At 63.7% G+C, this 56572-nt stretch carries 52 protein-coding genes (2 of these 52 only partly in view); 29 read left to right on the top strand and 23 right to left on the bottom strand.

From position 1 onward, the window contains the following. From BMI87_RS07430 to trpS, 4 genes are all read right to left on the bottom strand, one after another. Positions 1-856, bottom strand: the 5' portion of a protein-coding gene (locus BMI87_RS07430) for an FAD-binding oxidoreductase (protein ID WP_078520512.1). 446 nt of this gene lie to the left of the window's left edge; 856 of the gene's 1302 nt are visible here — the first part of the coding sequence; it begins with the start codon at positions 854-856; its stop codon lies off the left edge, out of view. Positions 857-860: 4 nt separating this feature from the next. Beyond that, entirely contained in the window at positions 861-2216 is a 1356-nt protein-coding gene (locus BMI87_RS07425; RefSeq protein ID WP_078520601.1) for a glutamine synthetase family protein, read from the bottom strand. Between the two features lie 12 nt (positions 2217-2228). After that, positions 2229-2927 carry a type 1 glutamine amidotransferase gene (locus tag BMI87_RS07420; protein WP_078520511.1) on the bottom strand — a complete coding sequence of 233 codons (699 nt, stop codon included), beginning with the start codon at positions 2925-2927 and terminating at the stop codon, positions 2229-2231. Between the two features lie 249 nt (positions 2928-3176). Further along, positions 3177-4217 carry a tryptophan--tRNA ligase gene (gene trpS, locus BMI87_RS07415; RefSeq protein WP_078520510.1) on the bottom strand — a complete coding sequence of 347 codons (1041 nt, stop codon included), beginning with the start codon at positions 4215-4217 and terminating at the stop codon, positions 3177-3179. A 127-nt stretch (positions 4218-4344) separates the two neighbouring features. Between trpS and BMI87_RS07410 the strand changes: the two genes are divergently transcribed. Continuing rightward, entirely contained in the window at positions 4345-5031 is a 687-nt protein-coding gene (locus tag BMI87_RS07410) for a rhomboid family intramembrane serine protease (RefSeq protein ID WP_078520509.1), read from the top strand. A 163-nt stretch (positions 5032-5194) separates the two neighbouring features. Here the strand turns inward: BMI87_RS07410 and murJ are convergent, their stop codons facing one another. Genes murJ through BMI87_RS07395 form a run of 3 tightly spaced genes read right to left on the bottom strand, consistent with a single transcriptional unit; the run spans position 5195 to position 10746 of the window. After that, positions 5195-6748 carry a murein biosynthesis integral membrane protein MurJ gene (murJ, locus tag BMI87_RS07405; protein WP_078520508.1) on the bottom strand — a complete coding sequence of 518 codons (1554 nt, stop codon included), beginning with the start codon at positions 6746-6748 and terminating at the stop codon, positions 5195-5197. 1 nt (position 6749) lies between these two features. Next, positions 6750-9512 (bottom strand): [protein-PII] uridylyltransferase, encoded by a 2763-nt coding sequence (locus tag BMI87_RS07400; protein ID WP_078520600.1) that lies wholly within the window; start codon positions 9510-9512, stop codon positions 6750-6752. 58 nt (positions 9513-9570) lie between these two features. Continuing rightward, positions 9571-10746 carry a penicillin-binding protein activator gene (locus tag BMI87_RS07395; protein WP_078520507.1) on the bottom strand — a complete coding sequence of 392 codons (1176 nt, stop codon included), beginning with the start codon at positions 10744-10746 and terminating at the stop codon, positions 9571-9573. A gap of 200 nt (positions 10747-10946) precedes the next feature. Between BMI87_RS07395 and rsmI the strand changes: the two genes are divergently transcribed. From rsmI to BMI87_RS07375, 4 genes are all read left to right on the top strand, one after another. Further along, positions 10947-11786, top strand: coding sequence for a 16S rRNA (cytidine(1402)-2'-O)-methyltransferase (gene rsmI, locus BMI87_RS07390; RefSeq protein WP_246832662.1), 840 nt, complete (start codon positions 10947-10949; stop codon positions 11784-11786). After that, complete coding sequence (locus tag BMI87_RS07385) at positions 11680-12135, top strand: YraN family protein (protein ID WP_371326877.1); 456 nt, start codon at positions 11680-11682, stop codon at positions 12133-12135. Before rsmI ends, BMI87_RS07385 begins: the two co-directional genes overlap by 107 nt. Before the next feature lie 73 nt (positions 12136-12208). Next, on the top strand, positions 12209-13150 hold the full coding sequence (gene gshB, locus BMI87_RS07380; protein ID WP_078520505.1) for a glutathione synthase: 942 nt from the start codon (positions 12209-12211) through the stop codon (positions 13148-13150). 1 nt (position 13151) lies between these two features. Further along, positions 13152-14060, top strand: a complete 909-nt coding sequence (locus BMI87_RS07375; protein WP_078520504.1) for an alpha/beta hydrolase — start codon at positions 13152-13154, stop codon at positions 14058-14060. On the opposite strand, the gene BMI87_RS07370 is transcribed toward BMI87_RS07375, so the two are convergent. After that, the gene (locus BMI87_RS07370; RefSeq protein ID WP_078520503.1) at positions 14041-15552 is read right to left on the bottom strand and encodes a YifB family Mg chelatase-like AAA ATPase; all 1512 of its coding nucleotides are present in this window, start codon (positions 15550-15552) and stop codon (positions 14041-14043) included. The two genes, BMI87_RS07375 and BMI87_RS07370, sit on opposite strands and share 20 nt — an antisense overlap. 468 nt (positions 15553-16020) lie before the next feature. Between BMI87_RS07370 and BMI87_RS07365 the strand changes: the two genes are divergently transcribed. The 6 genes from BMI87_RS07365 to BMI87_RS07340 all read left to right on the top strand — a co-directional run bounded on the left by BMI87_RS07365 (position 16021) and on the right by BMI87_RS07340 (position 22701). Beyond that, positions 16021-16899, top strand: a complete 879-nt coding sequence (locus tag BMI87_RS07365; protein ID WP_078520502.1) for an RNA polymerase factor sigma-32 — start codon at positions 16021-16023, stop codon at positions 16897-16899. Beyond that, positions 16896-17708 (top strand): ChaN family lipoprotein, encoded by an 813-nt coding sequence (locus tag BMI87_RS07360; RefSeq protein WP_078520501.1) that lies wholly within the window; start codon positions 16896-16898, stop codon positions 17706-17708. The genes BMI87_RS07365 and BMI87_RS07360 overlap by 4 nt, the downstream gene beginning before the upstream one ends. Before the next feature lie 59 nt (positions 17709-17767). After that, the gene (gene coaBC, locus BMI87_RS07355; RefSeq protein ID WP_078520500.1) at positions 17768-18976 is read left to right on the top strand and encodes a bifunctional phosphopantothenoylcysteine decarboxylase/phosphopantothenate--cysteine ligase CoaBC; all 1209 of its coding nucleotides are present in this window, start codon (positions 17768-17770) and stop codon (positions 18974-18976) included. A 127-nt stretch (positions 18977-19103) separates the two neighbouring features. After that, the gene (gene dut / locus BMI87_RS07350; protein ID WP_078520499.1) at positions 19104-19574 is read left to right on the top strand and encodes a dUTP diphosphatase; all 471 of its coding nucleotides are present in this window, start codon (positions 19104-19106) and stop codon (positions 19572-19574) included. Between the two features lie 3 nt (positions 19575-19577). Next, positions 19578-20642, top strand: coding sequence for a HesA/MoeB/ThiF family protein (locus BMI87_RS07345; protein WP_078520498.1), 1065 nt, complete (start codon positions 19578-19580; stop codon positions 20640-20642). A gap of 37 nt (positions 20643-20679) precedes the next feature. Beyond that, complete coding sequence (locus BMI87_RS07340; protein WP_078520497.1) at positions 20680-22701, top strand: M3 family metallopeptidase; 2022 nt, start codon at positions 20680-20682, stop codon at positions 22699-22701. A 129-nt stretch (positions 22702-22830) separates the two neighbouring features. Here the strand turns inward: BMI87_RS07340 and BMI87_RS07335 are convergent, their stop codons facing one another. Both BMI87_RS07335 and BMI87_RS07330 read right to left on the bottom strand, forming a co-directional pair. Continuing rightward, on the bottom strand, positions 22831-23715 hold the full coding sequence (locus BMI87_RS07335) for a cation diffusion facilitator family transporter (protein WP_078520496.1): 885 nt from the start codon (positions 23713-23715) through the stop codon (positions 22831-22833). 48 nt (positions 23716-23763) lie between these two features. After that, positions 23764-24405, bottom strand: coding sequence for an SH3 domain-containing protein (locus tag BMI87_RS07330; RefSeq protein WP_078520599.1), 642 nt, complete (start codon positions 24403-24405; stop codon positions 23764-23766). Positions 24406-24589: 184 nt separating this feature from the next. Here BMI87_RS07330 and BMI87_RS07325 point away from each other — a divergent pair, with 184 nt between their 5' ends. Further along, positions 24590-25576 (top strand): D-glycerate dehydrogenase, encoded by a 987-nt coding sequence (locus tag BMI87_RS07325; RefSeq protein WP_078520495.1) that lies wholly within the window; start codon positions 24590-24592, stop codon positions 25574-25576. 158 nt (positions 25577-25734) lie between these two features. Here the strand turns inward: BMI87_RS07325 and BMI87_RS07320 are convergent, their stop codons facing one another. Beyond that, a complete protein-coding gene (locus tag BMI87_RS07320; protein ID WP_078520494.1) occupies positions 25735-26982 on the bottom strand; it encodes a PRC-barrel domain-containing protein in 1248 nt (415 codons plus the stop codon). A 368-nt stretch (positions 26983-27350) separates the two neighbouring features. Between BMI87_RS07320 and BMI87_RS07315 the strand changes: the two genes are divergently transcribed. The 4 genes from BMI87_RS07315 (at position 27351) to BMI87_RS07300 (ending at position 32022) form a co-directional block, all read left to right on the top strand. Then, on the top strand, positions 27351-29852 hold the full coding sequence (locus BMI87_RS07315) for an FAD-dependent oxidoreductase (RefSeq protein WP_078520493.1): 2502 nt from the start codon (positions 27351-27353) through the stop codon (positions 29850-29852). Positions 29853-30128: 276 nt separating this feature from the next. Beyond that, positions 30129-30473, top strand: a complete 345-nt coding sequence (locus tag BMI87_RS07310; protein WP_078520492.1) for a carboxymuconolactone decarboxylase family protein — start codon at positions 30129-30131, stop codon at positions 30471-30473. A 93-nt stretch (positions 30474-30566) separates the two neighbouring features. Further along, a complete protein-coding gene (locus BMI87_RS07305; protein ID WP_168175171.1) occupies positions 30567-31082 on the top strand; it encodes an EF-hand domain-containing protein in 516 nt (171 codons plus the stop codon). Between the two features lie 109 nt (positions 31083-31191). Further along, complete coding sequence (locus tag BMI87_RS07300; protein WP_078520490.1) at positions 31192-32022, top strand: GH25 family lysozyme; 831 nt, start codon at positions 31192-31194, stop codon at positions 32020-32022. 55 nt (positions 32023-32077) lie between these two features. Here the strand turns inward: BMI87_RS07300 and BMI87_RS07295 are convergent, their stop codons facing one another. From BMI87_RS07295 to BMI87_RS07285, 3 genes are all read right to left on the bottom strand, one after another. Then, entirely contained in the window at positions 32078-32773 is a 696-nt protein-coding gene (locus BMI87_RS07295) for a porin (RefSeq protein ID WP_078520489.1), read from the bottom strand. A 141-nt stretch (positions 32774-32914) separates the two neighbouring features. Continuing rightward, positions 32915-36244 (bottom strand): carbamoyl-phosphate synthase large subunit, encoded by a 3330-nt coding sequence (gene carB / locus BMI87_RS07290; protein ID WP_078520488.1) that lies wholly within the window; start codon positions 36242-36244, stop codon positions 32915-32917. Positions 36245-36426: 182 nt separating this feature from the next. Then, a complete protein-coding gene (locus BMI87_RS07285) occupies positions 36427-37665 on the bottom strand; it encodes a cyclopropane-fatty-acyl-phospholipid synthase family protein (protein ID WP_078520487.1) in 1239 nt (412 codons plus the stop codon). 243 nt (positions 37666-37908) lie between these two features. Here BMI87_RS07285 and aspS point away from each other — a divergent pair, with 243 nt between their 5' ends. Next, a complete protein-coding gene (gene aspS / locus BMI87_RS07280; RefSeq protein WP_078520486.1) occupies positions 37909-39687 on the top strand; it encodes an aspartate--tRNA ligase in 1779 nt (592 codons plus the stop codon). A gap of 154 nt (positions 39688-39841) precedes the next feature. Here aspS and BMI87_RS07275 read toward each other — a convergent pair whose 3' ends face one another. Next, positions 39842-40318, bottom strand: coding sequence for a hemerythrin domain-containing protein (locus BMI87_RS07275; protein ID WP_078520485.1), 477 nt, complete (start codon positions 40316-40318; stop codon positions 39842-39844). A gap of 68 nt (positions 40319-40386) precedes the next feature. After that, positions 40387-41097, bottom strand: a complete 711-nt coding sequence (locus tag BMI87_RS07270) for a response regulator (RefSeq protein ID WP_078520484.1) — start codon at positions 41095-41097, stop codon at positions 40387-40389. A gap of 169 nt (positions 41098-41266) precedes the next feature. On the opposite strand from BMI87_RS07270, the gene mce reads away from it, so the two are divergent. The 3 genes from mce to BMI87_RS07255 are packed head-to-tail and all read left to right on the top strand — an operon-like array spanning position 41267 to position 42675. Next, positions 41267-41671 carry a methylmalonyl-CoA epimerase gene (gene mce / locus BMI87_RS07265; RefSeq protein WP_078520483.1) on the top strand — a complete coding sequence of 135 codons (405 nt, stop codon included), beginning with the start codon at positions 41267-41269 and terminating at the stop codon, positions 41669-41671. Beyond that, positions 41671-41940, top strand: a complete 270-nt coding sequence (locus BMI87_RS07260) for a DUF1467 family protein (protein WP_078520482.1) — start codon at positions 41671-41673, stop codon at positions 41938-41940. Before mce ends, BMI87_RS07260 begins: the two co-directional genes overlap by 1 nt. A gap of 57 nt (positions 41941-41997) precedes the next feature. Next, the gene (locus tag BMI87_RS07255; protein ID WP_078520481.1) at positions 41998-42675 is read left to right on the top strand and encodes a DUF4396 domain-containing protein; all 678 of its coding nucleotides are present in this window, start codon (positions 41998-42000) and stop codon (positions 42673-42675) included. Positions 42676-42697: 22 nt separating this feature from the next. Here the strand turns inward: BMI87_RS07255 and BMI87_RS07250 are convergent, their stop codons facing one another. Beyond that, positions 42698-43393 (bottom strand): EI24 domain-containing protein, encoded by a 696-nt coding sequence (locus tag BMI87_RS07250; protein WP_078520480.1) that lies wholly within the window; start codon positions 43391-43393, stop codon positions 42698-42700. After that, positions 43390-43992, bottom strand: a complete 603-nt coding sequence (locus BMI87_RS07245; protein ID WP_078520479.1) for a nitroreductase — start codon at positions 43990-43992, stop codon at positions 43390-43392. Before BMI87_RS07245 ends, BMI87_RS07250 begins: the two co-directional genes overlap by 4 nt. A 108-nt stretch (positions 43993-44100) precedes the next feature. Here BMI87_RS07245 and BMI87_RS07240 point away from each other — a divergent pair, with 108 nt between their 5' ends. Then, positions 44101-44349 (top strand): DUF167 domain-containing protein, encoded by a 249-nt coding sequence (locus BMI87_RS07240; protein ID WP_078520478.1) that lies wholly within the window; start codon positions 44101-44103, stop codon positions 44347-44349. A 27-nt stretch (positions 44350-44376) separates the two neighbouring features. On the opposite strand, the gene BMI87_RS07235 is transcribed toward BMI87_RS07240, so the two are convergent. Then, positions 44377-44643 (bottom strand): hypothetical protein, encoded by a 267-nt coding sequence (locus BMI87_RS07235; protein ID WP_078520477.1) that lies wholly within the window; start codon positions 44641-44643, stop codon positions 44377-44379. A gap of 96 nt (positions 44644-44739) precedes the next feature. On the opposite strand from BMI87_RS07235, the gene BMI87_RS07230 reads away from it, so the two are divergent. The 5 genes from BMI87_RS07230 (at position 44740) to BMI87_RS07210 (ending at position 48995) form a co-directional block, all read left to right on the top strand. Beyond that, a complete protein-coding gene (locus BMI87_RS07230) occupies positions 44740-45522 on the top strand; it encodes a M48 family metallopeptidase (RefSeq protein WP_246832661.1) in 783 nt (260 codons plus the stop codon). A gap of 99 nt (positions 45523-45621) precedes the next feature. Continuing rightward, complete coding sequence (locus BMI87_RS07225) at positions 45622-46950, top strand: DUF2254 domain-containing protein (RefSeq protein ID WP_078520476.1); 1329 nt, start codon at positions 45622-45624, stop codon at positions 46948-46950. Positions 46951-47026: 76 nt separating this feature from the next. After that, positions 47027-47320, top strand: a complete 294-nt coding sequence (locus tag BMI87_RS07220) for a DUF6455 family protein (protein ID WP_078520475.1) — start codon at positions 47027-47029, stop codon at positions 47318-47320. Next, on the top strand, positions 47320-47580 hold the full coding sequence (locus BMI87_RS07215; RefSeq protein WP_078520474.1) for a DUF6455 family protein: 261 nt from the start codon (positions 47320-47322) through the stop codon (positions 47578-47580). The genes BMI87_RS07220 and BMI87_RS07215 overlap by 1 nt, the downstream gene beginning before the upstream one ends. Before the next feature lie 287 nt (positions 47581-47867). Further along, on the top strand, positions 47868-48995 hold the full coding sequence (locus BMI87_RS07210; protein WP_078520473.1) for an acyltransferase: 1128 nt from the start codon (positions 47868-47870) through the stop codon (positions 48993-48995). A gap of 59 nt (positions 48996-49054) precedes the next feature. Here BMI87_RS07210 and BMI87_RS07205 read toward each other — a convergent pair whose 3' ends face one another. Both BMI87_RS07205 and BMI87_RS07200 read right to left on the bottom strand, forming a co-directional pair. Beyond that, on the bottom strand, positions 49055-49975 hold the full coding sequence (locus BMI87_RS07205; RefSeq protein ID WP_078520472.1) for a glycosyltransferase family 8 protein: 921 nt from the start codon (positions 49973-49975) through the stop codon (positions 49055-49057). Positions 49976-50003: 28 nt separating this feature from the next. Further along, positions 50004-51083, bottom strand: a complete 1080-nt coding sequence (locus BMI87_RS07200) for a glycosyltransferase family A protein (RefSeq protein ID WP_146681532.1) — start codon at positions 51081-51083, stop codon at positions 50004-50006. Between the two features lie 108 nt (positions 51084-51191). Here BMI87_RS07200 and BMI87_RS07195 point away from each other — a divergent pair, with 108 nt between their 5' ends. Beyond that, positions 51192-51962 carry a sulfotransferase gene (locus BMI87_RS07195; protein ID WP_078520470.1) on the top strand — a complete coding sequence of 257 codons (771 nt, stop codon included), beginning with the start codon at positions 51192-51194 and terminating at the stop codon, positions 51960-51962. Here BMI87_RS07195 and BMI87_RS07190 read toward each other — a convergent pair. Together BMI87_RS07190 and BMI87_RS07185 are read right to left on the bottom strand one after the other, a co-directional pair. Next, positions 51928-53439, bottom strand: coding sequence for a lipopolysaccharide biosynthesis protein (locus BMI87_RS07190; RefSeq protein WP_078520469.1), 1512 nt, complete (start codon positions 53437-53439; stop codon positions 51928-51930). The two genes, BMI87_RS07195 and BMI87_RS07190, sit on opposite strands and share 35 nt — an antisense overlap. 53 nt (positions 53440-53492) lie before the next feature. Next, positions 53493-54266, bottom strand: a complete 774-nt coding sequence (locus tag BMI87_RS07185) for a hypothetical protein (RefSeq protein ID WP_146681531.1) — start codon at positions 54264-54266, stop codon at positions 53493-53495. Positions 54267-54913: 647 nt separating this feature from the next. Between BMI87_RS07185 and BMI87_RS07180 the strand changes: the two genes are divergently transcribed. Both BMI87_RS07180 and BMI87_RS07175 read left to right on the top strand, forming a co-directional pair. Beyond that, complete coding sequence (locus BMI87_RS07180; RefSeq protein WP_078520467.1) at positions 54914-55612, top strand: sugar transferase; 699 nt, start codon at positions 54914-54916, stop codon at positions 55610-55612. Then, positions 55537-56572, top strand: partial view of a polysaccharide biosynthesis/export family protein gene (locus tag BMI87_RS07175; RefSeq protein WP_146681530.1) — the 5' portion only. Its footprint extends 320 nt past the window's final position; the window shows 1036 of its 1356 coding nt (coding positions 1-1036); its start codon is at positions 55537-55539; its stop codon lies off the right edge, out of view. Before BMI87_RS07180 ends, BMI87_RS07175 begins: the two co-directional genes overlap by 76 nt.

Genomic DNA, 56572 nt, shown 5'->3' with positions numbered 1-56572 from the left:
CGGCGATATTCTCGCGCAGCACTTCGGCGACGCGCGGCCCCAGCGGCTCTGTCGCGACGATGAAATTGTTGATCGGCATCACATGCGAGGCCACGCGCGGGGCGAGGTTTCCCAGATAGCCGTTGGCCGCGAAGATCAGGTGATCGGCGTCGATATGGCCATGCTCGGTCTGCACCCGCACCGGCTCGCCGGGGCGGATGTGATGGACGAGCGAGCCTTCGTGGATCGTCACGCCCGCCTTGTCGCAGGCAAGCGCCAAGGCTTGCGCGAAGTTCAGCGGATGCAGATGCCCCGCGCCCCGGTCGATATCGCCACCCAGATAGGCCTCCGAGGGCAGGATCGCCCGCAACGCGTCGCGCGAGAGCGGCTCCACCTGATCGTAGCCGTAATCGCGGGCCAGCTTCTCCGCCATGTGATGCGAATGCGCGACCTCGGATTGCGTCCGGCAGGCATGGGCGATGCCGGGATGGAAGGTCACGTCCATCTCGTGGCGCGCGATCAGGTCGCGGATCAGCGCCTTCGCGTCCTCGCCGATATCCCAGAGCCTGCGCGCCATTTCGGGGCCGTGGGCTTTCTCCAGATCGTCCTGCTCCAGCCGCTGGCCCGAGCCGACCTGCCCGCCATTTCGTCCCGACGCCCCGAAACCCACGCGATGGGCCTCCAGCAGCCGCACCGAATAGCCCTTCTCCGCCAGATGCAGCGCCGCCGAGAGGCCGGTGAAGCCGCCGCCCACGACGCAGACATCCGCCCGGTGGCGGCCCTTCAACTCGGGCCAGCGCCGGTCGGTCAGCGCGGTCGCTGCGTAATAACTCGGCGCGTGCTCGCCCTTGCGGTCATTGGCGAAGAGCAGGTTCATCGCATCACACGTTCATCAGCAGATGCTCGCGCTCCCATGGCGAGATCACCTGCAGGAATTCCTTGTATTCGTTGCGCTTGACCGCCTCGTAGACGGCGCAGAATTCCGGCCCCAGAACATCGCGGATCGGCGCGCTTTCCGAGAAGAGATCGAGCGCATCGCCCAGATTCACCGGCACGTCCTCAGCCGACATATAGGCGTCGCCGAGACATTCAGGCTTCGGCATCTGCTTCTCCTTGAGGCCCAGATAGGCACAAGCGAGCGAGGCGGCGAGCCCGAGATAGGGGTTGCAATCCATCCCCGCCAGACGGTTCTCGATCCGTCGCGCCGCCGGGCCCGAGATCGGCACCCGCAGGCCCGTCGTGCGGTTGTCGCGACCCCATTCGAGATTTATGGGCGCTGCGAAATCCGGCACATAGCGGCGGTAGCTGTTCACGTAAGGCGCCAGCAGCGCGATCACCGCGGGCAGGTGCGTCTGAAGCCCCGCGATGCAGTGCAGGAAGGCTTCCGTCTCACCGCCATTCTCGTCCGAGAAGATGTTCTGGCCGGTCTTGGTGTCGATCACCGACTGGTGGATATGCATGGCCGAGCCCGGCTCGCCCTCGATCGGTTTCGCCATGAAGGTGGCGAAGCAATCCTGACGCAGGGCGGCCTCGCGGATCAGCCGCTTGAAATAGAAAATCTGGTCGGCCAGTTCGACCGGGTCGCCATGCGCAAGGTTGATTTCGATCTGCCCGGCGCCGCCCTCCTGCAAGATGCCGTCGATCTCGAAGCCCTGAAGCTCGGCGAAATCGTAGATGTCGTCGATGACCTTGCCGTATTCATCGACCGCCGACATCGAATAGGCCTGTTTCGCCGCCGCGCGACGGCCCGAGCGCCCCATCGGCGGGATGATCGGCTGGTTCGGGTCCACATTGCGCGCAACGAGGAAGAACTCCATCTCGGGGGCGACGACGGGCGTCCAGCCCTCTGCTTCATAGAGCGCGAGCACGCGTTTGAGGACGTTGCGCGGTGCGATCGGCACCGGATTGCCCTGCTGGTCCTCGACGTCATGGATGATCTGCAAGGTCCAGTCCGCCGTCCACGGAGCGGCCGTCGCGGTCGAGAAATCGGGCGTCAGGATCATGTCCGGTTCGGTGAAAGCGCCCGAGGGGTTGTCCGTCCACTCGCCGGTGATCGTCTGCAGAAAGATCGAGTTCGGCAGGAAGAACCGATCCTGAAACTTGAATTTCGACGCGGGCATCGCCTTGCCGCGCGCGACCCCTGCGATATCGGCGACGATGCACTCCACCTCGTCGAGACGCCGACCTTCGATGTAATCGCGTGCGGCTTGCGGGATACGGTCGGTCCAGTCCTTCATGTCGCTCATCGGTCAGCTTTCCGGGTGCGCGGGCACCCTTGTCTTGAGGAAGAAATCGGCGATGCGCTCGGCGATCCGGGACGCGCCGTTGGGCTGCCCGAGCCGCGTGCGGGCGGCCTGCATCAGGTCATCGGGCACGACGCCGCGCCCGCGTGTGTCCATCAGCCCTTCCACGAATGCGTCGGGAAATTCGGGATGGGGCTGGACGGTGAAGATCGTGTCGCCATAGGCAAGCGCGGGGTAGGCGCAGAAATCATTTTCGGCGATCGGCGTCGCGCCCGGCGGCAGCTCGGTCACCTGATCCTGATGCCACGCGTTGAGCGCGATCACCTCACCGCCGAAATCGTAATCCTGCGGGCCCACGGCCCAGCCGCCGGAGAATTTCTCGACCTTGCCGCCAAGCGCCTGCGCGATGATCTGATGGCCGAAACAGATGCCCACCATCGGCACGTTCTCGGTATGGGCGTCGCGAATGAACGTCTCGAGCGGCTTGATGAAAGGGTGATCTTCATAGGCCCCGTGGCGCGAGCCGGTGATCAGCCAGCCGTCGCAGTCATGCACGTCTTTCGGGAAGTGCATATGCTCGACGTCGTAGCGTTGGAATTCGAGGCCGCGCCCGGCGAGCAGGGCTTCGAACATGTCAGGATAGTCGCCCGCCTTGTCGCGCAGAACGTCGGGGGATTGGCCGGTTTGGAGGATGCCGATACGCATGGGAGGTCCGCTCGTAAGCTCTTGTTGCCGAAGCGTAGTGCGGGCCGTGGGCGGCGGCAAGGGGGCTCCGCCCCCGGCGCGTGCCGCGCCTCCCCCGGGATATTTCTGCCAAGAGGAAGATGCGTTTCGGCTTGGTTGAAATATCCCGGGGGAGGGCGAAAGCCCGAGGGGGCAGAGCCCCCTCTTCCTTAAGTCTTGTCGCCCTACGGCGAGGGGGCAGCGCCCCCTCTTGCTTTGGTTTTGTCGCGCTTAGCGCGAGCGGATCATCCCCATGATCTCGAGCGTCTTGCCCAAGATCGGCTGCGCGATCTCGTCGGCGCGGTTCGCGCCGTCGCCGAGGATATTGTCGATCTCGGAGGGATCGTTCATCAGCCGGGTCATCTCGTCCGAGATCGGCGCGAGCTTCGCGACTGCCAGTTCCGCCAGCGCCGGTTTGAACTTGCCGAAGCCTTCGCCGCCATATTCGCCCAGCACCTGCGTCGGCGTCATGTCGGCCAGCGCCGCGTAGATGTTCACGAGGTTGCGCGCCTCGGCCCGGTCCTTGAGCCCGTCGATCTCGGAGGGCAGGGGCTCGGGATCGGTCACGGCCTTGCGGATCTTCTTGGCGATCGTGTCGGCATCGTCGGTCAGGTTGATGCGGCTCGCATCCGACGGGTCGGATTTCGACATCTTCTTGGTGCCGTCGCGCAGGGACATCACGCGGGTGGCGGCGCCTTCGATCAGCGGCTCGGGGGCGGGGAAGAACTCGGTCTTGTAGTCATGGTTGAACTTGGCCGCGATGTCGCGGGTCAGCTCCACATGCTGCTTTTGATCCTCGCCCACCGGCACCATCGTCGCATGATAGAGCAGGATATCCGCGGCCATCAGCGCGGGGTAGGCGTAGAGGCCGAGGCTGGCCTTCTCGGCATTCTTGCCCGCCTTGTCCTTGAACTGGGTCATCCGGTTCATCCAGCCCAGACGCGCGACGCAATTGAATGCCCAGGCCAGTTCGGCATGGGCCGAGACCTGGCTTTGGTTGAAAAGGATCGAGCGCTTCGGATCGACGCCCGAGGCGATGAAGGCGGCAGCCGCCTCGCGGGTGTTGCGGCGCAATGCCTCGGGCTCCTGCCAGACCGTGATCGCGTGCAGGTCGACGAGGCAGTAGATCGTCTCGATCCCTTCGTCCTGCTTCTGGGCAAAGCGCTTGAGCGCGCCCAGATAGTTGCCCAGCGTCAGCCCGCCAGAGGGCTGGATGCCGGAGAAGATCCGCGGTTTGAAATTGGCGTTGAGGGGTTGCGCTTGCTCGCTCATCTGATGCTCCTGATCTGCGGGGGGTGGAAGCCCGCCATTGAGGATCTCCCGGGGTGGAAATCCGCTCTCCGCTCGCTTATCGCTAAAGCGCAAAGGGCGCAACTGAGCCCGCGAGCAGGAGAGCGATATGCGCGACGGCTATGACGAACACCCGATGAACCCGCTGCCGCCCGTGGTCTGGCTTCTGGCGCTGCCGATCATCGCGACGGAGCTGTTCTTCGCGATGGGCCAGTCGGGGCTGATCGGCGGGGCGCAGGCGGCGGGCTGGCGGCTCGACGCGCTGCAGAAATTCGCCTTCTCGCCGCAGGTGATGCGCGCAATGTTCGAAACCGGTCAATATCCGCCGGAGCAGATGATGCGGATCCTGACCTATCCTTTCGTGAACGCCTCGGTGACGCAGGCGATCTTCGTGCTCGTGTTCCTCTTGGCGCTGGGCAAGATGGTGGGGGAGATCTTCTCGGGCCTCGCCGTGGCGATCGTGTTCTTCGGCGCGACGATCCTTGGCGCGCTGGTCTATGCGGCGCTGCCGTTTACGCAGATCGGGCTCTATGGCGGCTATCCGGGCGATTACGGGCTGATCGGGGCCTTCACGTGGATCCTGTGGACGCGGCTGGGGCAGGAGAATGCGAACCAGCTGCGGGCGTTTTCGTTGATCGGGGCGCTGATGGGCATCCAGCTGATCTTCGCGATGATCTTCGGCGCGCGGCCCGACTGGATCGCGGATATCGTGGGCTTCGTGGCGGGCTTCGTGCTGAGCTTCTTCGTGGCGCCCGGCGGGATGCAGCGGACCTTGCAGCGGCTGCGGCGGCGGTGAGCCTTCCTGGCTCGGGGCGACCAGCCCCGGGCCGCGCCCGACCCTCCCGACGGGAGGGCGCATTGGCGATGTCGGTGCAGGCACGGATGACACACGGGCTTGAGAGATAAACTGCCTAGCCACCAGCGGTTCGGCGCGCCCACCCGAGGGTCGGGCGCGGCCCTTACGCCCCGCCCGGACCGCGGCGCATCGCACCTTTCAGATCGGTCATATGCATCGCGCCGATGGCGATAGCCGTGCCGAAATAGACGAGCATCCCGAACAGCACGAGCCCCAGCAGCGCCAGCGCGCGCAGGCCCGGAACGGCGAACGCGCCCGGCACTGCCCAGGTCACCGCCCAGATCGCAGCGCCCATCACCAGCGCCGCGATCACGATGCGGGGCAGGCGGCGGTAGAAACGGTGATCGAAGCTCGCGGCCTCGCCCATCGGGCGCGCGCCAAGCCAGAGCTGCGCGACCATCGCCCAGGCGGCGAGTGTCGTGCCGATGGCCGCGGCGAGGTAGCCGACCACGAAAGACAGCCCGATCGCCAGCACCGCATTCACCACCATCGCGACCAGCGCGTAGTTGAACGGCGTGCGGGTGTTCTCGCGGGCGAAATACAGGGGCTGCAGGACCTTTTGCAGCACGAAGGCGGGCAGGCCGAGCCCGTAGATCGCTGTGGCCCAGGCGGTGGCGATCGTGTCTTCATGGGTGAACTGGCCGCGCTCGAACAGGACCGAGACGATGGGTTGGGCCGCCACCAGAAGTGCTACGGCAGGGCCGACGGTGAAGAGGAGCGCGAATTCGCCCGCACGCGAGAAGGAATAGCGGCTGCCGGCCGTGTCGCCCCCGCGCAAGCGGCGAGACAGGTCAGGCAGCAGCACCACGCCGATCGCGATGCCCACCACGCCCAGCGGCAGCTGATAGAGCCGGTCGGCATAGTTCAGCCATGCGATCGCACCGTCGAAATGCGAGGCGACCTGACGGCCCACCAGCAGGTTGATCTGGACGACGCCGCCCGCCAGCATCGCCGGGATCGCGATGCGGATAAGGCGTTTCATGTCGGGCGAAAGGCGCGGGCGCTTCGGGACGATCTTGAAACCCGCGCGCCATGCGGCGACCCAGACGAGCGCCAGCTGCGCGACGCCCGCGACCGGGACGGCCCAGGTCAGCGCATCGCCCACCGGCCAGCCTGCTTGATCGGCCATGAGCATCGCGATGACGAAGGTGATGTTCAGCAGGACCGGGGCGGCGGCCGCGGCGGCGAAATGCCCTGCGGCATTCAGCACGCCCGACAGAAGCGCGCTGAGCGAGATGAAGAGGATATAGGGAAACGCGATCCGGCCATAAGTTGTGGCGATCGTGAACCGCTCATCGCCCGCGAAACCCGAGGCCATCGCCAGCACCAGCCACGGCATCGCCGCCGAGGCCACCAGCGTCAGCAAGATCAGCACAGAGGCCAATCCCCCCATCGCCTCGCGTGCGAAGCCCTGTGCGTTCTCGCCACCCTCCAGCTTCTTCGAGAAGATCGGGATGAAGGCGGTGTTGAACGCGCCCTCCGCGAAGAAGCGGCGGAACAGGTTGGGCAGCGAGAAGGCCACGAGGAAGGCCTCGGCCACCGGACCCGCACCCAGGTAGGCTGCGATCATCATGTCGCGCGCAAAACCGAGGACGCGGCTCGCCATGGTCCAGCCGCCCACCGTGAGGAAGCCGCGCACCAGCCGGATTGGTTTCATATTAGTTGCCCGCCCGTTTCGCGCCCGACGCGATGGCGTCCATCAGCTTCTTCTCGAGCGCCTCTTGGCGGGGTTTGGAATGCAGTTTCAGGCCGAACATGTCTTTCACATAGAAGCTGTCCACGACCTGCGCGCCATAGGTGGCGATCACCGCCGAGGAGATCGAGATATTGTTCGATGCCAACGCCCGGGTCAGGTCGTAGAGAAGGCCGGGCCGGTCGCGGGTATCGACTTCGATGATCGTGTAGATATCCGATCCTTCGTTGTCGATGGTGATATGGGTCGGGAACTTGAACTCGCGCTCACGCTTCTTGAGCTTGTCGCGATCCTTGAGCGCCTCGCGGGCGACGACCTCGCCTTTCAGCGTCTTCTCGATCATGCCGCGCAGGCGGGTCAGTTTCGACGCCTCATAGGGGTGGCCTTCGGCGTCCTGCACCCAGAAGACGGCGGTCGCATAGCCGTCCTTCGAGGTATAGGTGCGCGCGTCGACCACATTCGCGCCGACCAGCGCCAGCGCGCCCGAAAGCCGCGAGAAGATGCCGGGGTGATCGGCCAGCGCGAAGCTCACGCGGGTCGCGTCGTGATCGTCATCGGGATGCAGGTCGATGCGGATCTCGTCATCGCCCAGATCGCGCAGCAACCGCGCGAAGATCTCGTGATTGATGGTGGCGAGCGCTTGCCAATAGGGAGCGTAGTGCCGAGCCAGTTCGGCGCGGATCTGTGCCTTGTCCCAGTTGTCATCCGCCTCCAGCACCTCGCGCAAGGCACGCTTGGCCTCGTCGGTGCGCTGTTCGCGATTGACCGCTTCCAGCCCGTGCTCCAGCGCCATCGCGGTTTCGGAATGCAGCTTGCGCAGCAGGGTGGCTTTCCAGTTGTTCCAGACATTCGGGCCGACGCCGCGAATGTCGCAGACGGTCAGCACTGTCAGCAGGTCGAGCCGCTTGCGCGACTTCACGCGCTTGGCGAAATCGCGGATCGTGCGCGGGTCCGAGAGATCGCGTTTCTGCGCCACGTCGGACATCAGCAGATGGTGGCGCACCAGCCATTCGACGGTCTCGGAATCCTCCTGGTTCAGCCCCAGTCGCGGCGCGACCTTGCGGGCGATCTTCGCGCCGAGGATCGAGTGATCCTCGGGCCGCCCCTTGCCGATGTCATGCACCAGCAGCGCGACATAGAGGACCTTGCGATTGATGCCTTCTTCGAGGATGTGCGACGACAGCGGCAGATCCTCGACCAGTTCGCCGCGCTCGATCTGCGCGAGCGTCGAGACGACCTGAATCGTGTGCTCGTCCACCGTGTAGCTGTGATACATGTTGAACTGCATCATCGCCACGATCGGCTCGAATTCCGGGATGAAGGCGGCCAACACGCCCAGCTCGTTCATCCGCCGCAGCGCGCGCTCCGGGTTGCCGTGCTTGAGCAGCAGGTCGAGGAAGATGCGCTGCGCCTCGCGGTTGTTGCGCACCTTGTCGTCGATCAGGTCGAGATTGGCAGAGACGAGCCGCATCGCGTCGGGGTGGATCAGCATCCCCGAGCGCAGCCCTTCCTCGAACAGCCGCAGCAGGTTCACCGGATCGGAGAGGAACGCCTTCTCGTCGGCGACATTTATGCGGCCGTTCTCTTCGCAATAGGGGGCCTTCAGCTTGCGCCGCCTGCGGAAAATCCGCTGCAGCATCGGCGCGCTTTTGACGTGCTGCGCTTCGAGCTTGGTCAGGAAGATGCGGGTCACGTCGCCCACGGCGGTCGCGTGGCGGAAGTAATCCTGCATGAAGACCTCGACCGCGCGGCGGCCCGCCAGATCGCGGTAGCCCATGCGCTCGGCCACCTCGACCTGCATGTCGAAGGTCAGCTGATCCGAAGCCCGGCCCGAGATCAGATGCAGGTGGCAGCGCACCGCCCAGAGGTAATTCTCGGCCTCGTGGAAGGTCTCGTATTCCTCGGGGGAGAAGGCGCCGATCTTCATTAATTCGCGGGCGCGGCCGACGTGATGGATATACTTGCCGATCCAGTAGAGGGTCTGCAGGTCGCGCAACCCGCCCTTGCCCTCTTTCACATTGGGTTCGAGCACGTAACGCTGCCCGCCCTGACGTCGGTGGCGCTGCGAGCGTTCCTCCAGCTTGGCCTCGATGAACTCGGCCTCGCTGCCCTCGAAGAGATCGTGACGAAGCCGGAGCGACAGCGCCTCGGCCAGCTTCTCGTCGCCGCCCACGCAGCGATGTTCGAGAAGGGCGGTGCGGATCGTGATGTCCTCGCGCCCGAGCCGGATGCAGTCGTCGAGCGTGCGGGACGAATGCCCCACCTTCAGCTTCAGATCCCAGAGCATGTAGAGCATCGACTCGATGACGCTCTCGGCCCAGGGGGTGACCTTGTAGGGGGTGAGAAACAGCAGATCGACATCGGAATGCGGTGCCATCTCGGCCCGGCCGTAACCGCCCACGGCGAGCACCGCGAAACGCTCCGCCTCGGTGCGGATGCCGCTGGGGTGCAGACGCTGCGTCGCGATGCGCAGCACCGAGCGGACGATGCCGTCAGTCATCTGGGCATAGGCTTCGACCGTGTCGCGCGCGGCGCGCGGATGGGTCTCGAAATCGGCCTCAATCGCGGCGGCGGCGGCGCGGCGCTCCTCGGAGAGGAAGGTCACCGTCGCGGCCCGGATGTCCTTCGGGTCGCGCATGTCAGAGGTCGCTGCGTCGAGCGCCTCGAACAAACGCTGTTGATTTAGAAGGAGGGGCGCCCCGGTCGATGCCGGGGCGGGGTCTGTCATGCTGGTCACTGCGCAGTCTTGTCCCTTGACGGGCCCTTTCGTTTGAAGGCGGTCCGGGTCAGAACCCGAAGCCGCCGAAGTTGCGCGGCGCCGGGTCGATCACGACCGCCTGGCCGTTGCGGACCTGCGCCACGGCGAGCGCCCGTTCGTTGGTGCCGTCGGGCAGGAAGCGGAAGACGCCGTTGACGCCCACGAAGCCCGAACGCTGGGTCAGGCCCTGCTTGGTCAGCGCGCTCGGATTGCCGGACTTCACCAGCGCGCCGATGGCTGCGATCCCGTCATAGGCGAGGCCTGCGATCGGGTGGGGCGCTTGGCCGTAAGCGGCGCTGTAGCGCGACACGAACTGCTGTTGCAGCGCCGGATCGGGCTCGGCGAACCAGCCGCCCTGAGTGCCCGGCAGCGACAGCGTCGCCGGCGGAATGTCCCAGCGGGTCAGGCCGATATATTGCGTCATCTGCGGGGTCACGCCTTGCTCGCCCATCAGCTGCGTGAGCAGCGGCAGCGCGCCTGCGGTATCGGCGGTCAGGAACAGCGCATCGACGTCACCGGACTTCACGCGGCTTGCGATCTGCGGCGTCGCGTCGACCACGCCCTGCTGCGAGAACGGGTAGGAGGCCACCCCTGCGAGCGAAGCGCCCGACCGTGCGACCGCGGTCTGGATCGCCTGTGCGCCGATCTCGCCCGCCGTGGTCTGCTCATGCACTACCATGATCCGCTTCTTGCCCTGCCGTGCGGCGAAGCTCACGAGGCGGTTGGCGGTGTTCTGGAAGGTCGGGCCGAGCACGAAGACGTTGCCGCCCGCGACGTTGGTGTTGTTCGAGAACGCAAGCACGTTGATGTTGCGCGAGGCGACCGCGAGACCTGCGGCATTCGCCGATTGCGCATAGACCGGGCCGAGGATGATCTTGGCGCCCTCGTCGGCGGCCTTGGTGGCCATCGCGGCCGCTTGCTGCGGATTGCCAGCGGTGTTGTAGACCTGCAGGTCGATCCGTGCGCCTTGTAGATCCTGAATCGCGAGATTTGCCGCATTCTGCAGCGCCCGCGCGAGCGTCTCGTCGCCAGCGTTGCCGGACCCGGCCGGAACCAGAAGCGCCACCTTGACCGGTGCGCTGGTGTCGATCTTCTGGCCGGAATTGCCCATCGGCCCCGGCTGACAGGCCGCAAGCCAGACCAGCGCGAGGAGGGCTGCGATTCGCGCGGCGAGGGCGCGGGGGTTACGAATGAGATTAAACATGATACGTCCTTTTGGGCGTTGGCGTCCGGTCCGGGCACTGAAGCAACGCCTGCGAACCGCGAGGAAATGACGCGGCCGAGACTACGCACAAGCAGGCGTGAAGTAAACGTTCCACACAAGTGATGAGGCGGGCGATGGGCGAGGGTGTTGTATCTGATGCAAACGCGGAAAATAAGGGAACCAAGAGTGTTCCGGCGCCGTTGAGCCCGGGGCTTCATTTCATTGCCACACCCATCGGAGCCGCCCGCGACATCACCCTGCGCGCCCTCGACATGCTGCGCGCAGCCGACGTTCTGGCGGCCGAGGATACGCGCAGCCTGCGGCACCTGATGGAGATTCATGGCGTGCCGTTGAACGGGCGTCAGGTGCTCGCCTATCACGACCATAACGGCGCCGCGGTACGCCCGAAAATCCTCGCAGCCTTGGAGGCGGGAAAGTCGGTGGTCTACGCCTCTGAGGCGGGCACGCCGCTGGTCGCCGATCCGGGCTATCAGCTTGGCCGCGCGGTGATCGAGGCTGGGCTGCCGCTCTATAGCGCGCCGGGCCCCTCGGCAGTGCTGACGGCGCTGACCCTGTCGGGCCTGCCGACGGATCGCTTCCTCTTCGCGGGGTTCGCGCCGAACAGCAAAGGCGCGCGACGCAACTGGCTCGCGGAGTTCAAGGAAATTCCGGCGACGCTGGTTTTCTATGAAAGCCCCAAACGCATTAGGGAAATGTTAGCTGACGCGGCCCATAGTCTGGGAAAAGAGAGACAAGCGGCGCTGTGCCGGGAGTTGACGAAACGCTTCGAAGAGGTCCGCCGGGGAACGCTGGAAGAGCTTGCGGAAAGCGTGGCTGAGTCGCCGGTCAAGGGCGAGATCGTCGTCGCCGTCGACAGGCCGCACGCGGTCGAGATCGACGACGCGGAGCTGGAGCGGCGGTTGAGCGCCGCACTTGATCGGGAGTCGCTTCGCGACGCGGTCGACGCCGTCGCAGGGGCGACCGGGTTGCCGCGGCGCAAGGTCTATCAGGCCGCTCTGGCCATGGAGAAAAAGAGATGAGTGGATCGCTGTCATATCATTCGGGTCTCGCCGCCGAAGAGCAGGTGATGCTGCATTACGCGCGGTCTCGGAACATCGCTGGCGGGGCAAGTATGGCGGCGAGATCGATCTGATCGCACGAGAGGGCGACACCCTGATCTTCGTCGAGGTGAAGAAATCGCGCAGCCATGCCCGCGCCGCGGAACGTCTCTCGCAGCGCCAGATGCGCCGGATATGCATTTCGGTCGAAGAATATCTGATGCGCCATCCCGCTCCGGCAAACTGCAACCGCAAGGTCCGGTTCGATCTCGCTCTGGTCAATGAGATCGGGGACATCAAGGTGCTGGAGAACGCCTATTTCGGAATGTGACCGGCCCGTGGGTTGAGGTTGCATCCAGACGCGCCACATTGCATCAAGATTGCAGTCTAATGAGGGGGCGCGGATGGGATTGAAAGTTGCGATCCAGATGGATCCGATCGAAGCGGTCAATATCGAGGCTGACAGCACGTTTAGGATCGCCGAAGAGGCGCAGGCGCGTGGGCACGAGCTTTTCTACTACACGCCGGATCGCCTGATCTACCGCGAGGGGCACGTCTATGCGCGTGGCTGGCCTCTGGTGGTGCGGCGTGAGAAGGGCAACCACTTCACGCTGGGCGAAGAGACCGAGATCGATCTGGGTGACTGGGATGTGGTTTGGCTGCGGCAGGACCCGCCCTTCGATATGGGCTATATCACGACGACCCATCTGCTGGAACGGATCCACCCCGAGACGCTGGTCGTCAATGATCCGTTCTGGGTCCGTAACTCGCCCGAGAAGCTTCTCGTTCTGGACTTCCCTGATCTGACGCCGCCGACCTTGATCGCGCGCGATCTGGAGGCCATTCGGGCCTTCAAGGCGGAGCACGGCGATATCATTCTCAAACCGCTCTACGGCAATGGTGGGGCGGGGGTGTTCCGGCTCGATCCGAACGATCGCAACCTGTCGTCGCTGCACGAGCTGTTCATCGGCATCAATAACGAGCCGCTGATCGCGCAGAAGTTCCTGCCTGCAGTTTCGAATGGCGACAAGCGGATCATTCTCGTCGACGGCGAGCCCGTGGGCGCGATCAACCGGGTGCCGGCTGCGGGCGAGACGCGGTCGAACATGCATGTCGGCGGACGGCCCGAGAAGGTCGAACTGACCGCGCGTGATCGCGAAATCTGCGAGCGGATCGGCCCGTATCTGCGTGAGAAGGGGCAGATCTTCGTCGGCATCGACGTGATCGGCGACTGGCTGACCGAGATTAACGTCACCTCGCCGACGGGCATTCAGGAGCTTGAGCGGTTCGACGGCGTGAATATCACCGCCCGCATCTGGGAGGCGATCGAAGCGAAACGGAGCTGATATGTCGATCCGGCTGGTCTTTCTCAATCTTTGGCTGCGCAGCATCGCGAAACCGATGGTGCGACGGTTCCACGGGGCTGAGCAAACGCGGCGCGCGACGGAGAGATTGGCCAGTTGGGTCGTGCGCGAGCCGACCGGGCTCTGCCGTCTGCCGACCAAGCTGGCCGGGCGCAACGCGCTGTCGCTGCGCGCGGGGCGGTCCACGGTTGGGCGGATAATTCTCTATCTTCATGGCGGCGGTTACGTCACCGGCTCCCCGTGGATGTATCGCGGGCTCGCGGGGCGGTTGGCCAAGCTGAGCGGGCTCGAGGTGGTCGTGCCGGATTACCGCCTCGCACCCGAGGCGCCGGTCGGTGCGGCGCTCGAGGATGCGACCGCAGCTTTCGATGCGCTGGTGGAGATGGGGTACGACCCGAGCGCGATCGTTATCGCGGGCGACAGCGCGGGGGGCGGTCTGACATTGGCGCTTCTGAGCGTGCTGTGCCAGCGCGGCACGCGGCCTGCCGGGGCGATTACCTTCTGCCCGTGGACGGACCTGACCTGTTCGGGCGAGAGCCTCCGCGTCAATGCTGCGAAAGATGCGATGCTGCCTGTGGAGCGGCTTGGCGATACCTGCGAGATGGTGCTGCGCGGGCATGACGCGAGTGATCCGCGCTTTTCGCCGCTTTTCGCGGAGTTCCCCGATCCGCCTCCGGTGCTGATCCAGCATTCGATGGGGGAGATCCTGAGCGACGATGCGCTGCGCATGGCAGAGCGGCTGCGCAGTTTCGACGCGGATGTCACGGTGCAAAGCTGGCCCGACGCGCCGCATGTCTGGCAATTCTTCGACGGTCGGGTGCCCGAGGCGCGCGAGGCACTGGAGGATGCGGCGGCGGCGGCGCTCCGGATGCTCAACCTGCCACGGCGCTGAGCCGATAGCTCAACGCTTCGGCGATGTGGGGGTGGCGCACGTGCTCGGCATGGTCGAGATCGGCGATGGTGCGCGCAACCCGAAGAACCCGGTGGTAGCCGCGCGCCGACAGTCCGACCCGCTCCGCCATCCGGGCCAGTAAATCTCGCCCCTGCGCATCCGGCGTCGCGATGTCTTCCAGTAGCTGCCCTTCGGCTTCGGCATTGACGCGGATCGCGGGGTGATCCGCGAAGCGCTGGGCCTGCCGCTCGCGCGCTTCCGCGACGCGGGCCGCGACTTCGGCGGAGCTGTCGCCGGAGGCTGGCAGGTCCAGATCGGCGTAGCGCACCGGGGGCACTTCGATGCGCAGGTCGAACCGATCCATCAGAGGTCCTGAAATCCGCCCCAGATAGTCGTCGCCGCAGCCGGGCGCGCGGGCGCAGGCGCGTTCTGCATCGCCGAGATATCCGCATTTGCATGGGTTCGCCGCCGCGATCAGCAGGAAGCGGCAGGGGTAGCGCGTATGAGCATTGGCGCGTGAGACGACGACCTCGCCGGTCTCGATCGGCTGGCGCAGGGTTTCCAGCACGGCGCGGGGAAATTCGGGGAACTCGTCCATGAACAGCACGCCATTATGGGCAAGGCTGACCTCGCCGGGGCGGGCGCCGCGCCCGCCGCCGATCATTGCCGCCATCGAAGCGGTGTGATGCGGCTCGCGAAAGGGACGGGTGCGCGAGATGCCACCCTCGGCCAGCAGCCCCGACAGCGATTGGATCATCGAGGTTTCCAGCATCTCCTCGGGGCGCATTTCGGGCAGGATCGAGGGCGGGCGCGCGGCCAGCATGGATTTGCCCGAGCCGGGCGTGCCGATCATCATCAGGTGGTGGCGACCGGCAGCGGCGATCTCCAGCGCGCGTTTGGCTCGCTCCTGACCCTTCACATCACGCAGGTCGCGCGGATGCGGCGCGTCGCGGACGAGACCCGGACGGGCGGGCTCCAGCGGCAGGCGACCGCTGAGGTGGTCGATTGCGGCGCCGAGCGTCTCCGGCGCCGTCACCTCGGCCGCGCCGACCCAGGCCGCCTCTGCGCCCGAGCCCTTCGGGCAGATCAGCCCCTTGTCCTGCGCGGCGGCCGCCATCGCAGCGGGCAGGGCACCCGTGACCGGCAGGAGCCGCCCGTCGAGCGACAGCTCCCCCACGGCGACCAGCGCCTCGATCCGGTCGCGCGGCACGACCCCGATCGCGCCCAGCAGCGCCAGCGCGATGGGCAGGTCGAAATGCGAGCCCTCTTTCGGCAGGTCTGCAGGCGAGAGGTTCACGGTGATCTTCTGCATCGGCAGCGCGATCCCCAGCGCGCCGAGCGCCGCGCGCACCCGTTCGCGCGCCTCGGACACGGCCTTGTCGGGCAGGCCGACGACCGCGAAGCCGGGCATGCCTTCGGAGAGCGCGCATTGCACCTCCACGAGGCGGGCCTCCACCCCCTCGAACGCGACCGTATAGCTCTGGCTGACCATCGGCTCTCCTGCGCCTCTTCCCCGAGGGGTAGCGCAGCCGTGGTTTAGGAATGGTTAACGGGTGTAGGGACAGGAGCCGCATCCTTCGCCCCTCGACTCGGAGACGAATGCGCCGCTCGAAACATCAGTGGAAATAGAGGGATAAAGGTGCAATTCCTGCATATCTGCACAGCCATCGCTTCAGTTTCGCGCACAAGATCAACATGTTGCGTTACAGCCGCTCAAGTGTCCGTGAGCACGCTTATGATATGCGGTGCTCAAGAAGGAGTGATGGCCTTCCCGTAGCGGCATGAATTTCTTCCATTTTTCGCTTGAAAACGTCGTCAAGTGCGCCACGCGCACAAAGTTTCAGGCAAAATTCAACATTTCCGTGAGGAACCAAAACATGTCATTCGCATTGGGTGGGCAAAGCAGCCACCCAATTCAAGGTTGCGCCGGTTTGGGCTGGACACCCCAGGGAGATTGTAAATGGCACTCGATGGTATGACCGATGAAACCCTGCCACGCCAAGCAATGCGGGCAGAGTTCCTGGACGCAGAAACCGAAGCAGAACTGGCGCGAGCGTGGCGCGATAATCGAGACGAGCAGGCGCTGCACCGACTTGTGACGGCCTACATGCGTCTTGCGATCTCGATGGCCTCGAAGTTCCGCCGCTACGGCGCGCCCATGAACGATCTGATCCAGGAAGCCTCACTTGGTCTGATGAAAGCCGCCGACAAGTTCGACCCGGAACGCGGTGTGCGGTTCTCGACCTACGCGGTGTGGTGGATAAAAGCCTCGATCCAAGAATTCGTGATGCGCAACTGGTCGATGGTGCGCACCGGGTCGACGTCTTCCCAAAAGGCGCTGTTCTTCAACATGCGCCGCGTTCAGGCCCAGTTGACCCGCGAAGCGCAGCAAGAGGGCGAACAGCTCGATGCGATGCAGCTGCGTCAGCGCGTGGCCGAAGTGATCGGCGTGCCGCTCTCGGATGTCGAGATGATGGAAGGCCGCCTGTCCGGGTCCGACTTCTCGCTTAATGCCACGCAGTCCAGCGAAGACGAAGGCCGCGAATGGGTCGATACGCTGGAAGATGACGGCGCGAGCCCCGAGGAAACCGTGGCCGACAGCCATGACGGTCAGACGATGAAAGTCTGGCTGGGCGAGGCGATGGGCCGTCTGACCGACCGCGAAGCCTATATCGTCCGCGAGCGTCGTCTGATCGAAGATCCGCGCACTTTGGAAAGCCTCGGTGAAGAGTTGGGGCTTTCGAAAGAGCGTATTCGTCAGCTCGAAGCGCAGGCTTTCGGCAAGATGCGCAAATCGCTTGAAACCCATCAGGGCGAGGTGCAAAGCTTCTTCGTATGAAGAAGTTTCTTGCCACGCTCTGCCTGCTGTCTCTGACCGGTCCTGCCCTTGCAGCGGAAATATCGCCCGCCCAGCTGGATACGCTGTCGGGCGATATTGTCGTTCTGGGAGAGATACACGACAACCCGACCCATCACCTCAATCAGGCGCGTGCGATCAAGGCGCTGAAGCCCGCCGCCGTGGTGTTCGAGCAATTGACGCCCGAGCAGGCGGCGAAGATCACGCCGACGCTTCTGAAAGATGAGGACGCTCTGGAAAAGGCGTTGGACTGGGACAATTCGGGCTGGCCCGATTTCGCGATCTACTATCCGATTTTCGCCGCTTTGGGCGATGCGAAGGTCTATGGCGCCGCGCAGCCGCGCGACACGGTGCGCGCTGCGATGACCAAGCCGCTGCCGGAGGTGTTTGGGCCGAATGCGGCGCGCTACGGGCTCGACCAGCCTTATCCGGAAGGCCTGCAGGCCAAGCTGGAAGCGGAGTCGCAAGAGGATCACTGCAACGCGCTGCCGCCCGATCTGCTGCCCGGCATGGTTGCGGCGCAACGCTTCCGCGATGCGGCCTTCGCGCGGGTGGCGCTCGAGGCGCTGAATGAAACCGGCGGGCCGGTCGCGGTCATCACCGGATCTGGCCATGCGAAGACCGACCTCGCCGTGCCCGCGCTTCTGCGCAAGGCGGACCCGCAGGCGAAGGTCGTGGCGATCGGTCAGATCGAGGCGGAGCCGGGCACCGATCCCGGCACGCAGCCCTTTGACGACTGGATCATCACGCCGCCGACCGAACGCGCCGATCCCTGCGCCGCGTTCAAGTGATCCTTGCGCCAATGCGCCCCGGCGCTTAGACCATCGGAGAGAGTTTCACGGAGAGGCAAATGCTTGCGGGCAAACGCATCCTGTTGATCATCGGCGGCGGTATCGCAGCCTTCAAGGCGCCCGAGCTGATCCGTCTGCTGCGCGGGGCGGGGGCCTCGGTGAGCCCGGTCCTGACCAAGGCCGGGGCCGAGTTCGTCACGCCGCTGACCGTCTCCTCGCTCGCGGGCGAGGCGGTTCATTCCGACCTCTTCGATCTGACGCATGAAGCCGAGATCGGTCATATTCAGCTGTCGCGCGCCGCCGATCTGGTGGTCGTCGTGGCCGCCACCGCCGATCTGATGGCGAAGATGGCGAACGGTCTGGCCAATGACCTCGCCTCGACCCTGCTGCTTGCCACAGACAAACGCGTGCTGATCGCGCCCGCGATGAATGTGCGGATGTGGGAGCACCCCGCAACGCAGCGCAATATCGCAACGCTCAAGTCCGATGGCGTGATCTTTGCGGGCCCGACCGAGGGCGACATGGCCTGTGGCGAGTTCGGCGAGGGCCGGATGATCGAACCCGAGGCGATCCTTGCTGCGATCGATACCGCGCTGTCGGACGGTCCGCTGAAGGGCCGCCATGTCCTCGTGACGTCTGGGCCCACCCATGAGCCGATCGACCCGGTGCGCTATATCGCGAACCGCTCCTCGGGCGCGCAGGGCACGGCCCTTGCCGCGGCGCTGCGGGACCTCGGCGCGACAGTCACCTTCGTCACCGGCCCCGCGACGGTCGCGCCGCCTGCGGGCGTGCGGGTGGTCAAGGTCGAGACCGCGCGCGAGATGCTGGACGCGGTGCAGACCGCGCTGCCCGCCGAGGCCGCGATCTTCGCGGCCGCCGTGGCCGATTGGCGCGTGGCGAACGCGGCTGAGCGGAAGATGAAGAAGGACGGCACCGGCGCGCCGCCCGCGCTCGAATTCGCAGAGAATCCAGATATCCTCGCCACCGTCTCGAAGATGGGCGAAGGGCGACCGCGCCTCGTGGTGGGCTTCGCCGCCGAGACCCATGACGTCGCACGGTTTGCGGCCGACAAACGCGCCCGCAAGGGCTGCGACTGGATCGTCGCCAATGACGTGAGCCCCGCGACCGGGATCATGGGCGGGACCGAGAATGCGGTGACGATCATCGACGAGACCGGCGCGGAAAGCTGGGACCGGATGGGCAAGCAAGAGGTCGCGCGGCGGTTGGCTGCGCGCATCACAGAAAGCTTGGGCGCGGCTGGCGCCTGAGGGACGCTCCGCGGGGGATATTTATGCCAAGCCGAAACGAAGAGCGCCTCTTTCGGCTTGGTCCAAATATCCCCGCCGGAGGCATCCGCATTTGACGCCCGCGCGACATCGGGCAGGAGTGAGACACGTGAGCACACCGATCATCAAGGTTCTGCGCGAAGACTGGGCCGATCCCGAGATTGCGCTGCCGCGCTACGAGACCCACGGCGCCGCCGGGGCCGACCTGCGCGCCAATCTCGCCGCCGAGGATCGCGCGGGCGGGATCACACTCGCGCCGATGCAGCGTGCCATCATTCCGACCGGGCTGCGCGTCGAGATCCCCGAAGGGTTCGAGATGCAGATTCGGCCGCGCTCGGGGCTGGCGCTGAAGCACGGGATCAGCCTGCCCAACACGCCCGGCACGATCGACGCCGATTATCGCGGGCCGCTGGGTGTGCTGCTGATCAATCTTGGCACCGAGCCCTACCTGATCGAGCATGGTGCCCGCATCGCGCAGGCGATCGTCGCCCCGGTGGTGCAGGCGCGCTTCGAGGTCACGGACGCTCTGGGCGACACGGCACGCGGTGAGGGCGGCTTTGGCTCGACCGGAAAGGTCTGAGCGATGCTCGGGCTGGTTCTGATGGCGGCGATCGTGGGGCTCGGGCTGGTGCTCAAGGCCTCCGCGCGTGCGATCTTCGGGATGCTCGTGCTGATCTGGGCGGCGCTGGTGATCGCGCATCTGCCGGTCCCCGGATTTGGTCCGCTCGCGCGCGTTCTGGGCGGTTCGCTTGCGGGTTGGATTGGCCTCGGTGTCGTCGTCGCGCTGGTGCTGATCTATCGCCGGATGCTCGGGGCGATCCGCGCGAAGGCCGAGGCGAAAGAGGCTGAGGCGCCCGCGCCCAAACCGGGCAGCTTTTCCGAGGCCGAACTGGATCGCTACGCGCGCCACATCATGCTGCGCGAGATCGGCGGGCCGGGACAGAAGCGGCTCAAGCAGGCTAAGGTTCTTGTGGTCGGGGCCGGGGGGCTGGGTTCGCCCGCGCTTTTGTATCTCGCCGCGGCCGGGGTGGGGCGGATTGGCGTTGTCGATGATGATGTCGTCTCGAATTCCAACCTGCAGCGGCAGGTGATCCATCGTGATGCCGATCTCGGGATGCCCAAGGTCTTCTCCGCGCAAAAGGCGATGCTGGCGCTCAACCCGCATATCGAAGTGCTGCCCTATAACCGTCGCCTGAGCGCCGAGGATGCCGAAGGGCTGGTCGCGGAGTATGACCTCGTCCTCGACGGGACCGACAATTTCGACACGCGCTATCTGGTGAACGCGGCCTGCGTGGCGACCGGCACGCCGCTGATTTCCGGCGCGATCACGCAATGGGAAGGACAGCTGTCGCTCTACGATCCGGCGAAGGGTGCGCCCTGCTATGCCTGCGTGTTCCCCGAAGCGCCTGCCGCCGGGCTTGCGCCGAGCTGTGCCGAGGCGGGCGTCGTGGGCGCGCTGCCCGGCGTGGTGGGCTCGATGATGGCGACCGAGGCTCTCAAGGAGATCACCGGCGCGGGGCAATCCGCGCGCGGGCGGCTGATGATCTATGATGCGCTCTGGGGTGAGAGCCGTCAGTTCGGCGTGAAGCGGCGTGCCGATTGCGCGGTTTGCGGCGAAGTGCGCGGCGCGGGGGATGGTCAATCCTGAGCACGCGCCCTAGCTTGCGATGCAAAGGAGACCCGCCATGACCAACCCGCTTCTCGCCGTCTGGACCGGCCCCTACGAACTCCCGCCCTTCGCGCAAATTTCTGACGCCGATTTTGCGCCTGCGTTCGACGCGGCGCTGGCCGAGGCGCGTGCCAATATCGCGGCGATCGCGGACTCGCCCGACGCCCCGACATTCGCCAATACGATCGAGGCGATGGAGCTGGCGGAAGAGGCGCTCGAGAAGGTCGCGGGCGTGTTCTACAACCTCGCCGGGGCCGATGCGACGCCAGCGCGGCAGGAGTTGATGCGCGATCTGGCGCCGAAGCTCGCGGCCTTTTCCTCCGAGATCACGATGAACACCGCGCTGTTTGCGCGGATCGACCAGCTTTGGCAGAGCCGCGAGAGCCTCGGACTTGGCCCGGAGCAAGCGCGGCTTCTGGAGCAATATTATCAGATGTTCACCCGGTCGGGGGCTGCCTTGGAAGGGGACGCGGCCGAGCGGATGCGCGAGATCAAGCAGCGCTTCGCCTCTATCACCACGCAGTTCAGTCAGAACCTGCTGGCCGACGAGAGCGGTTGGTTCCGCCCGCTGGCCGAGGAAGACCTCGAAGGCCTGCCCGATTTCGTCGTGGACACCGCCCGCGCGGCGGGCATGGAGCGCGGGCAGGACGGCCCGGTGCTGACGCTCTCGCGCTCGCTGATCGTGCCTTTCCTGCAATTCTCGCCCAATCGCGAATTGCGGCGGATTGCCTATGAAGCCTGGACGGCCCGCGGGGCGAATGGGGGCGAGACCGACAATCGCGAGATCGCCGCCGAGGTGCTCAAGCTGCGCGAGGAGCGCGCGAAGCTGCTGGGCTATGACAGTTTCGCCGCGTACAAACTGGAGCCCGAAATGGCCAAGACGCCTGAGGCCGTGCGCGGCCTTCTGATGCGCGTCTGGGAGCCTGCGAAATCCGCCGCCGAGGCAGATGCCGCGAAGCTGGCCGAGATGATGCATGCCGACGGGATCAACGGCGATCTCGAGCCGTGGGACTGGCGCTACTATGCCGAGAAACGCCGCGTGGCAGAGCACGATTTCGACGAGGGGCAGATCAAGCCCTATCTCTCGCTCGACGCGATGATCGGCGCAGCCTTCGATACGGCGAACCGGCTCTTCGGGCTGGAGTTCAAGGAGATCGACGGGCCGTTCTATCATTCCGACGTGCGCGGCTGGGAAGTGTCGCGCGGGGGCGAAGTGCTGGCCGTCTTCCTCGGCGATTATTTTGCGCGCGGCTCGAAACGCTCGGGCGCGTGGTGCTCGGCGATGCGCTCGCAGCGCAAGCTGGGCGGCGCGCCGGTGCCGATAGTGGTGAACGTGTGCAACTTCGCGAAGGGCGATCCGGCGCTTCTGTCCCATGACGACGCGCGCACGCTGTTTCATGAATTCGGTCATGCGCTGCACCAGATGCTGTCGGATGTGACCTATCAGTTCCTCTCGGGCACCTCGGTTGCGCGCGATTTCGTGGAGCTGCCGAGCCAGCTTTACGAGCATTGGCTCGACGTGCCCGAGACGCTGGAAAAGCATGCGCGCCACTACAAGACCGGCGAGCCGATGCCGATGGAGCTGCGCGAGAAGCTGAAAGGGGCTGCCACCTTCGATCAGGGTTTCTCGACGGTGGAATATCTCGGGTCGGCGCTGGTCGATCTGGCCTTCCACGAGGGTGCGGCCCCGGAAGATCCGATGGCGAAACAGGCCGAGGTGCTGCGCGAGATCGGCATGCCGCATGCGATCCGGATGCGCCACGCGACGCCGCATTTCGCCCATGTCTTCTCGGGCGACGGCTACTCGTCTGGTTATTACAGCTACATGTGGTCCGAGGTGATGGATGCCGATGCGTTCGAAGCCTTCGATGAGGCAGGCGACGTATTCGATCCGGAAACGGCGGCGAAGCTCGAACGCTTCGTGCTGTCGGCAGGCAATTCGCGGCCGCCGGAGGAGCTTTACACCGAGTTCCGGGGCAAGATGCCGGGGGTCGAGCCTCTGCTGAAGGGCCGCGGGCTGCTTGATCCTGCCGCCTGAGCGGGTGGTGATGCCGGAGCCTCCGGCGGGGATACTTAAGGCAGTTGGAAGCAGGACAATCTGCTTTCCAACTGCTCGAAATATCCCGGGGGGCGGCGTAAGCCGCGGGGGCAGAGCCCCCTTTCGTGCTCAGCCGCGATAGACATCCTTGTGGATGATGACGTCGGCCTGCGGATAGGCTTCGACGATGGCGCGTTTGAGCGCGGCGCCGATGTCATGGGCCTCTTCCAGCGTCTGATCCCCGTCGAGTTCGATATGCAGGTTCACGAAGATCTGTGCCCCTGCGGTGCGGGTCTTGAGATCGTGGAAGCCGCGCACGCCGGGCCAGTCGCGGGCGATCTTGGCGATGCCTTCGATCACATCGTCAGGGGCCGCGCGGTCCATCAGGGCGTGCCATGCGCCAATGAAGATCTTCGCCGCGCCGGCTAGCATGATCGCGGCGGCGATCAGGGCGACGATGCTGTCCACGTCGCCCCAGCCGAAGGCATGCGAGAGCCAGAGCGCTAGGATCGCGCCCAGTGTCGGTAGCAGGTCGCCCACATAGTGCAGCCGGTCGGCGGCGACGACTTTGTTGCCGGTCTTGCGGGCCACGCGGCCCTGCCACCAGATCAGGCCGAAGGTGATCCCTGCGGAGGCGACCATGACCGCGATCCCAATACCTTCGGCGGCAAGCGGGGGCGGGGTCGGGGCCAGCAGGCGCTGAACGCCGGTGATGCCGATCGTGATGCCCGCGCCCAGCACGATCAGCGCCTGACCGAGGGCTGCGAGGTCTTCGGCCGAGCTATGCCCGAAGGCGTGATCGTCATCGGCGGGCTTCGCGGCATAGAGGATCGCCAGCAGCCCTGCGCCCGAGATCAACAGGTCCACCGCGCTGTCGGCGAGCGAGGCGCCCACGGAGAGCGCGCCGGTCTGCCACAGCGCCCAGGCCTTGATCGCAACGAGCAGTGCTGCGGTGCCGACCGAGGCCAGACCCGCCGAGGTGTTCATCCGGTGTTCGTTTTCGCTATAGGCCATCGCCGCCGTCTCTACCTTTGCGCCGATCCTCTAGCGCAGGTGAGCGTCTCAGTCACGGGTCTCGTCGGGGTCGACGCCCCAGATTTCGGTCTTGGGCAGCCAGCCATCCGCGCCCGAGCCCTCGATTTCGCACCAATCATGGGTGCAGGCGCCGAGGCCCGCGATCGCTCCGGCCTGCGCCTTGGCGGTCACTGCGGATTTCGGATCGGGGCGGGCATGGAGCGAGACCATGTCCTGCATGACGATCACGTTGCGCACGCCCGAGATCAGCGTGTAGTGAATCCAGCCGCCCTGACCCTCGTTATCCTCGACCCGCCGCCAATGGCCGAATTCGGCGGTGACTTTCAGCGGCATGCCGGGATGGGTGAAGACCCAGTCGATCCGGTGCGAGAGCGAGGGGCCGCGACGCACATTGCCCTTCGAGCCCTTGAGCGAGACATAGCGCGGAATCGGCAGGTGGGTGACCGGGCCGCGGCGCTGGGGTTTCGCCAGTTGCACGTCGGGGCCGTTGGGGGCGGGCTTGGCCGCGGGCTTCGCTTGCGGCTTGGTGGTCTGGCTGGTTGCAGCAGGCTGAGCGGCGGCGGCGTTCGATTTCGACTGCGCGCCCGAGGCATTGCCCGACACGCTCCAGATTGCGCCGACCAGAATCGCAATTGAGGATACCGCCGCGAGGATTTTGCTGCCCGTCATCGTCCGCCTCATCTCCCGGCCCGCCCGCTGGCTGATCCGCGGGTCTGCAACATCCGGCGCGCAATAAAATTGCGCTCCCATGTCGATTTCGGCCATTACTGCTCTTGCCGGGCCTTGTGCCTGCCCGCTTTGAGGGGCAGTTTGCATCCAACCGCCCCGCGATGGAAGAGAGGAGAGGACCGAGATGCCTGCACCGCGCCTGAGTGTTGTCGTGACGCGACGCCTGCCCGAGGTCGTCGAGACCCGGATGAAGGAATTGTTCGAGGTCGAGCTCAATCACGACGATCGCAAGATGAGCCGGGAGGAGCTGGTCGAGGCGATGAAACGCGCCGATGTCCTCGTGCCTTGCGTGACCGACCGGATCGACGCGTCGATGATCTCGCAGGCCGGCGAGCGGCTGAAATTGATCGCGAATTACGGTGCCGGGGTCGATCACATTGACGTTTCCTCGGCGCGTCAGCGTGGGGTGCTGGTGTCGAATACGCCCGGCGTCGTCACCGATGATACGGCGGATATGACCATCGCGCTGATGCTGGCGGTGACGCGGCGCATTCCCGAGGGGCTCGCGCATATGCAGGCGGGCAATTGGGAAGGCTGGGCGCCCACCGCCTTCATGGGCCATCGCATCGGCGGCAAGCGGCTGGGCATTCTCGGCATGGGCCGGATCGGTCAGGCGGTGGCGCGGCGCGCCAAGGCCTTCGGGATGCAGATCCACTATCACAACCGCACCAAGGTTCACCCCGATATCGAAGAGGAGCTGGAGGCGACCTACTGGGACAGCCTCGACCAGATGGTGAGCCGGATGGACGTGATCTCGGTGAACTGCCCGCACACGCCTTCGACCTTCCATCTGCTCAATGCGCGGCGGCTCAAGATGCTCAAGCCCGAGGCGGTGATCGTGAACACGTCGCGGGGCGAGGTGATCGACGAGAACGCGCTGACGCGGGCGTTGCGCGCGGGCGAGCTGGCCGGGGCCGGGCTCGACGTGTTCGAGCATGGCGCGGAGGTCAATCCGCGGCTGCGCGAGCTGTCGAACGTGGTGCTGCTGCCGCATATGGGCTCGGCCACCGTCGAGGGGCGCGTGGAGATGGGCGAGAAAGTTCTGGTCAACATCAAGACCTTCGCCGACGGGCACCGCCCGCCGGATCTGGTCGTGCCGTCGATGACCTGATCCGCGCGAAACTGTTTTGAGGCCCCGGTGAGATCCGGGGCCTTTTCATTTGGGCTTCGGTTGAGTCGGGCCAGCAATGACGAAAGGCCCCGGGACACGCCCGGGGCCTTCGCTGGGAGCAGGGGCTGCCCCCGGCTCTCCGTCACATCATCCGAAGATTACTTCGCTTCGTATTTCGGAAGCTTCTTCAGTTGCTCTTCGGTCAGACCGGTATGCACGGTGATCGAGGTGTCGTTCTGCAGAACGGTCAGCTCGCTCGCCTTGATTTCGACCGGCTTGGCGCCAATGCCGAGGAAGCCACCCACGTCGATCACGACGCCCGAGACTTTACCGTCATTGCCCTGAACCAGCTCGGACACGTCGCCGACCTTGTCGTCGTTCGGGCCATAGACGCCTTCACCACGCAGCGTGTCGGGAGCGACCGAAGCGATATCGACCTTCTGGCCGTCTTCCTGGTCAGCTTGACCCATGGTGCCCACGGCAGCGGCAGTGCTGTCGACGGCGTCGTCGATCGCGTTGCCGGTTTCATTGGCGGCTTCCTTGGTCGCTTCGCCAGCGTTGTCAGCCGCGTTCTCGACGGCTTGGCCAGTCGCGTTTGCAGCTTCCTTGGTGTTCTGAGCGGCGTCTTTCGCCATCTCTTCGGTCTTGTCGCCAGCGTTGTTCATCGCCTGCTCGGTTTCCTGCGCGGCGTTCTGAGCAGCGTCGGCAGTGTTCTCGGCGGCGTTGTCCATCGCTTCGCCTGCGTTATCGGCAGCCTTGGCAGTCTTGTCGGCAGCTTCGTTCGCAGCGGCGCCTGCAGCAGCGGCGGTCGCGGTGGCAGCGGCTTCGGCGTTGTCGCCAGCCTCATCCATCTTCTGCGACGCATCGGCGTTCTGCATGTCTTCGCCGTTGCCGTTCATGTCGCCATTGGCGTCCGCGCTGAACGCAGTCTGCATTTCGGCGTCATATTTCGGCGCTTGGTCCAGCTGGTCCTTGCTGCCCTGAGCGACGACGAAATAGGAATTGTCGGTGTCGCCGTCGGGGATCAGGTTAAGCGAATCCATCGAGATCGCGACGGTTTTCTCGCCAATGCCGAGGAAACCACCCACGTCGACGAGCACGGCATCGACTTCGCCGTTGGTGCCGATCACGACGTCGCTGACTTCGCCAACGTCATCCCAGCTGTCCTGCGCTTCGTTGATCGCGGTCTTGGCGTCGACCTTGTCCTTCGAAATGTAGACGCGCTTGCCCATGAGGCCCGAGGCGTTGAAGGAGTCCGGAATCGACTTCATGAACATGTCGCCCGACATGTTGGCCGAAGCGTTCGCGTTGGCTTCAGCCGTCGCGTTGGCATTTGCTTTGTCTTCGGCATGTGCGGGCAGGGCAAGCATCAGGCCGATGGCGGTAGTGGTGATGAGCTTTTTCATATCTCGTCTCCCTTTCGTTTTACGTGAGGCGCGTCGGTCCCGTTTTCGGTTTCCCCGGCCTCTGATGGTCTCAAAACTGGTGAAACCGCGCACAGTTCCTGTGCAAATGGGGGAAAAATTTTTGCAATTCGCGGGAACCAAACACGGATTCGCGACTCGCCTCACGGAAGCGTCATCGCGGGGTTTGCGTGCGTCCAATGGGGCTTGAGCTTTCACAATCGGGTCCCGCCGGGCAGGCGCCGCGCCCCCGAAGCGCCGCGCGTGCGCTTTTGTCGTTTTTGTCGCGCGAATGTCGCCCGGATCGGATTGCGTTTGCGATTATGAGGGTCAATCTGCCCCTACGTCCGTATCGGCAAGGAGGCCCCGCGATGAAATCCCATGTGAAAGCTTTGGTCGTCGGTGGCGGCGCAGTCGGGTGCGGTGTCGCCTACCATCTTGCCAAGGCGGGCTGGGACACGCTGCTCATCGAGCGCGACGAGCTGACCTCGGGCTCGACTTGGCACGCGGCGGGTCTGCTGCCGCTCTTCAACATGAGCTACGCGACGACCCACATCCACAAATACTCGGTCGATTTCTACAAGACGCTTGAGGCCGAGACCGGTTTGAACGCGGGCTTCGCGATCGTGGGCAACCTGCGCATGGCGCAGACGCAGGGACGGATGGACGAGTACAAGCTCTATTCCTCCGTCGCCGAGACCGCGGATGTCTATCACGAGTTTCTCACGCCCGCGCAGATGAAGGAGCGTTGGCCGCTTCTGAACACCGAAGACCTCAAGGGTGCGCTGTTCCACCCGCAGGACGGCTATATCAACCCCGCCGACGTGACGCAGGCGATGGCCAAGGGCGCGCGTCAGCACGGTGCCGAGATCGCGCGCAAGCTGCAGGTCAACGCCTATCGCTGGACCGGCTCGGAATGGGTCGTGACGCTTGAGAAGATGGTCGAGAAGGGCGGCAACCTCGTCGGCTCCGGCGAAGAGATCGAAATCCGCGCCGAACACGTCGTGACCTGCACCGGCAACCACGCGCAGCGCACCGCGCGCCTGCTGGGCATCAAGATTCCCGCGATCCCGGTCGAACACCAGTTCATCGTCACCGACGCCGACCCGGCGCTGGTCAAATGGCGCGCCGAGGGTAACCCCGAGCACCCGGTGCTGCGCGATGCCGATGCGAAATGGTATGTCCGCGAGGAACGCGGCGGCTGGATCCTCGGCCCCTACGAGCGCAACGCGCCCGCGCGCTTCCTCTATGATGTGCCGGAGACCTTCCGCGCCGATCTGTTCCAACTCGATCTGGAGCGTATCGAAGAAGAATACATGTCGATGATCCATCGCCTCCCGACCTCCGAGGAAGTCGGCCTGAAGGACGATTTCAACGGCCCGATCTGCTACACGCCCGATGGCAACCCGCTGGTCGGCCCCGCGCCGGGCCTGCGCAACATGTGGCTGGCGGAAGGCTTCTCCTTCGGCATCACGGCTGCGGGCGGCACCGGCTATTACCTCGCGCAGATGATGGTCGAAGGCGAAGCCGAAATCGACATGGCCTCGCTCGATCCCAAGCGCTACGGCTCGTGGATGACCACCGAATACGCGGCGCGCAAGAACGAAGAGGCCTATGAGCACGTCTTCATCCTGCACCACCCCGATGAGGAGCGCGAAGCCTGCCGTCCGCTGCGCACCGCCCCCGCCTATGATCGCCAGATCGCGGCGGGCGCGCAGATGGGCCAGACCAACGGCTGGGAACGCCCGAACTATTACGGCCCCAAGGATGCGCCCTCGAGCTTCGACCATGACAGCCGCTCGTTCCGTCGCGGGGAATGGTGGCAATATGCCAAGGACGAGGCCGAGGCGCTGCGCGACACCGCCGGTCTGATCGACGCCTCCGCCTTCACCAAACATATGGTGCGCGGCCCCGGCGCGACGGCTTTCCTCGATGCCTTCACCTGCAACAAGCTGCCGAAAGTGGGCCGGATCAACCTGACCTACGCGCTGACCGAAGCCGGCACGACCCGCACCGAATACACGATCGTGCGTCTGGCCGAGGATGAGTACTACCTGATCTCGGCGGGCGCCTGGACCGATTACGACGGCGACTTCCTGCGTAAATCGATCGAGGATTTCCGCACCGCGGGCGGCGATTATGTCGATTGCCACGACGTGACCACGCAATGGGGCGTCTTCGCACTGGCGGGCCCCAATGCGCGCAAGATCCTGCAGGAGGTGGTCAAGGACGCCTATCCGGAGACGGTGCTGTCGAACAAGCGCTTCCCGTGGCTCTCGATGCGCAATATCGAGCTGGGCATGTGCCCGGTCCGCGCCGTGCGCGTGGCCTATACGGGCGAGCTGGGCTGGGAGCTGCATCACCCGGTCGAATTCGGCCGCTACCTCTGGGACCTGCTGGTCGAGGCGGGCGAGAAGCACGGGATGAAGCTCGTCGGCGCGCGCGCGCAGAACTGGCTGCGTCAGGAGAAGAGCTATCGCGCCTTCGGCAACGAGCTGGGCCGCGATGCGACCCCGCAGGAAGCCGGTCTCGACCGCTTCATCGACCTCGAGAAGGAGTTCACCGGCAAGCAGGCGATGCTCGACACCGGTATCCGCTCGAAATGCGTGACGCTTCTGATCGATGGGCCGGACGATGCCGATCCCTGGGGCAAGGAAGTGATCAAACAGGATGGCGAGAAGGTCGGGCGTCTGACCTCGGGCGGCTGGTCGGTGGCCTTCGGCAAGCAGATCGGAATGGGCTATGTGCGCCCCGATCTGGCCGAGCCGGGCACCAAGCTGAGCGTGCGTATCCTCGGCGCCGATTACCCGGCGGAAGTGACCGAGGACAGCCCGCACGATCCGAGCAACGCGCGAATCCGCGTCGACGGCTGAACCTCGATTGATCGAGACCGGAGAAGGGGGGCGCTGCCCCCCTTTTCGCTGCGCGAATTCACCCCCCGGGATATTTGCGCCAAGGCGAAGGGGAAAACTCTGCTGTCTTCGGCTTGGTGAAAATATCCCGGGGGAGGCGCGCGTCCCGCGCCGGGGGGGGGGCCCCTCAACTTTGGTCACATCACGCAGCGCCGTCCCTTTGGCTTGACGCAGGTCAAGGATTTCGCCCGCGCCCCGTGTCACGCCGCGAGGGACGAAATGCGAAGGAGACCTGCGATGAGCTACAAGGCGAAAATCGACGAGATGCGCAACGAGCTACGCGTGATGAACAAGACGATCCCCGACGCTGTCGGCGGTTTTGGCGTGCTGTCGAAAGCGGTGAAGGAGAACGGGCCGCTCGATGTGAAGACCAAGGAATTCATCGCGCTCGGCATGGCGGTCGTGCTGCGCTGCGAGCCTTGCATCATGTTCCATGTCGAGGCGCTGATGAAGGCGGGCGGCACGCGCGAGGAGCTGGGCGACGTGCTCGCCATGGCGATCCAGATGGGCGGTGGCCCGGGGGTGATGTATGCCGGTCACGCGCTGGGCTGCTGGGACGAGTTGGCCGCTGCGAAAGGCTGAGCGGCCCCGCTCTGCGACATGTTGTCAGGCCCGCGCCGGAAAGGCGCGGGCCGTTTCGTTTCATTAGCGACATATCTAATGAAGGACAGACAGATGAAACGCATCGCTTCTCTCGCCGCCCCGTTTGCCGCGGCACTGATGCTCGGTGCCGCTCCGGGGTTCGCGCAAAGCGCCCCGGTGCCGGGGCAGGAATTTCTCCTGCAATGGGATCTCGATGGCGATGGCGGCGTCACGCTCTCCGAAGCCCGCGAGCGGCGCGGCGACATTTTCACGATGTTCGACGCGAACGAGGATGACACCTACTCCGTCGCGGAAATCGCGATGATCGACGAGCATAAGGAGATGGAGCGCGAGGCTGGCAAAGGTCCGGGGCATCAGGTGCCCGAGGGCATGGGGCAGGGACCCGGCAAGGGACAGGGTCAGGGCCGCAACGCGATGCGTTCGGGGCATGTTATTCCGACCGCCGAAGGGCTGCGAGCCTTCGATGCGAATGGCGACGGGGTGATCTCGCGCGCGGAATTCGTGAGTGGCACCGATCAGTGGTTCGCGATGCGCGATCGCGACGGTGATGGCGTGCTGACCCAAGCCGATTTCGGCCCCCGGAGCTGAGCGACCCCTCTTAGGCGAAGCCTCGCCGATGTCAAAAGACGCCCGCCTGTCAGCGATGACAGGCGGGCGTTTGCATGAGAGGCTGGGAAAAAATCACGGGGGAGTGAGCATGGGGATTTCGCGCAGGTTCTTCGTCTCGGGCGCAGCCTTGGCCTTGGCGGGCTGCGGCGGCGCGCCAAGTGGCAAGCAGGCCAAATTGATGCGTCCGGCGGTTTTGTCGGCCTCGAACTACCGGGCGAGCGGCATTCCCGCGCGCTTCGGCGATACCGACCCGCATGATTGGGAAGGTCTGGCGCCGGCGCGGTTGCCGGTCCACGGGATCGACGCGGCGCGCTATCAGGGCGAGATCGACTGGCGCCGGGCGCGCGCGGCGGGGGTGTCCTTCGCGTGGCTCAAGGCGACCGAAGGGGGCGATCACTCCGATCCGGGTTTCCACATCAACGCGACCCGCGCGCGGGCGGCGGGCGTGCCGGTCGGGGCCTATCACTTCTATTACTTCTGCCGCTCCCCCGAAGAGCAGGCCGATTGGTATATCCGCAACGTGCCGCGCCGCCGGGGCGATCTGCCGCCGGTGCTGGATATCGAGTGGAACCACACCTCGCGCACCTGCCAGCGTCGTCCTGCGGCCCATGTCACCCGCGCCGAGATGCACCGCTTCCTCGCGGCCCTGACGCGGCATTACGGCACGCGCCCGGTGATCTACACGACGATCGATTTCTGGCGTGACAACGATCTGTCGCGCTTCTCCGGCTATGAAATGTGGCTGCGCTCGGTCACCGCGCACCCGATGGAGCGCTACCCCGGCGCCGATTGGAGCTTCTGGCAGTATAGCGGCACGGGTGTCGTGCCGGGCGTGCCGGGGAACGTGGACATGAACGCCTTCGCGGGCTCTCCGGCCGCGTGGCAAAGCTGGCTCGCGCGGCGGGCACAGCGGGCCTGAGTATATAAAAAAGGCGGCCCCGGAAGGCCGCCTTTCCCCTGCAAGCGCGTCGCGGTCAGAGACCGGGGATGACGCGGATCAGATCACGCTGCTTGAACGTGGTGCGCCGCTGCGGACCGAAGGCGAAGGTCGCACCGACCGAGACGTAGTTGCTCGACCCCAGTTCGTCGCCATCGGCATGGCCGAAATCGCCGCTCAGCGTCACGTTGCCGAGCTTGTAGTCGACGCCGATCTGCGTGCGGTTCGCGTCGAAGCTCTCGACGTCGATATGGTCATAGCCCGCAGTCACGCCGAACGCGTCGTTGACTGCATAGCGCCCCGACAGGCCGAACAGGTTGCCGCTGACGCCGTCTTCCTTGGCGTGCGAGACATAAGCTTCGCCGCCAAACTGGCCGTAGGAATGGCCCGCTTCGAGGCCATAGTAATCCAGCCCTGCGCCTTCGGCGTGGTCGTGGCCCGCAAAGGCGCCGAAGGAGGTGGCCGGACCGGCGTGGTAGATCGCGTGAAGTGCGACGTTGTTGGCGTCGGTGTCGCTTGCGCCGAAACTCGCGAAGGCCAGATCGCCTTGCAGCGAGAATTGCCGGTTGAACCCGACTTCGAGCGAGCCGGTGGCCGAGGTCTTGTCGAGATCGCCGTCATCGGTGAATTGCGAAAAGCCGATGCCGACGGTGCCGCCGGTGATTTCAGCCGCGCTGGAGATTTGCGGGAGCGCCGCGAAAAGGGCCGCGGCTACGAAAACGCATTTCTTCATAAACTTGCCTCATGAAATTGTTTTTAGGATTTAGCCATGCGTGAGCCACCGAGGCGCAGCAAGATCACCCTCGGGTTGAAAAAGAAACTCGCGGAAACCGTGTTCCGCGAGTCACATCATTTCTCTAATTGTATCCGTCGCTTACTGCAGCGAGCGGACGTTCACCTCGCCCTCTTTCCGGCTCTTGATCGCCGAGACGGCGGCGATGGAGGCGGCGGCGGTGGTGAAGTAGGGGATCTTGTCATAGAGCGCGACCGCGCGGATGTCGCGGCTGTCCGAGATCGCCTGGCTGCCGTCGGTGGTGTTGAAGACGAGGTCGATCTCGTCATTCTTCAGCCGGTCGACGATGTTCGGGCGGCCCTCATAGACCTTCAGAACCTTCTCGCTTTCCACGCCATGCTCGGCGAGCCATGCGGCGGTGCCGCCAGTCGCGACGATGGTGAAGCCCATCGAGACCAGCGAGGCTGCGGCTTCGGCCAGATCGTCGGTCTTGTTCGAGTCCTTGATCGAGAAGAACACGCGACCGCTTTCGGGCAGCACGGTGCCCGCGCCAAGCTGGGCTTTCCAGAAGGCCGACGGGAAGTCGCGATCCCAGCCCATCACCTCGCCGGTGGAGCGCATTTCCGGGCCGAGCAGCGTGTCGACGCCCGGGAAGCGGGCGAAGGGCAGCACGGCCTCCTTGACCGAGAACCACGGCGTTTGCGGATCGGCCAGCGTCAGCGGATCGGCGAAGGGCAGCGGCGTGTCGGGGCCGACACCTTCGGGGTAGGGCGGGCGCGCCGGGAAGGCCGACAGCTTCTCGCCCGCCATCAGGCGCGCTGCGATCGACGCGATGGCCGAGTCGGTGGCTTTCGCGACGAAGGGCACGGTGCGCGAGGCGCGCGGGTTGACCTCGAGGACGTAGATATCGCCGTCCTTGATCGCGAATTGCACGTTCATCAGGCCGACCACGTTGAGGCCCTTGGCCATCTTCTCGGTCTGCACCTTCAGTTCTGCCACAATCTCGGGGCTCAGCGAGTAGGGCGGCAGCGAGCAGGCCGAGTCGCCCGAGTGGACGCCAGCTTCCTCGATATGCTGCATGATGCCCGCGACATGGACGCTTTCGCCGTCGCAGAGCGCATCCACGTCGACCTCGATCGCGCCCGCCAGATAGCTGTCGAGCAGCACCGGGTTATCGCCCGAGACCACCACGGCCTCTTTGATGTAGCGCTTGAGGTGGTCGAGGTCGCGCACGATCTCCATCGCGCGGCCGCCCAGCACGTAGGAGGGACGGATCACCAGCGGATAGCCGACGCGGCCCGCGATCTCGAACGCCTGCTCGTCCGAGCTTGCGATGCCGTTGACGGGCTGCTTCAGGTCCAGGCGGTTGAGCAGGTCCTGGAACCGTTCGCGGTCTTCGGCGAGGTCGATCGCGTCGGGCGTGGTGCCGAGGATCGGGATGCCTTCGGCTTCCAGCGCGTTTGCGAGTTTCAGCGGCGTCTGGCCGCCGAACTGGACGATCACGCCGTGCAGCGTGCCGTTATCCTGCTCGACCCGCAGGATTTCGAGGACATGTTCGAGGGTCAGCGGCTCGAAATAGAGGCGATCCGAGGTGTCGTAGTCGGTCGACACGGTCTCGGGGTTACAGTTGACCATGATCGTCTCGTAACCCGCATCGGTCAGCGCGAAACAGGCGTGACAGCAGCAATAGTCGAACTCGATCCCTTGGCCGATCCGGTTCGGACCGCCGCCGAGGATGACGACCTTCTTGCGGTCCGACGGACGGGCCTCGCATTCGACCTCGCCCATCGCGGGGGCTTCATAGGTCGAGTACATGTAGGGCGTTTGCGCCTCGAATTCGGCAGCGCAGGTGTCGATGCGCTTGAAGACCGCGGTGACGCCGAGATTGCGGCGGGCGCGGCGGACCTGCGCCTCGTCGCGGCCGGTCAGCGTGGCCAGACGTGCATCCGAGAAGCCCATCATCTTGAGATTGCGCAGGCCCTTCTCGTCGAGCGGCAGGCCCTTCTTGCGGATCTCGTTTTCGGCCTCGACGATTTCGCGGATGCGGTCGAGGAACCACGGATCGAAAGAGGTCGCGTGCTGGATTTCCTCGTTGCTCAGCCCGTGGCGCATCGCCTGTGCGATGAGGCGCATCCGGTCGGGCGTCTGCTGCGAGATCGCCTTGATGACGGCGGCCTTCTCGGGCGCGCCGTCGATCTCGATCTCGTCGAAGCCGCTCAGGCCGGTCTCCATCGAGGCCAGCGCTTTCTGCACGGATTCGTGGAAGGTCCGGCCGATCGCCATCGCCTCGCCCACCGATTTCATCGCGGTGGTCAGTTCGGCTTTGGAGCCTGCGAATTTCTCGAAGGCGAAGCGCGGGATCTTGGTGACGACATAGTCGATGGTCGGCTCGAACGAGGCGGGCGTGACCTTGGTGATGTCGTTGTCCAGCTCATCGAGCGTGTAGCCCACGGCCAGCTTCGCCGCGATCTTCGCGATCGGGAAGCCGGTCGCTTTCGAGGCCAGCGCCGAGGAGCGCGACACGCGCGGGTTCATCTCGATCACGACCATGCGGCCGTCTTCGGGGTTGATCGCCCATTGCACGTTCGACCCGCCGGTCTCCACGCCGATCTCGCGCAGCACGGCGATCGAGCCGTTGCGCATGATCTGGTATTCCTTGTCGGTCAGCGTCAGCGCGGGCGCCACGGTGATCGAGTCGCCGGTATGGACGCCCATCGGGTCGACGTTCTCGATGGCGCAGACGATGATGGCGTTGTCGGCCTTGTCGCGCACGACCTCCATCTCGAATTCTTTCCAGCCCAGCAGCGACTCGTCGACGAGGATCTGGCTCATCGGGGAGGCGTCGAGGCCCGAGCGACAGATGCGCTCGTAATCTTCGCGGTTATAGGCGACGCCGCCGCCGGTGCCGCCCAGCGTGAAGGCGGGACGGATGATCGCGGGCAGGCCGATATGCTCCAGCTCGAGCAGCGCCTGACGCACGCCTTCGTTGACGTCATAGGTGCCGTTCTCGCGCTTGGGCGAGGACACGATGGTCGCTTTCGGGTTCTCGAGGCCGATCCGGTCCATCGCCTCGCGGAAGAGCTTCCGGTCTTCGGCCATCTCGATCGCGTCGCGGTTCGCGCCGATCAGCTCGACGCCGAATTTCTCGAGCACCCCCATATCGGCCAGCGCCAGCGCGGTGTTCAGGCCGGTCTGGCCGCCCATCGTCGGCAGCACCGCGTCGGGGCGCTCGGCCTCGATGATCTTGGCGACGACTTCCGGGGTGATCGGTTCGATATAGGTGGCGTCGGCGAGCCCCGGATCGGTCATGATCGTCGCGGGGTTCGAGTTTACGAGGATGACGCGGTAGCCTTCTTCGCGAAGGGCTTTGCAGGCCTGGGCGCCCGAGTAGTCGAACTCGCAGGCTTGCCCGATCACAATGGGCCCGGCGCCGATGATGAGGATTGACGTGATGTCTGTTCTCTTCGGCATGGGAATCCCCTCTGGTCACTGCGCAAATTGAGGCGCTTTATACGCAAAGGGTCAGGCGTCGCAAGAGGGTCAGGACGCGATAGCCGGGTTGCAGGGTGACGCGAGGGCGTGCGCCCAAGTCTGTCAGGCCGCGCACCGGGAGGAGCGCAGCCTGATTTCAGCCCGGTCAGGGAGGGGTCGACTTACTCGGCGGCCAGCCTGTGTTCCTGTTCGTCTTCGTCGCGATAGAGGTAGTCGCGCGTCAGCGGCACGTCGCCCACCTCATGGGCCAGCTGATACTGGAACACGACCTGCCCGCCATGGCGGAAGGCCATCTCGGACGCCACGAGATAGAAGCGCCACATCCGGCAGAACCGCTCGTCATAAAGCGCGACGGCCTTGTCGATATTCGCTTCGAACCGATCGCACCAATGGCGCAGCGTTTCCGCGTAATGCAGCCGCCAGACCTCGAGGTCGGTGGTGATGAGGCCTTCATGCTCGACCGCGTTCGACGCTTCCGACATGGCCGGGCAATAGCCGCCGGGGAAGATGTATTTCGTTATGAAATCGGCGGTCGCGCCACCGGGGCCCGAGCGTCCGATGAAATGGATCAGCGAGACGCCGCCCGGTTTCAACAGCTCGCGCACCTTCGAGAAATATTCGCGGTAATGCGGCACGCCGACATGTTCGAACATGCCGACCGAGACGATCCGGTCGAACTTGTCGGTCACATCGCGGTAATCGGTCAGGCGGATGTCGATCTTGTCTTCGAGGCCGGCCTCCTTCACCCGTTTGCGGGCCAGCGCGTGCTGTTCGGTGGACAGCGTCACCCCCACCACGTTCGCGCCGAAATCGCGTGCCAGCGTCAGCGCCATGCCGCCCCAGCCGCAACCGATATCGAGAACGGTCATGCCCGGTTCGATCAGCAGTTTCTTGGCGATATGGTGTTTCTTCGCCTCCTGCGCTTCTTCCAGCGTCATGTCGGGGCGCTCGAAATAGGCGCAGCTATATTGCCGGTCCTCATCGAGGAAGAGGTCATAAAGCTCGCCCGACAGGTCATAGTGATGCGCGACGTTGGTGCGCGCCTTGTTGACCGGGTTGAACTGCGCAAAACGGCGACCGAAGAAGCGGCTCGCCTCGCGCGGTTTTTCGAACCACGGCATGCCCGAACCGGTCTGGTTGCGGATCGCAAGCGCGAGGAAGCCACGCAGATCGTCATTCGCGATCGTGTAGTCGCCGTTCATATAGCCTTCGCCGACGCCGAGATCGGGCCGCAGCACGATCCTCCGCGTCACGTCGGGGTTTTCGATGGTGACGCGAACCGGGTCTCCGGTGCCGTCGCCATAGCGTCTGAGCGTCTCGTCCGAATAGACGAGTTCAAGCGTGCCCCTGCGGATCAGGTGGCGCAACATTCGGTCGAGAAGCGAGTCCCAAGCTCTCATATGGTCTCTCCGGATCATGCCGGGGCTTGGCAGGCTCCAGCGTTAGCCTTCACGACGGCAACCTTTGTGAAATTACCAAAGTTCCCGTTGTCTCTGAAGTTAACCGAAAATTTACCTTTTTTCGAGCCACGCGCGCGTGAACAGCTCGAGACGGGCCTGTGTGCCTCCGCACAGCTTGACTTTTGCGCGCTCAACGGGTGTATCGGCGCGACTATACGCAATTCTCGATCCGGGGAGCCTCCCATGCATGCCTTTCGCAGCCATACCTGCGCAGATCTGAGCGCCGCCAACGCCGGTGAGACCGTCCGCCTCGCGGGCTGGGTCCATCGCGTGCGCGATCACGGGGGGGTGCTCTTCATCGATCTTCGCGATCATTACGGTATGACGCAGGTGCTCTGTGACGGCGACAGCCCCGCCTTCAAGACGATGGAGAAGACGCGCTCGGAATGGGTGATCCGCATCGACGGCACCGTGAAGCTGCGCGACGAGAGCCTGATCAACCCGAAGATCCCGACCGGCGAGATCGAGGTCTATGTCCGCGACATCGAAATTCTGGGCGAGTCCGAGGAACTGCCGCTGCCGGTCTTCGGCGAACTGGAATATCCCGAAGAGACCCGTCTGGCCTATCGCTTCCTCGATCTGCGCCGCGAGAGCCTGCATGACAAGATGATCCTGCGCTCCAACGTCGTGAAATCCATGCGCAAACGCATGTGGGACGCCGATTTCAACGAATTCCAGACGCCGATCATCACCGCGTCGTCGCCCGAAGGCGCGCGCGACTTCCTCGTGCCCTCGCGCCTGCATCCGGGCAAGTTCTACGCGCTGCCGCAGGCGCCGCAGCAGTTCAAGCAGCTGATCATGGTCGGCGGCTTCGACAAGTATTTCCAGATCGCGCCGTGCTTCCGTGACGAAGATCCGCGCGCCGACCGCTCGCCCACCGACTTCTACCAGCTGGACGTCGAGATGAGCTTCGTCGAGCAGGAAGACATCTTCAACACGATGCAGCCGGTGATCCAGGGCGTGTTCGAGGAATTCGCCGATGACCGCACCGTCGATCCGGTCTGGCCGCGCATCCCCTACGCCGAGTCGATGCTGAAATACGGCTCCGACAAGCCCGATCTGCGCAACCCGATCGAGATGCAGGTGGTCTCCGATCACTTCCGCGACTCGGGCTTCGCGATCTTCGCGAAACTGCTCGAACAGGATGGCACCGAGATTCGTGCGATCCCGGCCCCCACGGGCGGCTCGCGCAAGTTCTGCGACCGGATGAACAAGTTCGCGCAGGAGCAGGGCCTGCCGGGCATGGGCTACATCTTCTGGCGAAAGGGCGAGGATGGCTCGCTCGAAGGCGCAGGCCCGCTGGCGAAGAATATCGGCCCCGAGCGGACCGAAGCGGTCCGCGCGCAGCTGGGTCTGGGCGAGGGCGATGCGGCCTTCTTCCTCGGCGGCGCACCGTCGAGTTTTGAGGGCGTCGCAGGCCGTGCGCGCAACGTGATCGGCGAAGAGCTGGGCCTGACCGACAAGACCAAGTTCAAGTTCGCCTGGGTCGTCGACTTCCCGATGTACGAGGCCGATGACGAGGGCAAGATCGACTTCTCGCATAACCCGTTCTCGATGCCGCAAGGCGGAATGGAGGCGCTGGAGGGCGACCCGCTGCAGGTCAAAGGCTACCAGTACGACCTCGCCTGCAACGGCTACGAGATCCTCTCGGGCGCGATCCGGAACCACAAGCTCGAGACCATGTACAAGGCGTTCGAGATCGCGGGCTACCCGGCGTCGGAAGTCGAGAAGCGCTTCGGCGGTATGGTCAAGGCGTTCAAATACGGCGCTCCGCCGCACGGTGGGTGCGCCGCCGGCATCGACCGGATCGTGATGATCCTCGCCGATACCGCGAATATCCGTGAAGTCATCATGTTCCCGATGAACCAGCGCGCCGAAGACCTGATGATGGGCGCGCCGTCGGAGCCGATGAACGAACAGCTGCGCGAGTTGCGCCTGCGGGTTCTGCCGCAAAAGGACTGATCCTCGCACGGTTACCGATTTAAAAGGCCCCGTTCCGGATGGAGCGGGGCCTTTTTCTATTCGCGGCGGAGGAGCGCGCCAGCGCAAAAGGCGCAGATGGGTCAGGCGAAGGGGCTCTGGCCGAAGCCGAGCCACCCTGAGCCTCAGACCCCGATTAGTCTTCGAGACTGTCTTTCTTCTTCTCGTCGACCAGCTTCATTTCCTTCTTCTTACGCTCGAGGAATTTCTCGCCGTAATTCTCGATTTCGCTTTCGTCGATCACGTCCTTGGCGCGGCCGAAGATTTCGTCTTCTTCCTCGTCCATGTGGTGATTGTAATCATGCTCGAGCTTGTGGAACTTGTTCAGCCAACCGGGGCTCGCCATGTCCATCTCGTTGAGCTCTTCGAGCAGATCGTCGAGCTCGGCATGTTCCTCGACCGAGTGACGCGCCGAATCCTGCCCCCAGGTTTTGGTCATCAACTTGGAATAGAAGGTCTCTTCCTCGGCGGCGGCATGGGACTTGATGTCGTAATAGAACTCATTCCACGCCTGCGTGCGCTCCGCGCTGTCGCCGGACGTATCGGCGATCTTCTTCATCAGGGCGCGGTGATTGTCGTGATCTTGCTTGATGGCGTCGTAGATCGAGCTCATCGGGCTGTCCTCCGGTTGCGTTGACTTGTTTGAGCAACGCGAAGTCGATCAGGCAGTTCCCGGCTGCGTCAGAACGCCCCGGAGGCCGCGATCCGCGCGTCCAGGATCTGCGTGACCCGGGTCATATCCTCGCGCGAGGGGCCGCCGGACCGTCTCAGGCGCTGCGCCGCATCGTCCAGCGCCGCATCATGAGCCGAGCACGCGATGCTATGAAGGAAATGCGCGGCATAGGGCAGGGCGCGCGTGTCGACCCCCTTGGTGTCGCGCAGCAGTTCCGAGAGGTGCTGCAGGTCGTCGCGCAACGCGAGCGGGTCCGGCGCGATCACAAGATCGGCAAGCGCGCGCAGGCCGAGCGGTCGCATCTCTTCGGGCAGGGTCGACAGGATCGCTTCCTGAAATACGGCGAGGCTTTCGATCGGCTTTTCCAGAAACCCGTCCGCACCCGCCGCAAGGGCCGCGCTTTTCAGGTCGGGGTCGCCGGAGGTCCCAAGGATCACCGGGTGCGGCCCGCGCATCCCACGAATTTCAGCGATCAGGTCGCTTCCCGAGCCATCGGGCAAGCCCATATCCACGATCACGATCGAGGGCCGGTAGGTCTTGAGATGCCGATCCGCCGAGGCGAGGCAATCAGCGCGCCGGATTCGTGCGCCCGAGCGCAGGCACAGCAGCCGCACAGCTTCCGAGGCGAAGCGGCTGTCTTCCACCAGAAGCACCGTCAGCCCGGTCAGCGGGCGTTCGGGTGTCGGTATGCGGGTCAGGGTCGGGATCGTGTCGCTCATGTCGTGGCCCCTTCGGCTGCGATCGGATTCGGCTTGTCCGATCAGTAGGGCGCAGATTGCCTAACACTGGGTTAATCCGAACCGGGTTCACAACTGTCCCCGCAAGGCTTGCGCGAAGCCGCGCGCCCGGCTACCCCTTTTAACGCCCGCGTTACCGGAGGAGACCCAAATGATCGGACGCCTGAACCATGTCGCCATTGCCGTGCCCGACCTCGAGGCGGCCTCGGCCAAGTATCGCGACACGCTGGGTGCCAATGTCGGCGCGCCGCAGGACGAGCCCGATCACGGCGTCACGGTCGTCTTCATCGAACTGTCCAACACCAAGATCGAACTTCTGTACCCGCTGGGCGAGGACAGCCCAATCAACGGTTTTCTGGAAAAGAACCCCGCAGGCGGCATCCATCACATGTGCTTCGAGGTGGAGGACATCATCGAGGCACGCGACAAGCTGAAGGCCGATGGCGCGCGGGTTCTGGGCAATGGCGAGCCGAAGATCGGCGCGCATGGCAAGCCTGTGCTGTTCCTGCACCCGAAAGACTTCAATGGCTGCCTCGTCGAACTGGAGCAGGTCTGATGAGCCTCACAGGCGGCATCATCCTCTTCGCGGTGATCTGGTTCATGATCTTTTTCATGGTCTTGCCGGTGCGGTTGAAGACGCAAGGCGATGTGGACGAGGTCGTGCCGGGTACTCCCGCAGGGGCGCCGCATGAGGCGCATCTGGGCGCGAAGGTGAAGATCACCACTATTGCCACCATCGTGCTCTGGGCGATCATCGCGGCAGTGCTGCTGTCAGGGATCATCACGTTGGAAGATATCGACTTCTTCGGCCAGCTGCGCCGCTAAACGTGTAGGGAACCATCGCGGACAAGCGTGGGTTGGGAAGCTGAAAGGAGCCTCCCGATGACCCCCTTCTGGTTCACTGCCCTAAGCTGGATATCGCTCGCCGTCGGCGTTATTTCGTTCCTTTATCTCGTGGTCGAGATGCGTCGGAACCCGCCGCACATGGCGATCATGGCGTGGGTCTGGCCGATTTGCGGGCTGTTCGCCGGACCGCTGATCATCTGGTTCCACAGTCGGCACTCCGGCCACGGCGATGCGCCGTTCCCGATTTCGGTTGCGAAGGGGACGCTCCATTGCGGGGCAGGCTGCACCCTGGGCGACATCTCGGCCGAGAGCCTCGCGCTGGCAATCCCGGCGCTCCTGATCCCGTTCGGCTGGCCGGATTTCTGGGATCACAAGATCTTCGCGCTCTGGGGGCTCGATTATGTCTTCGCCCTCGTGATCGGGATCGTGTTCCAGTATTTCTCGATCGCCCCGATGCGCGGGCTCGGCCTCGGGGAAGGGCTCAAGGAGGCGGCAAAGGCCGATGTCGCTTCGCTCACCTCTTGGCAGGTCGGCATGTACGGGATGATGGCGATCTTCCATTTCGCCGTGTTCAAAGGGCTCTGGGGCGTCGAGATCAACGCCGCCGACCCGGAATTCTGGTTCGCCATGCAGATCGCGATGATGGCCGGTTTCGTGACCGCCTATCCGGTGAACTGGCTGCTGATCCGCAAGGGTATCAAGGAAGAGATGTGAGCGGCGCGTTGGCGCCGCCCCGTCACCCGCGCCGACCGGTGATCGCGTGGAACAGGTGGGTGAAGCCCGCAGCGCCCAGAACCGGCACGAAGAGGTTCACCAGCGGGATGGACAGCGGCACCGCCATCAGCGCGCCCGCGGCCCAGATCGTGACCTTGTTGCGCTCGTAAAGCTCGAGCGCCGCTTCACGCTCCATCCGCCGGAAGGCGGCCATCTGGAAATATTCACGCCCCAGAAGGTAGCCGTTCAGCCCGAAGAACAGAAACGGCGCCAGCGGGATCACGAAAGGATAGATCATCAGCGCGATGATGTTGGCCGCGAGGATCACCCCGAAAAACCGCACCGTGTCGCGCATCCCTTCGGCGAAGGTCAGTTTGCGCACCGGCGGCAGGGTCGGATAATGCACGTCCTCCACCATCTCGGCCACGTCTTCGAGGAAGAAGCCGGTGAAGGCGGAGGCCACGGGCACCATCAGGAAGATCGAGGCGAACAGGATCACGCCCGCCGAGACGATCGATAGTGCGGTATCGATATGGCCGACCTCGCCGATGAAGGGCAGCGAGAAGCTGTCCGGCACCAGCCAGCCGATCAGCATCACCATCGCCACATAGATCGCGACCAGAAGGCCCAGCGAGAGGGCCACGCCGAAGCCCACGACTTTCATCGCACCGGGCCGCAGCAGATCGGCCCAGGCTTTCACATAGCTCGAGATGATCATTCCGAAATCCGGGTCGTGATCGCGTCGAGGTCGGGGCGGGGGCGTTCGGGAGGCTGCACGCCTTCGGTGCCCAGATGGATGAAGCCCGCGACGCTTTCGCCCTCCTTGAGGCCCAGCATCTCGCGCCCGAAGGCCTCGTCATGCGCGGCCCAGCCGGTGAGCCAGTTCGCGCCCCAGCCCGCGGCGAGAGCCGCGTTCAGAAGCGACAGGCAGACCGCGCCCGCCGAATAGAGCTGCTCGACCTGCGGCACCTTCTCGCTGTCCTTGGGCGAGAACACCACCGCCACGCAAAGCTGGCTGTCATGGAATTGCTTGCCAGCCTTTGCGATCTTTTCTTCGGGCAGGCCCTGCGCCTTGGCGCGGGTCTCGGCCTCGCTGCCCAGACGCTGCGCGGCCTCGCGGGTGATGGTGATGAAGCGCCACGGCTCCAGCTTCCCGTGATCGGGGGTGCGCGCGGCGGCGGTCAGGATCTCGCGCAGCGCGGCCGCGTCGGGGGCAGGGGCCTTGAGCGTCTTGGCCGGGCGCGACCGGCGGGTCAGAAGGAAAGCCATCGCCGCGTCATTGCGTTCGGCCGGGTTCACTTCGGGCAGTTCAGTCATGAAATTCTCCGTCTGTTGCGCCAGATATCGGGCGCTCGGCGCGCGATTGCAACCGCAGCATGGGCAACTGGCTTGTGCGCCATTGAGCAGGGTCTATGCTGCGCGGCGATGACGGATCTCAGCCACCTTGCCATTCCTGGCAGCGAAATCGCGCTGCGCGTGACGCCGAAAGCGTCGCGCAACGAGATACGCGTGGGGGATGAAGGGCTTCGGGCCTATGTCACGGTCGTGCCGGAGAACGGCAAGGCCAATGCGGCGGTCGTCAAATTGCTGGCAAAGGCGCTGGGCGTCGCGAAATCGCGGCTGACGATGATCCGCGGCGAGACCGCGCGCGACAAGGTGTTCCGCCTCGATTGAGCGTGCATCGCGGCGCGGGCAGGGGGATCAGCCGTCCTCGCTGGAGGCGCTGCCGGTCTGCTTCAGGCGATAGACGCCTTCGGGCAGGTTGAGCGCCGCCGCGAGTTCGCGCAGCTGGGCATGGCTGAAGGTGACCGTCTGCACCTGCTCGGTCTGCTCGTCGAGCTGTTCGACCACGACGCAATCCTCGAAGGAACTGATCGTGATGTCTTCCTGCAGATAATCAAGCGGATCCGTCCCCTCGTCGACAAGGGTGATCACGGTCGCGTCGAATTCGTGTTCGATGGTAAACATGCCCTCATGCTAGCGCGGCTTTTCGATCCGAAAAAGCGAAATCACGCCGGCGCTTGCAGGCGATCACGTGCAGGAGGCTATGCTGCCGCGGGCCAAGTGGTTAAGCTGGGCGAAATCCTCTTTCAGGGGCGCTTCCCGTCGATGCCTTCCTTCCGCTTTCTCCTCGTGATCCTGTCGCTCGCCGTGACGCTGCTTTCGGGCTGCGTGCCGACGATGACGCCTATGCCGCAGACCGAAATCTCGCCCGAAGACAGGCAGCGCGCCGAAGTGGCCGTGTCGCGGCTGGTCGCTGTGGGCGACCGGATGGAGCCGCAGATCGAGCAGGAATGCCGCAAGCGCACGCGCAAGCTCAACTGCGATTACCTCTTCGTCGTCGATGACCGGCTCGATCTGGATGCGAATGCGTTTCAGACGACTGACCGCTCGGGCCGTCCGGTGATCGGGGTGACGCTCGCGATGATCGCCGAGGTGCGCAATGCCGACGAACTGGCCTTCGTGATCGGCCACGAGGCCGCCCATCACATCGCGGGCCATATCGCGGCGCGCGAACGCGACGCGGCGGTGGGAGCAGCCTATCTGGGCCGTGCGGTGCAGGCACAGGGCGCCGATCCCCTGACCGTACAGCGTGCGCGCAGGATCGGGGCCGAGATCGGCTCGCGGCTCTACTCCAAGGATTACGAGCTGGAGGCCGACCGGCTCGGCACGATCATCACATGGGATGCGGGCTACGATCCGCTCAAAGGCGCACAGTTCTTCCTGCGCCTGCCCGATCCGGGCGACAAGACGCTGGGCACCCATCCACCCAATCAACTGCGCTTCGACGTGGTGCGCGACACCGTCGCCCAATTGCGTGCGGGCAAGATCCCGGCGGGCAGCTGAGGGAACCCGTTCAGGGCCTGCGCACTTGAGATTTGACATAGAGGCCCCCGGCAAAGGCGGGTCCGGGACGCGGGAACTGGGGACGGGAACACAGAACCAATGGCAATCTTTTCGCGACTGCGCTGGCGGCTGAAGGTCATCCTGCGCGAGATCTGGGTGCGGGTGACGGCCTTCGGCGTGCTGGGGGTCCTGACCGCGCTGGGATCGGCGGGCTTCGGCTATCTCGTGCCGCCGGATCTCGGCTACAAGATGGGGGCAGGCTCGGTGGAGCCGATCCTGAAGATCATCGCGACCGCGATGCTGACCGTCACCACCTTTTCGCTGCAGATCATGATTACCGCGTTCAGTTCGGCCCAGACAGGGGCGACGCCGCGCGCGATCAAGCTGATGCAGACCGACCGCGTCACGCAGAACGTGCTGGCGAGCTTCATCGGCTCCTTCGTCTTCTCTCTGGTAGGGATCATCGCGCTCGAGACGAATGTCTATGACGACTCGGGGCGGTTCATCCTTCTGGTGGTGACGCTTGGCGTGGTGGCGATGGTGGTGATCTCGCTGTTGCGCTGGGTGCAGCATCTGAGCGAATTCGGCCGGCTCGGCGATGTGATCAGCCGGGTCGAGACTGCGGCGAGCACGGCGCTGAAGGCACGCTGCGAGCGGCCGTGGCTCGGCGGCAAGGAATGGGAGGAGCCGCCCGTGGGGGTCTTCGGGATCACCTCGACGCGGACCGGCCATGTGCAGCATGTCGATATGGGCGCGCTGCAAAAGGTCGCCGAGGCGCATGACTGCCGGATCTGGCTTTGCGCGCGGCCCGGCGAATTCGTCCATGGGGCGTCTCATTTGGTCCAATGCGATGCGCTGCCGGGCGATACCGAGACCCGCGAGGAGATCGAAGAGGCCGCGCGCGACGCCTTCACCATCGACCATGCCCGCGACTATGATCAGGACCCCCAATTCGGCCTGATCGCGCTGGCCGAGATCGCCTCTCGCGCGCTTTCGCCTGCGATCAACGACCCCGGTACCGGGATCGACATTCTGGGGCGTCTGGCGAGGGTGCTGGCCGAATGGCATCCGCCGAACAGCCCCGAATGCGTCTTCGACCGCGTCTATGTGCGCGCGGTGACGCCCGAGCAATATACCGAGGACGCTTTCGCCGCGATCGGGCGCGATGGGGCGGGGCATCTGGAGGTCGCACTGCGCCAGCAGGAAGTGCTGGAAGCCGTGGCCGAAATGCATCCCGATCACTTCGGCCGTCCCGCCGCGCATCAGGCGCTGCGCGCCGCAGCTCATTCGCAATCCGCGATGACCTTGAGGCGCGACCGCGCCGTGGTCGCAGAGCAAGCGCAGGCGTTGGCCGCGCGCTTCGCGCCCGATCTGGATTGCAATGTCGGACATGAAATCGACGGCGATACCTCGGATCGCAACGCTTGATCTGAATCATATCGAAATTGCCGACCCTACGGCAGAGTCCCCCCATCACCGGGATGACTGTTCAAGGGAGGCCGCCATGACCGCAGCCAAACATCTCAATCGCCACGCTGCGATGATGAACCGGATGGCCCAGCAGATGGGCGGCGATCTCAGCATGGAAATGGCCAGCGGACGACTCAGTGGCGAGGGCTGGAGAGACGCGCTGATCCGCTGCACCAAGTGCCGCGAGGCCGGGGCCTGCCTGCTCTGGCTGGCCGAGCATGACCCGCAAAGCAACCCTGCGAAGGCACCTCCCGCCTATTGCGAAAACCGCCTGATGATGTCGCGGCTCCGCGCCACCATCGGCGCCGAACCCCAAGGAGTGGAATGATGGGAATGCAAAGCGAAATCGATCTGAACTTCTGGGTGACGCGCGGTATGGCGCGGCGTCTTGGCGTGAATATCTCCGAAGCGATGCATAACGGCTTCCTCACGCAAGCCGATTTCGCCGAGATGATCACCACCTGCCGCACCTGTGGACGCACCGAGTTCTGCCTCGCTGTTTTGGCGGAGAAGGGCGAAGGCCCGCAGGCCATTCCATCGGATTGCCCCAATTACGAGGTCCTGACCTCTCTGCGCGCCCTGCAATAACTGAGGGCACCGTTAACGTCGCGAAGCATGCGAAGGGCGATCTTGCTCCACGTGCAGGGCGGATCGGTGGCCCTTTCAAATCTGCGTGTTCTTCGCTTGCGTAATTTCTTCGCATGCAGACCAACAATGCTTCATTTAAAGTGTGTGGCTCCTTGGTCTTGGATGGCCGCGATGAGCAATACTTGCCTTGCAAATGGTATGCGCGCTCCCTGAGTTGAGGGAGCGCGGCACCCAAGTTTTCTTCGCATCGAAATCGCCCTGCCCCGTTCGAGCTACGAGGGCGCGCAATGGCACAGAAGATTGTAGGTCTCGACTGGCTTCGCGCAATCGCCGCGATATTGGTGATGATCGGCCACGCGAGAGCTTTCCTTTTCGTCGACTTTTCCGAGCTTGCGAACGACCCGACGGTCGTCGCCAAAGTCTTTTATTTGCTCACCGGTCTCGGCACCTATTCCGTAATCATTTTCTTCGTGCTCTCAGGCTATCTGGTCGCTGGCTCCGTGGATCGGGCCTATCACGAAGGTCGATGGTCGTGGAAAGAGTACGCGGTTCACAGGGTCGTCCGTTTGGGTATCGTCTTGCTCCCGGTACTCGTCATGACAGCAGTGTTCGACTGGCTTGGAGCATCTCAATTTGACCCGGCTTACTATCGAGGTGAGTTTGGGGCCGAGTTCGCGAGCGCCCCGAACGAGCCGGTGGCCAACGGCGTCCTCGTTTTTCTGGGCAATGCTTTCTTCCTGCACAATATCATCGTTCCCGTTTACGGGAGTAATGGACCGCTTTGGAGCATCGCCTACGAATTTTGGTATTACGTCGCTTTTCCGCTCGGCTTTTTTGCATTGAAACCAGGTCGTTATCAGCTCTTTTTTGCCGCGCTCTTCGTTCTGACGATGTGGTTCATCGGGCTCGACTTGGCAGTACTCTTTCCGACTTGGTTGTTTGGATACTTTGCGTGGAAAGCACGCGACGGGCTTCTCGGACGCCTTGTTGCAACGAAAGCGATCTACGCGCTCGTGATGGTCTTCGCGCTTTTCGTCGTCATGTCCGCTCTCAAGTTCGTCAATGATTACTCAATCGGCTCACTCTACATCACGGCTGTCGCGGCGTTTTTCGCTGTGATCGCGCTCTCAAATCCGGTTTTCGACCACGGCGCGCGACTGGCAGAGTTCCTCTCCAAAATCTCTTACTCTCTGTATCTTGTTCATTTCCCTCTGATGGCCTTGCTCAGTTCGATGCGTCATGTCGCGAGGTTCGACGCTTTGGGGAACGGGATGGTCCTGTTCGGGGTGTATATCCTGTCCTCCTTCTTGCTCGCGTGGTGTGTTCATTGGCTTTTTGAGCGTCATACCGCGACACTCCAGAGAGCTATCCTTAGAAACATGCGCCAGCGTCCTAGGCTCGGGGCTGCGGGATGAGTTGAGAGTGTAGCTCGTCACCGCCTTTGCTTGCCTTCCGGCGCCGGCATTCCATTCGCTCAGGAGCGCGGTTTCTTCAGGTGAAACTTCAGCCAGAACTTCAGAAGCCTGAGCCAACTGACTTTCTCGCGCTGCATGACCTCTTCGAGAAAGGGCGTGCGGCGGAGATATTTCCAGTAGAGCCACGCATAGGGGTGCCATTCGGCTGCTTGCCAGGGTTTCGGCGACTCCGTGAAATGGATGATGCGCGGCAAAGCCTGAGCCAGAGGGACCGAAGAGGTGTAGTCGCACCCTTCCCAGAGAAAGAGGCGCTGGAAATTCCACTTCGCGTCCAGCGGTGACCAATTTTCCCAGAATATCTTATTCAATGCGTCCTGATCCGCGAACTCGTATTTCTCGGGCGCCGCCAGAAGCATGTCGAGGGCGTGGGACAATGCGTCCGTGGCCCGGATTGCTTCGAGATCGATCAGAAGGACACCGGCGTTGAAATAAGTGCCTGCGCTCGGCAGCTCATGTTGCCGCGCGAAGTTCGTCGGGTCCACGAACGCGTCTTGCACGGCGCCGCAGGCCATACCTTTCAGATCGGTGCTCCAAAGCTCGGCGAGACTTCCGGTCACAACCATGTCGATATCCAGATAGATCACGCGTGAGATGTCTTGTGGCAGAAGCTCTGCCATGATGAGGCGCAGGTAGGTCGCGCGACTGATATGCAGGATCGGCGGAAGCTTCAGCGCCTTATGATCTGCCACGTGATAGGGATGGATTTCGAGACCCGTCGCAGTCTCTGCGATCTTCGAGAACCGTGCCTCATCTACGGAATCGAGTATCGCGTGAACGCGGATCTTCTCCGCGCCTTTGCCCGCCTCGATGGATTTCAGCAGCGACACGAAATGCGGCGCATAGTTGGAATCGGTCACGCAAACGATGTCGATCACGTTCGGGTCATACGCGGCATGCGGCTCGCGGACGTCGTACATCATTCGGAGTCCTTTGCGATCAGTTCGCCTGTTAGAAATATCGGGACTGTCTCTTGGGAGGCTTGAAATTCGCTGCCAGCAGAGCTTTGGCGATCGCGAAATGCATCCGGGCACGATCGGGGCGGCGGCGGATGGTTGCAAGCACACCGCGCAGAAAACGTGCTGCGATCCGGTCGGGCATCACCAGTCTTCGATTCACGAAATGCCCAATCGCGAGTTCTTCATTGAGAAGTTTCGCCTGACTCCAGACGGTCTCTCCGTGATTGGGGTTGAGGTAGCGGAACTTCTCGCTCTCGATCCGGAGCACGGGCCGCTTGAAGCGCTTCAGATAGTAACGCGTCCATTCCTGATCCTCGGCTGAGAAGACCTCTTCGCGGAAAGGGCGTTCGCGCATCAAAGCCGTGGGTGCCAACGCTGCGCTATTCGAAATCCCATTGCGCCCGTTAAAGAGCCGAGGGGTGATCGAAACGGGTTCGAGCTTGCTCGGATCCGGGCATTCGGAATGCGCAGGCGCCCAGTAGACGATCTCGAGATCGCGCGCTTTCATCTCCCGCCAGCCGTTTTCCACGAACTTCGGATCGTCGAAGACAACATGACTGCTGAAGATGAGCGTATAGGGAAGTGTGTTCGCCTCGACGCCGACGTTGATCGCCTTGGAATAGTTGAACTCGGTGTCGTCGTAGGGAACGACGATCGCGCCCAGGGCCGCGAACTGGTCGCGAACCTGTTCCTCATGCGAGGAATCCACGATGATGATGTCCTCTGGCGGGAAGCTCTGCTCGCGGAGTTTCGCGATCACCTCTGCAAGCAGCGGCGGGCATTCATAGGCCCTGATCAGCGCCGCATATCGCGGGGACGCGTCGTCGCATGGAAGCTGCTCGGCTAAAGGTCGGGACTGTGAGGCCATCGTTTCTTGCCACAATCTGAAAACGCTTTCCTTAAGGCAGGCACGGGCAGGTCCCCGTTCCTGAGTATCGCTTCGAAAAACGGTAGGAGGGCTGCCCCAGCCGAGCAAGACAGCCCGCGCGCAAGAGCTCTCGGTGGCCGGCTCGCATATGAGATGCGCCGGTTTCTTATCCGTCGCGCCCGCATCTGCCCAAATAAATTGCAACTCGGGGTCGGATCGGAGGCGCGAGAACCGTCACGCGGTGAAGAGGGCGCAGGGCTCGCTTAGGTTCGAGTGGGGAGTGCTCGATACAGTTCAAAGGTAGCCCAGAGAATGCAGTATCTTTTTGTCGTCACTTACGGTCGGTCCGGTTCAACGGTCCTGCTCAACTTGCTCAACAGGTTGGAGGGATATTGCATTCGCGGCGAGAATAACGGGATTGCCAACCATCTCGGCATGAGCGTCTCCGTGCTTGCCGAGGCGCAGGAGCACCCGCATGCAAAGTCCCATAATCCGGACGCGCCCTGGTTCGGGATTAACGATCCGAAGGTCGACAGCTGGGGCCAAAAGCTGGCGGGTGCGTTCGTTGAAGAGATTCTACGCCCGGACCCGGACACACGCGTCACCGGCTTCAAGGAGATCCGGTTCACTGCCCATGAGACTTCGCTGGCAGAGTATGAAAGCTCCATCGCGTTCCTGACGCAATATTTTCCCGGCGCGCGTATCATCTTCAACACGCGCGATTGGCGCGAGGTCGCAGAGTCCGGCTGGTGGCGCTACGAGTCGAACATGAAACGGATCCGCGATCTGATCGAGGATGCGGACCGCCGTTTCGAGGCGTCGGCAAAGGCGCTCGGAGAGCGGGCCTTCTTGATCGACTATGCCGACTACAAGGGCAAACCGGACGGGTTCCGCCCCTTGCTCGAGTGGCTTGGGGAAGAGGTCGATGAAGCGCTTCTGGCTTCGGTGTCGCAGAATTGGCTCGTTCACCTGCAGAAGTCACACGATGACCGCGGGAAATTCCTCCGCCTGAAACGCGCGCTTTCGAAGCGTTTCGCGGAGCGCGCGATCAAGAAGTCCGGCGAAACTTCGATGCTTTCGTAAATAGCGCCTTCAACAACTGAGCCATTTCGAGTTCCGGCCCCGCTTTGCGCCCGTTGAAATGCCAGAGCGCGGCGACCGCAGCAACATAGGCCATACCGCCTATCGTGATCAGGCCCACCAGGCGCACCGCCTCCAGCGCGACGCTTGTGTGCTGCGGCCAAAGGTTTCCGGTCGACCAGACCACGAGGGCCATGAAGGCCACCGCGATCGCCGGGGTCAGGGCGAGTTGCAGCTGCTCGCGCAGCCTGATGCCTGCGATCTGCGTGACCAGGGTCATGTTCCAGATAATGTTGATGACGACCGCCACCGCGCCGCCAATCAGGGCGCCGATGAGCATGCCGCAGTAGCTCGCGCTGCCGAGATACATCCCGAGCAGGATCAGTGGCCATCGAATGAAGAATGCGCGCAGGTCGCGGAAAAAGAGATGCCGGGTGTCTCCCGTTGCCATGGCGATCGGCTGGATCGCCACCGTCGCCTGCAAGGCTAGGATGATCGCCTGTATCTGAATGACGGGGACGGCGGGCATCCACTTCTCTCCCAAGACCAACGCGACAAGGTCATGGGCGATCACCGCGAGGCCGAAGCCGAAGGGGAAAATCCAGAGGCAGGCAACGCCCTGCACACGTTTATAGGCGGATACCAGTTTTTGCCGATCGTTCTTCACCCGGGAAAAGGCCGGGAAGAATGTCCTTTGCAGGGGTTGGTTCAGCTGCGCGATGACCACATTCGTGATCCGGTTGCCGAAACTGTACTGCCCCAGAATGTTGGTTGGCAGCACGGCCCCGAAAAGCAGCGGATTGGCGCGCCAGTTCATCGCCTGAATCCAAGTGCCCAGGGTGATCCAGATCGAGAAAGAGAGGATCTCGCGATACTTGCTGAAGGTCAGGCGGGGCCGGAAGGGATAGAAGACATAGGAGAGAACGATCCGGGCGACGTCCGAGGCCACGGCGCCCAGCACCAAGGCCCAATAGGATCGAAACACGAGTGCAAGCGTAATTGCGACGATCGTGCCGAAGAGTTTCTCGCCGACCTTCATGAGGACGACTTGATGGAAAACCAGTTCTCGCTCGAACAAGGCGAGTTTTGGATTCGCGAGACCGGCGAAGACGAAGGACCCCGCCATCACGAGCAGGATGTTCTGCAGTCGCATATCGCCATAGAGCAACGCGACCGGGTAGGACAGCGCGGCCACCGCGCCCCCGACGATGAGGCCACGCGCGAAGGACATCGAAAAGACAGTGTTGAAATGCTCTTCGGTCGGGGCGTCATGGCGCACCAGCGTCTCCGACAGGGGCATTTCCGCGAGCGACAGAAGAATGGCCATCACCGCAGCGCAGATTGCCACAAGCCCGAAATCCTCGGGCACGAGAAGCCGGGCCATGATGATCGTGTTCAGGAACCCGATTCCGTTCGCGATCATGCTTCCGAGCGCGATCCAGACGGCTCCCTTCAGCAGGCGTGTCCGTGTGTCGGTCATCTGTTCTGGGCGTCCTTTCGCAGCAAACTATGATCGAGGTGGTCGCCCGGCGATCAATGGATGAACGTGATATCCGCGCGCGCTTCAATCGCGGAGATGTCCGAAACGTAGTCTTGCTGCATTTTTCGGAATTGGTCTTCGGGCCATGGGGAGAACCGGTCCCGTGCGCTTTGCACCGGATACTCATGCTCCAGAGCCGCCATTCGAAACCGCCATTCCGTCGCTGAGAGCGGTTCAGCGGTCTCGGCCATGGCGCGGATTGCACTGTCGGAAGCGCTTCCCCGCACAGTAGGGTTCTGCAGCGGCTCAAACGCCTCAGCCTCGACGTCACTCAACCCTTCGAGGATGCGGGGCTCGAGGTCGCGGAAATCCTCGTAGCGCCAGATGAAGACATTCGCGTGCGGCAAGGCATCGCGGATGTCGTCGATGATCTGCAGCCACGCCCCCTGCGGTGAAGAAAAGGCGGATGCGAATTGCTCGGGGCTTGGAACGGGAGAGAAGCGGATCGCTTCGCCATAGATCGACGCCAGAAAGTCGGGATAGGACCGGATGCAGAGCCAGATATCCAAGGGGCGATCCGGCAGGAATGTCGCGAGAAGCTGAAGCCGCGATATCGCCGTCGGATAAAACGCCCCGTCGAGGAATTCACCCGTTTCGCCCAAAAGGTTCTCTTCGGAAACAAGCAGTTCGTCCGAGGTGTCGAACAGGCTCGAGATCTTCGACCCAAGCTTGTCGAGGCGCGTTGGACGGCCCGAGAGTGCCTTGAGCTTTTCCGACCTGCTCGTGCCTTCGCTTTCCGCCCATGCCTGATGGAAAAGGGGCCGCACATTATTGATCGGCCAGAAAGCGACACCTTGCGAGGCAAGAAGCTTCGCGTTCAATTCGAGGCGCGCCTGGAGATAGGTTGTCGCTGTCTTGTGGGCTCCGAGATGGAGGCGAATTCGGGGCGTCGTCACATCATCCTCCGTCTTCTCACCGTTGCGTCAGACTGCGGTCGGCAGCCGCCGCTGCGTCTGCGGCCTCCTTTGAAAGGGCCGGTCGCGGCATCTTTATACCAATGGCTTACTGAGGAACGGCCCGCGCTGTGAGGTGCAAAGCGCTGAACGGGGAGAGCACTCTTAATGAAACCGTACGCCTGCCACACAATTGGCCAATTTTCTGGCCATCGCCAAAATAAGTCGCAGGAATTTCTTCGAATTGGGGGTAATTCCGCGATTTGGCGGAATTCTGGGAAAGCGAACAAGCTTCGCACCTGGGATTAAAGGTGATTCTGCCGCCCATAATCCTCAAATTGGATTCCTAGCGCCCGTTTTTCGTGCGGACCGCCTCCAGAATGGCGCAATTTCGCGGATCGGTGATGCGAAATTTATGCTGCAGGTGCGAAAGGATCATTTCGTCTTGTTCGTTTCGCAAGGTTACCAAATCGTTAATCGAGGGATTTCAAACTGTCGCTCTTTCACTGGGGGGTGAAAACATGACCTTTGAAACGCGTAAGGGGCACTTCTTTGCTCCGACTACAGTCCATAGTGCTGCTTCTGCTGAACCGCTCGTTGAGCGTCCTGCAGGAGATATTGCCAAGCGTGGGCTCGATCTGCTGCTTGTGCTCGTTTTCCTGCCGCTGCTTGTTCCGCTTTTGCTCGGGGTTGCCGCACTTGTCTGTATGACGAGTTCGGGGCCCGTGCTTTTCGGACACGTCCGCGTCGGTCGGGGCGGTAAGAAGTTTCGGTGCTGGAAATTCCGGACGATGGTCGTCGATGGCGACCGAATCTTGGAAGAGCATTTCCGGCGTTTCCCCGAAGAGCGCACTATCTGGGAAGAAGAGAGAAAGCTGCATGACGACCCGAGGGTCACGCCTTTGGGGGCTGTCCTGCGCAAGCTCAGCCTCGATGAACTTCCGCAGCTGATCAATGTGCTTGTCGGCGAGATGAGCCTCGTCGGGCCGCGTCCCGTCGTTGACGAGGAGATGCGCAAATATGGCCGCTCTGGCCGTCACTATCTGCGCGTGCGTCCCGGTGTGACGGGCCTCTGGCAGATCAGCGGACGTAGCGACACTGGCTACGCGACGCGGGTGCTTCTCGATCGTCACTACGTGATGTCGTGGAACGTGCTGCTGGACATCAAGGTTCTGGTTCTCACGATCCCGGCGGTCCTGTTTGCGAGCGGGGCGAGGTAGCTGTGCCAATGTCCCGTGTCCCGTTACGGCGTTTCCTCTTTCCGTTGGCCGTGACTGCGCTGACTGCCTTTCCGGCCCATGCCGAAAAGCTTGAAGCCGGTGATGTTGTCTCGCTCAATATCGTTGAGTGGCGCAGCGTCGCCGGTGAAATGGCGCAATGGGCCGCGCTGAAGGGGCCATATGAAATCTCGTCCGACGGTGCCTTGGATATCGGGTTTATCGGGAAGGTCGAGACGAAGGGTCGCGAGGCCGAGGATGTCGCCGAGGAAATCTCGGCGCGGCTGAAGGATACGTTGGCGCTGACGGAACAGCTCGATGTTCAGCTGAGCATCACCCAGCGTGCGCCGGTGATCGTCGGCGGGCTCGCGAGAAAGCCGGGGCCGGTGGACTTCACCTCCGGGATGACTGTACGTCACGCCCTCGCACTCGCGGGCGGGCTGACCGGCGTCTCCGGCGATGGGACGATGTCCCAATATCTTTCGATCGCGGCACAGGAGGCCCAGCTGGCGCGGCAAGAGGGCGATTTGCGTCTGCGCATCGCGCGTCTTGACGCGGAACAGGCTGGCACCAGTGATGCGAATTTTCCGACGGCTGCCTCACTCGGGCAGGATGGAGAGTTGCGCGTTGCACAAGAGCAGTCGCTTCTGAAATTGCGGCTCGACTCGGCGAAGCGCAAAAGCGAACTCGTGGACGGGCAGGTGACCCTCCTGACTCAAGAGATCGACAAGTTGCAGCAAAAATCCAAAGGCTTGGACCACCAACGGGAGTTGATTGCAGAGCAGCGCGACAAGGTTGCGCAGCTCGTTGATCGCGGCCTGAGCCCCAGTAACCGGGCAATCGAAGCCGAACAGAAGCTTGCCGCAATCCAAAGTCAGATCCTCGATGTCGACACTGCGATTTTGCGGTCTCGTCAAGCACTGGCCCGCGCCGAAAATGATCGTCTCGATCTGGGCGCCGGGC

The sequence above is a fragment of the Thioclava sp. F28-4 genome, from assembly GCF_002020045.1.
GTDB classification, from domain to species: Bacteria; Pseudomonadota; Alphaproteobacteria; order Rhodobacterales; family Rhodobacteraceae; genus Thioclava; species Thioclava sediminum.
The sequence above is the reverse complement of the archived record's forward strand: the minus strand, read 5'-3'. Positions and strand labels throughout refer to the sequence as shown.

Excerpts from the sequence above, each read along its gene's own strand:
- BMI87_RS07425 (WP_078520601.1), bottom strand. The coding sequence starts at position 2,216 with ATGAAGGACTGGACCGACCGTATCCCGCAAGCCGCACGCGATTACATC.
- BMI87_RS07420 (WP_078520511.1), bottom strand. The coding sequence starts at position 2,927 with ATGCGTATCGGCATCCTCCAAACCGGCCAATCCCCCGACGTTCTGCGC.
- trpS (WP_078520510.1), bottom strand. The coding sequence starts at position 4,217 with ATGAGCGAGCAAGCGCAACCCCTCAACGCCAATTTCAAACCGCGGATC.
- BMI87_RS07410 (WP_078520509.1), top strand. The coding sequence starts at position 4,345 with ATGCGCGACGGCTATGACGAACACCCGATGAACCCGCTGCCGCCCGTG.
- murJ (WP_078520508.1), bottom strand. The coding sequence starts at position 6,748 with ATGAAACCAATCCGGCTGGTGCGCGGCTTCCTCACGGTGGGCGGCTGG.
- BMI87_RS07400 (WP_078520600.1), bottom strand. The coding sequence starts at position 9,512 with ATGACAGACCCCGCCCCGGCATCGACCGGGGCGCCCCTCCTTCTAAAT.
- BMI87_RS07395 (WP_078520507.1), bottom strand. The coding sequence starts at position 10,746 with ATGTTTAATCTCATTCGTAACCCCCGCGCCCTCGCCGCGCGAATCGCA.
- gshB (WP_078520505.1), top strand. The coding sequence starts at position 12,209 with ATGGGATTGAAAGTTGCGATCCAGATGGATCCGATCGAAGCGGTCAAT.
- BMI87_RS07375 (WP_078520504.1), top strand. The coding sequence starts at position 13,152 with ATGTCGATCCGGCTGGTCTTTCTCAATCTTTGGCTGCGCAGCATCGCG.
- BMI87_RS07370 (WP_078520503.1), bottom strand. The coding sequence starts at position 15,552 with ATGGTCAGCCAGAGCTATACGGTCGCGTTCGAGGGGGTGGAGGCCCGC.
- BMI87_RS07365 (WP_078520502.1), top strand. The coding sequence starts at position 16,021 with ATGGCACTCGATGGTATGACCGATGAAACCCTGCCACGCCAAGCAATG.
- BMI87_RS07360 (WP_078520501.1), top strand. The coding sequence starts at position 16,896 with ATGAAGAAGTTTCTTGCCACGCTCTGCCTGCTGTCTCTGACCGGTCCT.
- coaBC (WP_078520500.1), top strand. The coding sequence starts at position 17,768 with ATGCTTGCGGGCAAACGCATCCTGTTGATCATCGGCGGCGGTATCGCA.
- BMI87_RS07345 (WP_078520498.1), top strand. The coding sequence starts at position 19,578 with ATGCTCGGGCTGGTTCTGATGGCGGCGATCGTGGGGCTCGGGCTGGTG.
- BMI87_RS07340 (WP_078520497.1), top strand. The coding sequence starts at position 20,680 with ATGACCAACCCGCTTCTCGCCGTCTGGACCGGCCCCTACGAACTCCCG.
- BMI87_RS07335 (WP_078520496.1), bottom strand. The coding sequence starts at position 23,715 with ATGGCCTATAGCGAAAACGAACACCGGATGAACACCTCGGCGGGTCTG.
- BMI87_RS07330 (WP_078520599.1), bottom strand. The coding sequence starts at position 24,405 with ATGACGGGCAGCAAAATCCTCGCGGCGGTATCCTCAATTGCGATTCTG.
- BMI87_RS07325 (WP_078520495.1), top strand. The coding sequence starts at position 24,590 with ATGCCTGCACCGCGCCTGAGTGTTGTCGTGACGCGACGCCTGCCCGAG.
- BMI87_RS07320 (WP_078520494.1), bottom strand. The coding sequence starts at position 26,982 with ATGAAAAAGCTCATCACCACTACCGCCATCGGCCTGATGCTTGCCCTG.
- BMI87_RS07315 (WP_078520493.1), top strand. The coding sequence starts at position 27,351 with ATGAAATCCCATGTGAAAGCTTTGGTCGTCGGTGGCGGCGCAGTCGGG.
- BMI87_RS07310 (WP_078520492.1), top strand. The coding sequence starts at position 30,129 with ATGAGCTACAAGGCGAAAATCGACGAGATGCGCAACGAGCTACGCGTG.
- BMI87_RS07305 (WP_168175171.1), top strand. The coding sequence starts at position 30,567 with ATGAAACGCATCGCTTCTCTCGCCGCCCCGTTTGCCGCGGCACTGATG.
- BMI87_RS07300 (WP_078520490.1), top strand. The coding sequence starts at position 31,192 with ATGGGGATTTCGCGCAGGTTCTTCGTCTCGGGCGCAGCCTTGGCCTTG.
- BMI87_RS07295 (WP_078520489.1), bottom strand. The coding sequence starts at position 32,773 with ATGAAGAAATGCGTTTTCGTAGCCGCGGCCCTTTTCGCGGCGCTCCCG.
- carB (WP_078520488.1), bottom strand. The coding sequence starts at position 36,244 with ATGCCGAAGAGAACAGACATCACGTCAATCCTCATCATCGGCGCCGGG.
- BMI87_RS07285 (WP_078520487.1), bottom strand. The coding sequence starts at position 37,665 with ATGAGAGCTTGGGACTCGCTTCTCGACCGAATGTTGCGCCACCTGATC.
- aspS (WP_078520486.1), top strand. The coding sequence starts at position 37,909 with ATGCATGCCTTTCGCAGCCATACCTGCGCAGATCTGAGCGCCGCCAAC.
- BMI87_RS07275 (WP_078520485.1), bottom strand. The coding sequence starts at position 40,318 with ATGAGCTCGATCTACGACGCCATCAAGCAAGATCACGACAATCACCGC.
- BMI87_RS07270 (WP_078520484.1), bottom strand. The coding sequence starts at position 41,097 with ATGAGCGACACGATCCCGACCCTGACCCGCATACCGACACCCGAACGC.
- mce (WP_078520483.1), top strand. The coding sequence starts at position 41,267 with ATGATCGGACGCCTGAACCATGTCGCCATTGCCGTGCCCGACCTCGAG.
- BMI87_RS07260 (WP_078520482.1), top strand. The coding sequence starts at position 41,671 with ATGAGCCTCACAGGCGGCATCATCCTCTTCGCGGTGATCTGGTTCATG.
- BMI87_RS07255 (WP_078520481.1), top strand. The coding sequence starts at position 41,998 with ATGACCCCCTTCTGGTTCACTGCCCTAAGCTGGATATCGCTCGCCGTC.
- BMI87_RS07250 (WP_078520480.1), bottom strand. The coding sequence starts at position 43,393 with ATGATCATCTCGAGCTATGTGAAAGCCTGGGCCGATCTGCTGCGGCCC.
- BMI87_RS07245 (WP_078520479.1), bottom strand. The coding sequence starts at position 43,992 with ATGACTGAACTGCCCGAAGTGAACCCGGCCGAACGCAATGACGCGGCG.
- BMI87_RS07240 (WP_078520478.1), top strand. The coding sequence starts at position 44,101 with ATGACGGATCTCAGCCACCTTGCCATTCCTGGCAGCGAAATCGCGCTG.
- BMI87_RS07235 (WP_078520477.1), bottom strand. The coding sequence starts at position 44,643 with ATGTTTACCATCGAACACGAATTCGACGCGACCGTGATCACCCTTGTC.
- BMI87_RS07225 (WP_078520476.1), top strand. The coding sequence starts at position 45,622 with ATGGCAATCTTTTCGCGACTGCGCTGGCGGCTGAAGGTCATCCTGCGC.
- BMI87_RS07220 (WP_078520475.1), top strand. The coding sequence starts at position 47,027 with ATGACCGCAGCCAAACATCTCAATCGCCACGCTGCGATGATGAACCGG.
- BMI87_RS07215 (WP_078520474.1), top strand. The coding sequence starts at position 47,320 with ATGGGAATGCAAAGCGAAATCGATCTGAACTTCTGGGTGACGCGCGGT.
- BMI87_RS07210 (WP_078520473.1), top strand. The coding sequence starts at position 47,868 with ATGGCACAGAAGATTGTAGGTCTCGACTGGCTTCGCGCAATCGCCGCG.
- BMI87_RS07205 (WP_078520472.1), bottom strand. The coding sequence starts at position 49,975 with ATGATGTACGACGTCCGCGAGCCGCATGCCGCGTATGACCCGAACGTG.
- BMI87_RS07195 (WP_078520470.1), top strand. The coding sequence starts at position 51,192 with ATGCAGTATCTTTTTGTCGTCACTTACGGTCGGTCCGGTTCAACGGTC.
- BMI87_RS07190 (WP_078520469.1), bottom strand. The coding sequence starts at position 53,439 with ATGACCGACACACGGACACGCCTGCTGAAGGGAGCCGTCTGGATCGCG.
- BMI87_RS07180 (WP_078520467.1), top strand. The coding sequence starts at position 54,914 with ATGACCTTTGAAACGCGTAAGGGGCACTTCTTTGCTCCGACTACAGTC.